The 56318-nt window shown below is 62.1% G+C and carries 51 protein-coding genes, 1 pseudogene and 1 riboswitch (1 of these 53 only partly in view); of the genes and pseudogenes, 24 read left to right on the top strand and 28 right to left on the bottom strand.

The window, feature by feature from the left end; genetic code table 11:
- From PSH81_RS25475 to PSH81_RS25460, 4 genes are all read right to left on the bottom strand, one after another.
- A protein-coding gene (locus PSH81_RS25475) for a homoserine O-acetyltransferase (RefSeq protein ID WP_192301250.1) crosses the window boundary here: on the bottom strand, positions 1–512 show its start. 628 nt of this gene lie to the left of the window's left edge; only the first 512 of its 1140 coding nucleotides appear in the window; the start codon lies at positions 510–512; the stop codon falls past the left edge of the window.
- 225 nt (positions 513–737) lie between these two features.
- On the bottom strand, positions 738–1325 hold the full coding sequence (locus PSH81_RS25470) for a YggT family protein (RefSeq protein WP_226454557.1): 588 nt from the start codon (positions 1323–1325) through the stop codon (positions 738–740).
- A 23-nt stretch (positions 1326–1348) separates the two neighbouring features.
- The gene (gene proC / locus PSH81_RS25465) at positions 1349–2167 is read right to left on the bottom strand and encodes a pyrroline-5-carboxylate reductase (protein WP_226454556.1); all 819 of its coding nucleotides are present in this window, start codon (positions 2165–2167) and stop codon (positions 1349–1351) included.
- Positions 2168–2200: 33 nt separating this feature from the next.
- Positions 2201–2887: a YggS family pyridoxal phosphate-dependent enzyme gene (locus PSH81_RS25460; RefSeq protein WP_192301253.1), complete on the bottom strand. Its 687-nt coding sequence runs from the start codon at positions 2885–2887 to the stop codon at positions 2201–2203.
- A gap of 57 nt (positions 2888–2944) precedes the next feature.
- Here PSH81_RS25460 and PSH81_RS25455 point away from each other — a divergent pair, with 57 nt between their 5' ends.
- A complete protein-coding gene (locus PSH81_RS25455; RefSeq protein ID WP_305391682.1) occupies positions 2945–3979 on the top strand; it encodes a type IV pilus twitching motility protein PilT in 1035 nt (344 codons plus the stop codon).
- 138 nt (positions 3980–4117) lie between these two features.
- On the opposite strand, the gene PSH81_RS25450 is transcribed toward PSH81_RS25455, so the two are convergent.
- Entirely contained in the window at positions 4118–4756 is a 639-nt protein-coding gene (locus tag PSH81_RS25450) for a C40 family peptidase (protein WP_226454822.1), read from the bottom strand.
- Positions 4757–5006: 250 nt separating this feature from the next.
- Here PSH81_RS25450 and PSH81_RS25445 point away from each other — a divergent pair, with 250 nt between their 5' ends.
- Positions 5007–5435 carry a TM2 domain-containing protein gene (locus tag PSH81_RS25445; protein WP_226454554.1) on the top strand — a complete coding sequence of 143 codons (429 nt, stop codon included), beginning with the start codon at positions 5007–5009 and terminating at the stop codon, positions 5433–5435.
- 139 nt (positions 5436–5574) lie between these two features.
- On the opposite strand, the gene PSH81_RS25440 is transcribed toward PSH81_RS25445, so the two are convergent.
- The 7 genes from PSH81_RS25440 to gshB all read right to left on the bottom strand — a co-directional run bounded on the left by PSH81_RS25440 (position 5575) and on the right by gshB (position 11581).
- Positions 5575–6846 carry a dihydroorotase gene (locus PSH81_RS25440; RefSeq protein ID WP_226454553.1) on the bottom strand — a complete coding sequence of 424 codons (1272 nt, stop codon included), beginning with the start codon at positions 6844–6846 and terminating at the stop codon, positions 5575–5577.
- Positions 6843–7847: an aspartate carbamoyltransferase catalytic subunit gene (locus PSH81_RS25435; protein WP_192301257.1), complete on the bottom strand. Its 1005-nt coding sequence runs from the start codon at positions 7845–7847 to the stop codon at positions 6843–6845. Before PSH81_RS25435 ends, PSH81_RS25440 begins: the two co-directional genes overlap by 4 nt.
- Positions 7848–7871: 24 nt before the next feature.
- Positions 7872–8378 carry a bifunctional pyr operon transcriptional regulator/uracil phosphoribosyltransferase PyrR gene (pyrR, locus tag PSH81_RS25430; RefSeq protein ID WP_226454552.1) on the bottom strand — a complete coding sequence of 169 codons (507 nt, stop codon included), beginning with the start codon at positions 8376–8378 and terminating at the stop codon, positions 7872–7874.
- A 73-nt stretch (positions 8379–8451) separates the two neighbouring features.
- Positions 8452–8889 carry a Holliday junction resolvase RuvX gene (ruvX, locus tag PSH81_RS25425; protein WP_003195067.1) on the bottom strand — a complete coding sequence of 146 codons (438 nt, stop codon included), beginning with the start codon at positions 8887–8889 and terminating at the stop codon, positions 8452–8454.
- Entirely contained in the window at positions 8889–9458 is a 570-nt protein-coding gene (locus PSH81_RS25420; RefSeq protein WP_192301259.1) for a YqgE/AlgH family protein, read from the bottom strand. Before PSH81_RS25420 ends, ruvX begins: the two co-directional genes overlap by 1 nt.
- A gap of 186 nt (positions 9459–9644) precedes the next feature.
- Complete coding sequence (locus PSH81_RS25415) at positions 9645–10550, bottom strand: energy transducer TonB (protein WP_305391681.1); 906 nt, start codon at positions 10548–10550, stop codon at positions 9645–9647.
- A 77-nt stretch (positions 10551–10627) separates the two neighbouring features.
- Positions 10628–11581, bottom strand: a complete 954-nt coding sequence (gene gshB, locus PSH81_RS25410; RefSeq protein WP_226454550.1) for a glutathione synthase — start codon at positions 11579–11581, stop codon at positions 10628–10630.
- A gap of 239 nt (positions 11582–11820) precedes the next feature.
- Here gshB and pilG point away from each other — a divergent pair, with 239 nt between their 5' ends.
- From pilG to PSH81_RS25365, 9 genes and pseudogenes are all read left to right on the top strand, one after another.
- Positions 11821–12228 (top strand): twitching motility response regulator PilG, encoded by a 408-nt coding sequence (gene pilG / locus PSH81_RS25405; RefSeq protein WP_305391680.1) that lies wholly within the window; start codon positions 11821–11823, stop codon positions 12226–12228.
- A 46-nt stretch (positions 12229–12274) separates the two neighbouring features.
- The gene (gene pilH / locus PSH81_RS25400) at positions 12275–12640 is read left to right on the top strand and encodes a twitching motility response regulator PilH (protein ID WP_034101258.1); all 366 of its coding nucleotides are present in this window, start codon (positions 12275–12277) and stop codon (positions 12638–12640) included.
- Positions 12641–12652: 12 nt separating this feature from the next.
- Entirely contained in the window at positions 12653–13177 is a 525-nt protein-coding gene (locus tag PSH81_RS25395) for a chemotaxis protein CheW (protein WP_192301262.1), read from the top strand.
- Positions 13174–15225: a methyl-accepting chemotaxis protein gene (locus PSH81_RS25390; RefSeq protein WP_305391679.1), complete on the top strand. Its 2052-nt coding sequence runs from the start codon at positions 13174–13176 to the stop codon at positions 15223–15225. Before PSH81_RS25395 ends, PSH81_RS25390 begins: the two co-directional genes overlap by 4 nt.
- A 185-nt stretch (positions 15226–15410) precedes the next feature.
- Complete coding sequence (locus PSH81_RS25385; protein ID WP_305391678.1) at positions 15411–21230, top strand: Hpt domain-containing protein; 5820 nt, start codon at positions 15411–15413, stop codon at positions 21228–21230.
- Positions 21223–21678: a chemotaxis protein CheW gene (locus tag PSH81_RS25380; protein ID WP_226454547.1), complete on the top strand. Its 456-nt coding sequence runs from the start codon at positions 21223–21225 to the stop codon at positions 21676–21678. Before PSH81_RS25385 ends, PSH81_RS25380 begins: the two co-directional genes overlap by 8 nt.
- A gap of 138 nt (positions 21679–21816) precedes the next feature.
- The gene (locus PSH81_RS25375) at positions 21817–22200 is read left to right on the top strand and encodes a polymorphic toxin type 44 domain-containing protein (protein WP_192299950.1); all 384 of its coding nucleotides are present in this window, start codon (positions 21817–21819) and stop codon (positions 22198–22200) included.
- Positions 22178–22597: a hypothetical protein gene (locus PSH81_RS25370; RefSeq protein WP_305391677.1), complete on the top strand. Its 420-nt coding sequence runs from the start codon at positions 22178–22180 to the stop codon at positions 22595–22597. Before PSH81_RS25375 ends, PSH81_RS25370 begins: the two co-directional genes overlap by 23 nt.
- Before the next feature lie 74 nt (positions 22598–22671).
- Positions 22672–22764, top strand: a pseudogene (locus PSH81_RS25365) (chemotaxis protein CheW); the annotation flags it as partial.
- 144 nt (positions 22765–22908) lie between these two features.
- On the opposite strand, the gene PSH81_RS25360 reads toward PSH81_RS25365, so the two are convergent.
- Entirely contained in the window at positions 22909–23196 is a 288-nt protein-coding gene (locus PSH81_RS25360; protein ID WP_305391676.1) for a HigA family addiction module antitoxin, read from the bottom strand.
- Between the two features lie 435 nt (positions 23197–23631).
- Here PSH81_RS25360 and PSH81_RS25355 point away from each other — a divergent pair, with 435 nt between their 5' ends.
- Both PSH81_RS25355 and PSH81_RS25350 read left to right on the top strand, forming a co-directional pair.
- Positions 23632–23877, top strand: a complete 246-nt coding sequence (locus tag PSH81_RS25355) for a DUF6124 family protein (RefSeq protein WP_305391675.1) — start codon at positions 23632–23634, stop codon at positions 23875–23877.
- Positions 23878–24006: 129 nt separating this feature from the next.
- Positions 24007–24624, top strand: a complete 618-nt coding sequence (locus PSH81_RS25350) for a hemolysin III family protein (protein ID WP_192299945.1) — start codon at positions 24007–24009, stop codon at positions 24622–24624.
- Between the two features lie 141 nt (positions 24625–24765).
- On the opposite strand, the gene PSH81_RS25345 is transcribed toward PSH81_RS25350, so the two are convergent.
- Positions 24766–25668, bottom strand: coding sequence for a LysR family transcriptional regulator (locus tag PSH81_RS25345; protein WP_226454545.1), 903 nt, complete (start codon positions 25666–25668; stop codon positions 24766–24768).
- A gap of 99 nt (positions 25669–25767) precedes the next feature.
- Between PSH81_RS25345 and PSH81_RS25340 the strand changes: the two genes are divergently transcribed.
- The 3 genes from PSH81_RS25340 to PSH81_RS25330 are packed head-to-tail and all read left to right on the top strand — an operon-like array spanning position 25768 to position 28288.
- Positions 25768–27000: a D-amino acid dehydrogenase gene (locus PSH81_RS25340; protein ID WP_226454821.1), complete on the top strand. Its 1233-nt coding sequence runs from the start codon at positions 25768–25770 to the stop codon at positions 26998–27000.
- A 10-nt stretch (positions 27001–27010) separates the two neighbouring features.
- Positions 27011–27361 (top strand): RidA family protein, encoded by a 351-nt coding sequence (locus tag PSH81_RS25335; protein ID WP_192299940.1) that lies wholly within the window; start codon positions 27011–27013, stop codon positions 27359–27361.
- 24 nt (positions 27362–27385) lie between these two features.
- A complete protein-coding gene (locus tag PSH81_RS25330; protein WP_226454544.1) occupies positions 27386–28288 on the top strand; it encodes a transporter substrate-binding domain-containing protein in 903 nt (300 codons plus the stop codon).
- Between the two features lie 140 nt (positions 28289–28428).
- Here PSH81_RS25330 and PSH81_RS25325 read toward each other — a convergent pair whose 3' ends face one another.
- Positions 28429–29148 carry a 16S rRNA (uracil(1498)-N(3))-methyltransferase gene (locus PSH81_RS25325; protein ID WP_305391674.1) on the bottom strand — a complete coding sequence of 240 codons (720 nt, stop codon included), beginning with the start codon at positions 29146–29148 and terminating at the stop codon, positions 28429–28431.
- 69 nt (positions 29149–29217) lie between these two features.
- Positions 29218–30624, bottom strand: a complete 1407-nt coding sequence (locus tag PSH81_RS25320; protein ID WP_192299938.1) for an adenosylmethionine--8-amino-7-oxononanoate transaminase — start codon at positions 30622–30624, stop codon at positions 29218–29220.
- 248 nt (positions 30625–30872) lie between these two features.
- Between PSH81_RS25320 and PSH81_RS25315 the strand changes: the two genes are divergently transcribed.
- A complete protein-coding gene (locus PSH81_RS25315; protein WP_192299937.1) occupies positions 30873–31424 on the top strand; it encodes a cytochrome b in 552 nt (183 codons plus the stop codon).
- A 32-nt stretch (positions 31425–31456) separates the two neighbouring features.
- Entirely contained in the window at positions 31457–32035 is a 579-nt protein-coding gene (locus PSH81_RS25310) for a YceI family protein (protein WP_192299936.1), read from the top strand.
- 405 nt (positions 32036–32440) lie between these two features.
- Here the strand turns inward: PSH81_RS25310 and PSH81_RS25305 are convergent, their stop codons facing one another.
- From PSH81_RS25305 to ahcY, 5 genes are all read right to left on the bottom strand, one after another.
- Positions 32441–34327 (bottom strand): DEAD/DEAH box helicase, encoded by a 1887-nt coding sequence (locus PSH81_RS25305; RefSeq protein WP_226454542.1) that lies wholly within the window; start codon positions 34325–34327, stop codon positions 32441–32443.
- A gap of 222 nt (positions 34328–34549) precedes the next feature.
- Complete coding sequence (locus tag PSH81_RS25300) at positions 34550–35341, bottom strand: ABC transporter substrate-binding protein (protein ID WP_226454541.1); 792 nt, start codon at positions 35339–35341, stop codon at positions 34550–34552.
- Between the two features lie 63 nt (positions 35342–35404).
- Positions 35405–36487 carry a hypothetical protein gene (locus PSH81_RS25295; protein ID WP_226454540.1) on the bottom strand — a complete coding sequence of 361 codons (1083 nt, stop codon included), beginning with the start codon at positions 36485–36487 and terminating at the stop codon, positions 35405–35407.
- Between the two features lie 81 nt (positions 36488–36568).
- Positions 36569–37414 (bottom strand): methylenetetrahydrofolate reductase [NAD(P)H], encoded by an 846-nt coding sequence (gene metF / locus PSH81_RS25290; RefSeq protein ID WP_226454539.1) that lies wholly within the window; start codon positions 37412–37414, stop codon positions 36569–36571.
- 177 nt (positions 37415–37591) lie between these two features.
- On the bottom strand, positions 37592–39001 hold the full coding sequence (gene ahcY / locus PSH81_RS25285; RefSeq protein ID WP_192299931.1) for an adenosylhomocysteinase: 1410 nt from the start codon (positions 38999–39001) through the stop codon (positions 37592–37594).
- A 21-nt stretch (positions 39002–39022) separates the two neighbouring features.
- A riboswitch (S-adenosyl-L-homocysteine riboswitch) is annotated at positions 39023–39129 on the bottom strand.
- A 198-nt stretch (positions 39130–39327) separates the two neighbouring features.
- Here ahcY and PSH81_RS25280 point away from each other — a divergent pair.
- From PSH81_RS25280 to PSH81_RS25265, 4 genes are all read left to right on the top strand, one after another.
- Positions 39328–39732 carry an acyl-CoA thioesterase gene (locus PSH81_RS25280; protein ID WP_122488807.1) on the top strand — a complete coding sequence of 135 codons (405 nt, stop codon included), beginning with the start codon at positions 39328–39330 and terminating at the stop codon, positions 39730–39732.
- Between the two features lie 95 nt (positions 39733–39827).
- Complete coding sequence (locus PSH81_RS25275) at positions 39828–41717, top strand: patatin-like phospholipase family protein (RefSeq protein WP_305391673.1); 1890 nt, start codon at positions 39828–39830, stop codon at positions 41715–41717.
- 59 nt (positions 41718–41776) lie between these two features.
- A complete protein-coding gene (locus tag PSH81_RS25270; protein WP_226454537.1) occupies positions 41777–42661 on the top strand; it encodes a formate/nitrite transporter family protein in 885 nt (294 codons plus the stop codon).
- A 125-nt stretch (positions 42662–42786) separates the two neighbouring features.
- Positions 42787–47406 (top strand): dermonecrotic toxin domain-containing protein, encoded by a 4620-nt coding sequence (locus PSH81_RS25265; protein WP_305391672.1) that lies wholly within the window; start codon positions 42787–42789, stop codon positions 47404–47406.
- Here PSH81_RS25265 and PSH81_RS25260 read toward each other — a convergent pair.
- Complete coding sequence (locus PSH81_RS25260) at positions 47400–48659, bottom strand: sodium:proton antiporter (protein WP_226454535.1); 1260 nt, start codon at positions 48657–48659, stop codon at positions 47400–47402. The two genes, PSH81_RS25265 and PSH81_RS25260, sit on opposite strands and share 7 nt — an antisense overlap.
- A gap of 194 nt (positions 48660–48853) precedes the next feature.
- Between PSH81_RS25260 and PSH81_RS25255 the strand changes: the two genes are divergently transcribed.
- The gene (locus PSH81_RS25255) at positions 48854–49240 is read left to right on the top strand and encodes an MAPEG family protein (protein ID WP_192299926.1); all 387 of its coding nucleotides are present in this window, start codon (positions 48854–48856) and stop codon (positions 49238–49240) included.
- A 127-nt stretch (positions 49241–49367) separates the two neighbouring features.
- Here PSH81_RS25255 and PSH81_RS25250 read toward each other — a convergent pair whose 3' ends face one another.
- Positions 49368–50552: a murein transglycosylase A gene (locus PSH81_RS25250; RefSeq protein WP_192299925.1), complete on the bottom strand. Its 1185-nt coding sequence runs from the start codon at positions 50550–50552 to the stop codon at positions 49368–49370.
- A 130-nt stretch (positions 50553–50682) separates the two neighbouring features.
- Between PSH81_RS25250 and PSH81_RS25245 the strand changes: the two genes are divergently transcribed.
- Complete coding sequence (locus tag PSH81_RS25245) at positions 50683–51132, top strand: cytochrome c (RefSeq protein WP_226454533.1); 450 nt, start codon at positions 50683–50685, stop codon at positions 51130–51132.
- Between the two features lie 6 nt (positions 51133–51138).
- Here PSH81_RS25245 and PSH81_RS25240 read toward each other — a convergent pair whose 3' ends face one another.
- The 5 genes from PSH81_RS25240 to PSH81_RS25220 form a co-directional block, all read right to left on the bottom strand.
- Positions 51139–51534, bottom strand: a complete 396-nt coding sequence (locus PSH81_RS25240; RefSeq protein WP_192299923.1) for a DUF1090 domain-containing protein — start codon at positions 51532–51534, stop codon at positions 51139–51141.
- Between the two features lie 38 nt (positions 51535–51572).
- Entirely contained in the window at positions 51573–53237 is a 1665-nt protein-coding gene (gene ligB, locus PSH81_RS25235) for an NAD-dependent DNA ligase LigB (protein WP_226454532.1), read from the bottom strand.
- 95 nt (positions 53238–53332) lie between these two features.
- The gene (locus PSH81_RS25230) at positions 53333–53683 is read right to left on the bottom strand and encodes a hypothetical protein (protein ID WP_192299921.1); all 351 of its coding nucleotides are present in this window, start codon (positions 53681–53683) and stop codon (positions 53333–53335) included.
- A 218-nt stretch (positions 53684–53901) separates the two neighbouring features.
- Positions 53902–55092: a methionine adenosyltransferase gene (gene metK, locus PSH81_RS25225; RefSeq protein WP_192299920.1), complete on the bottom strand. Its 1191-nt coding sequence runs from the start codon at positions 55090–55092 to the stop codon at positions 53902–53904.
- 19 nt (positions 55093–55111) lie between these two features.
- Positions 55112–56107, bottom strand: a complete 996-nt coding sequence (locus PSH81_RS25220; protein ID WP_192299919.1) for a metalloregulator ArsR/SmtB family transcription factor — start codon at positions 56105–56107, stop codon at positions 55112–55114.
- Positions 56108–56318: the final 211 nt, after the last annotated feature.

The raw sequence follows: 56318 nt of genomic DNA, 5'->3' as shown, positions 1-56318 counted from the left end.
GGGTAGGTGATGGTCCATTGCAGCGCCTGCATGCCGCCGAGGCTGCCGCCGATCACCGCCGCCCACTGGTTGATGCCCAGCAGGTCGGCCAGGCGCGCCTGGCTGTGCACCCAGTCTTCCACGGTGAGCACCGGGAAGTCGGCGCCGAACGGCTTGCCGGTTTCCGGGTTGAGGCTGCTGGGGCCGGTGGAACCGTTGCAGCCGCCGAGGTTGTTCAGGCTGACCACAAAGAATTTGTTGGTGTCGATGGGTTTGCCGGGGCCGATGCAACTGTCCCACCAGCCGGGCTTGCGCTCGTCGACCGAGTGGAAACCGGCCGCGTGATGATGCCCGGACAAGGCGTGGCAGATCAGCACGGCGTTGCTCGCCGTAGCGTTCAGTTGGCCGTAGGTTTCATAGATCAGGTCGTAGGCGGGCAGCGAACGGCCGCAGGCCAGGGCCAGCGGTTCGCTGAAGTGCGCCACTTGGGGCACGACCAGTCCAACAGAATCGGGGGGAAAGGCAGCTGGCATCGACCCTGCTCTCGTTTAAATGAGGCGTAAGTCTAAAGAGCGGGGGGGCTAGCGGCAAGCAAACCCCTGAACCCGTTCACAGAAACAAAATGTGGGAGCTGTTTGTGTGGGAGCGGGCTTGCTCGCGAAAGCGGTGGGTCAGCCACTCATCTGGTGACTGACACTCCGTATTCGCGAGCAAGCCCGCTCCCACACAAGCTCGCTCCCGCATTTAGGTGTTGCGTGTCAGATCAACCCGAACAGCATCTTGGGCATCGCGGCAAATTCAGCCAGGTACGGGATCACCCAACCCTGGATCAGCTGGATTGCGATAAACGCGAAGATCGGCGAGATGTCCAGGCCACCCAGGTTCGGGATCAACCGACGGAACGGTGCCAGCACCGGCTCGGTGATCTGGTACACCAGCTCGGCGCCAGGGCTGCGGCTGCCCGGTGCGACCCAGGACAGAATCACGCTGATGATCATCGACCAGAACAGAATCTTCAAAAACAGCGAGAAGATGCCGATCAGTGCCCACGGCAACAGCAGCACGGTGTAGGGCAGGAAGCCCTTGAGCAGCAACACCACCGCAAACAGCAGGATCTGCAACAGCAGCGCCAGTACCAGCGATGACATGTCCAGCCCGAACATGCTCGGGACTACCCGACGCAGGGGCTTGAGCAGCGGCTGGGTCGCCTTGACCACGAATTGGCACAGCGGGTTGTAGAAGTTCGCCCGCACCAGTTGCAGGATAAAACGCATCAGCACGATCAGCAGGTACAGGCTGCCCAGTGTCTGGATGATGAAAATAAGCGCGTCATTGAGTCCGAGCATGTTTGATTCCTTGAAGGGGACGACTATTTGCCCAGCTGCTCGGCCATTTCTGCCGAACGATGTGCTGCGGCACCCAGTGCTGTTTCCACCAGGGCTTCAAAGCCCCCGGCCTGGAACGATTCGATGGCGGCTTGGGTCGTGCCGCCCGGCGAGGTCACGCGACGGCGCAGTTCGGCGGCGTCGACGTCGCTGGTCACGGCCATCCTGGCTGCGCCCAGTGCGGTCTGCTCGGCCAGTTGCTTGGACACTTCCTGTGGCAGGCCCAGTTTGACGCCGGCAGCGGTCATGGCTTCGATCAACAGGAAGAAGTACGCCGGGCCGCTGCCGGACACGGCGGTGACCGCATCCAGTTGCTGTTCTTGCTCCAGCCACAGGGCGATGCCCACGGCGGACAGTAGCTCCTGGGCCTGATCGCGCTGTACGGCGCTGACGGCGTCGGTGGCATACAAACCGCTCACGCCCTGGCGCAGCAGCGAAGGGGTGTTGGGCATGCAGCGCACGATCGGCTGGGCACCGAGCCAGGCGGTCATGCTCGCGCAGGTAATCCCGGCGGCGATGGACACTACCAACTGCTGCGGTTGCAGGCTCGGGCGCAGGCTTTCGCACACGGCCTTCATGGCCTGTGGCTTGACCGCCAGCACGATCACATCGGCGCCCTGGATGGCCTCGGCATTGTCGGCAAAGGTTTCGATACCGTGCTCGGTGCTGACGCGGGCACGGGTTTCGGCACCGGGGTCACTGGCGCGGATCTGCGCGGCGTCCAGGCCCTTGGCCCGCAGGCCGCCGATCAGGCTGGCCGCCATGTTACCGGCGCCGATAAAGGCAATACGCGTGTCTCTCATGACAGGTCCTTATTCAGTGAAAAGTCAGCCGCTTCACGGCTGGCCGTAGTCGCGGGCGCCAAACAGTGCAGTACCGATCCGCACCCAAGTGGCGCCTTGGGCGATGGCCGACTCAAGGTCATGGCTCATCCCCATGGAAAGTGTGTCCAGCGGCAGATTCAAGCTGGCTTGCAGCTCGCGCACCGTGGCGAAGGCTGCATCTTGCGCGGCGCGATCTTCAGTCGGCTCGGGGATCGCCATCAACCCACGCAACTTCAAGCGCGGTAGAGCGCTGATCGCCTCGGCCAGGGCCGGCAGGTCGGCGGGCGTACAGCCGGACTTGCTGGCTTCACCACTGACGTTGACCTGGATGCAGATATTCAGCGGTGCCAGGTCGGCAGGGCGTTGTTCGGACAGGCGTTGTGCGATTTTCAGGCGTTCCACGGAATGCACCCAAGCGAAGTTCTCGGCGATAGCGCGCGTCTTGTTCGATTGAATGGGGCCGATGAAGTGCCAACTCAAGGGCAGGTCGGTTAATTCGGCCTGTTTGCCCAGGGCTTCTTGCAGGTAGTTTTCGCCAAAATCGCGCATGCCGGCGGCATAGGCTTCCCGCACGGCTTGGGCGGGTTTGGTCTTGCTCACGGCCAGCAGGTGGATGCTGCTGGCGTCACGTTGCACGGCGTCGGCTGCGGCGCGGATCCGCTGGCTAACCAGATCGATGTTGTCTGCTATCGTCGACATTCAAGATGCGCCCGTGGATATGGAGTCCGCGGCATTCTACTGGAAATGGAAAGCCCTATGGATATCACTGAACTGCTCACGGCCTGCGTGCGCCGTGGCGCCTCCGACCTGCATTTGTCGGCTGGCCTGGCGCCGATGTTGCGTGTGGACGGCGAGGTCTGGCCGCTGGATTGCCCGGCACTCTCACCGCCCCAGGTGGCGGATCTGCTCAGCCCTTTGCTCAATCAATACCAGCAAAAGGATTTCGAAACATCTCTTGATACAGATTTCGCTTTCGAACTGCCCGGCGTGGCGCGGTTCCGGGCGAACGTGTTCCGCCAGGACCGTGGCATGGGCGCGGTGTTTCGCAGCATTCCCAGTCAGGTCCAGAGCCTGCAGAGCCTTGGCCTGGGTGAGGTGTTCCAGCGCATAGCCCAACTGCCGCACGGGCTGGTGCTGGTCACCGGGCCGACCGGCTCGGGCAAGTCCACCACCCTGGCGGCGATGATCGACTACCTCAATCAGCATCGACGCCAGCACATCCTCACCCTGGAAGACCCCATCGAATTTATCCACAGGCCGAAAGCCGCGCTGATCAACCAGCGCCAGGTGCATCGCGATACCCTTAGTTTCTCTACGGCCTTGCGCTCGGCGCTACGCGAAGACCCGGATGTGATCCTGGTCGGCGAGTTGCGCGACCTGGAAACCATCCGCCTGGCGCTGACCGCCGCCGAGACCGGGCATCTGGTGTTCGGCACCCTGCACACGGCATCGGCGCCCAAGACCGTGGACCGGCTGGTGGACGTGTTCCCGGCCGGCGAAAAAGCCATGGTCCGCGCGATGCTGTCGGAGTCGTTGCAGGCAGTGGTGTCGCAGGTGCTGGTGAAGAAGGTTGGCGGCGGGCGGGTGGCGGCGCACGAGATCATGCTGGGTACACCGGCGATCCGCAATTTGATCCGCGAGGACAGGGTGGCGCAGATCGTCTCGGCGATCCAGACCGGCGGGGCACTGGGAATGAAGACGCTCGATATGAGCTTGAAGGCGTTGGTGGGCGAGGGGCTCGTCAGCCGCGAGGATGCGCGGGAGAAGGCGAGGGTGCCTGGTGATATATAGCGCTTGAGAACAATGAAAACCAAATGTGGGAGCGGGCTTGCTCGCGAATGCGGAGTGTCAGTCAGCTCATCTGGTACTGATACACCGCATTCGCGGGCAAGCCCGCTCCCACATTTTGTACTGCATTGCAGCTTGAAATCAGCGTTGCACAACCCGCAGGTTGTTCTGCTCTTTGGGCAAAACCCGCTTGGCGATCACGTAGTTCTTGTCCCAGAACGGCTTCTTCAGCGTGTCGATGCTCACCGACTTGCCACGACGCGGCGCGTGGATGAAGCGGTCGTTGCCCAGGTAGATGGCAACGTGGTTGACCTGACGGCTCTTGAGCTTGAAGAACAACAGGTCGCCCGGCTTCAGGTCCTTGCGATCAACCTTTTGCCCGTGGCCGGCGGCCATGGCGTTGGACGTGCGCGGCAAATCCACTGCGGCAACGTCGTTGAACGCATATTTCACCAAACCGCTGCAATCGAAGCCTTTACTTGGGCTGCTGCCGCCCCAACGGTAGGGAGTACCGAGCACATTGACGGCGCGGCTGAGTACATTGCTGCTTTGCTTGGTGTTGTTCAGCGCCAGTGAGTTATGAAGGGCCTTGCCGTGAACCTTGCTCACTTGAGTAGGTCGGTTGACGGTCGGCTTTTCTCTTTTGGCGGTGGCTGGTGTGCTGTGAACTTTAGGGGTGAAACCGTTGACGTTCGGAAGTCGTTGCTCACGATTGGTGGCGTGGGCGGCCAGTGGCATTAATAGGCAAATGGTTAGCCATGTCTTGAAAAATGGTCGCATTAGGCGTGGCTCTTTTTGGTTTGCGCGCAACTTTATAACAGCTTTTTTTGCCGTTATCAGGCCGTTTGTCGACTGAACCTTGGGGTCAAAATCAGGAAAAACGCGACGAAACGCCGCAATTGTCCTACACAAGTCAGGTGGCATAAGGCTTTCAGGGGAGGGAAGATACCATCTGCCGTACGTCGGGCGCCTGTAAAAAAGTCACAAAGAAAGTGAAAAAATTTATCTATCGAGTGAAAAGAGGTACGCCATGAACACCTATCGACAGGCAATTTCGCAGCCCGACACCCATAGCAAGGTGATCGGCTACCTGCTCTGGATTTTCGGTTTCACCGGATCGCACCGTTTTTATTACGGCAAACCCGTGACAGGTACGATCTGGTTCTGCACCTTAGGTTTGCTGGGGATTGGCTGGCTGATCGACCTGTTCCTGATCCCCGCCATGGACCGTGAAGCCGACCTGCGTTTTACCGCCGGGCCCATCGAATACAACGTGGCCTGGGTGCTGTTGACGTTCCTGGGTGTGTTCGGCGTGCACCGCATGTACCAGGGCAAATGGATCAGCGGCTTGATCTACCTGCTGACCGGCGGCTTGTTCCTGGTGGGGGTGCTGTATGACTTCTGGACGTTGAATACGCAGATTTCGATTCGCAATGCCGAGCGCAATGGCGGCCGCTGAGTTTCTTTCTAGGGGCATACACGGAACTGAATGTGGGAGCGGGCTTGCTCGCGAATGCGGTGGATCAGTCAACATCTTCAGCGACTGACACTCCGCATTCGCGAGCAAGCCCGCTCCCACATTTTTTATCCTGCCCGCTTTAGGCCTGGTAGCTGATCCGACCGTCGACCAGGGTGTAGCGCACCGTCGCCGGCAGGCTGTGGCCAATGAACGGGCAGTTTTCACCCTTCGACAGCCAATGCTCCCCGGCAACGGTGGAACTGGCCGGGTCAAACAGCACCAGATCCGCCGCCGAACCCACCGCGAGCTTACCCGCCGGTAAGCGCAGGGCGTCGGCAGGACCCGCGCTCAAGCGTGCCAGCAGCGTCGGCAAATCGAGCAAGCCTTCCTCAACCAACGTCATCGCCAGGGGCAACAACAGCTCAACGCTGCTGATCCCCGGCTCAGTCGCGCCAAATGGTGCCAACTTGGCATCGCGTTCGTGGGGCTGGTGGTGGCTGGAAATCGCCGAGACCACCCCGGACTTCACCGCCGCCCGCAGACCATCACGGTCGGCACGGGTGCGCAGGGGCGGCTGCACGTGGTACAGGCTGGAGAAGTCGATCAGCGCTTCGTCGGTCAAGATCAACTGATACAACGCCACATCCGCCGTCACCGGCAAGCCACGGGCCTGGGCCTGGGCGATCAGGGCCACGCCCCGCGCGCTGGTCAACTGGCTGAAGTGCGCGCGCACGCCGCTTTGCTCGACCAGCAGCAGGTCGCGGGCCAGGGCCACGGTCTCGGCGGTCTCGGGGATGCCGGGCAAGCCGAGGAAGCTGGCCACGGCACCTTCATGGGCCAGGCCACCTTCGGCGAGGTCGCGGTCCTGGGAATGGAAGATCACCGTCAGGTCGAAGGTGGCCGCATATTCCAGGGCGCGGCACAGGGTGCGAGTGCTGCGAAAGCTTTCCAGGCCGTTGCCGAAGGCCACGCAACCGGCGTCGCGCAGGGCGATCAGTTCGGCGAGTTGTTCGCCTTCCAGGCCTTTGCTCAGGGCGCCGATGGGGAACACTTTGCAGTTGCCGGCTTCACGGGCGCGGTCGAGGATCAACTCGGTCACCGCCGAGGTGTCCAGGATCGGCTTGGTGTGCGGCGGGCAGCACAGGCTGGTCACGCCACCGGCAGCGGCGGCGCGGGTTTCGCTGAGGATGCTGCCTTTGCGGCTGTAGCCCGGCTCGCGCAGGGCGACGTTGAGGTCGACCAGCCCGGGCGCGGCCACCAGGCCTTTGGCGTCGATGGTTTCAACGGCGCTGAAACCGGCCGGGGCGGCGCCGATGGCGATGATCTTGCCGGCTTCAAGATGCAGATCGGTGACTTGATCCAGGCCACTGGCCGGATCGATGACGCGGGCGCCGAGGATGCTGAGCTTCACTGGGCGTTCTCCTGCTCGAATTGACGTTGCGCGGTTTGCCCGCTCATGGCCATGGACAATACGGCCATGCGCACGGCGATGCCGTAGGTGACCTGGTTGAGAATCACCGACTGGGTGCCGTCGGCCACCGCCGACTCAATCTCCACCCCACGGTTGATCGGGCCGGGGTGCATCACGATGGCGTCCGGCTTGGCACCGGCCAGGCGCGCAGTGGTCAGGCCGAACAGGCGGTAGAACTCACCTTCGCTCGGCAGCAGGCCACCGGCCATGCGCTCGCGCTGCAGGCGCAGCATGATGACCACGTCCACATCCTTGAGGCCTTCGGCCATGTCGGTGTAGACCTTCACACCGTATTGCTCGATGCCGATGGGCAGCAGGGTTTTTGGCGCGATCACGCGGATGTCCGGGCAGCCCAGGGTTTTCAGGGCCAGCATGTTCGAGCGCGCAACCCGCGAGTGCAGGATGTCGCCGACGATGGCCACCGACAGGTTTTCAAAGCTGCCCTTGTGCCGACGGATGGTGAGCATGTCGAGCATGCCCTGGGTCGGGTGGGCGTGACGGCCGTCGCCGCCGTTGATGATCGCGACCTGCGGGCACACGTGCTCGGCGATGAAGTGCGCGGCGCCGGAGTCGCCGTGGCGCACCACGAACATGTCGGCGGCCATGGCTTCCAGGTTGCGCAGGGTGTCGAGCAGGGTCTCGCCCTTGCTCGCCGACGAGGTCGACACGTTCAGCGTGATCACGTCGGCCGACAGCCGTTGGGCCGCCAGTTCAAAGGTGGTGCGGGTGCGGGTGGAGTTCTCGAAGAACACATTGCAGATGGTCTTGCCGCGCAGCAGCGGGACCTTCTTCACCGCGCGGCCGCCGACTTCAAGGAACGAGTCGGCAGTGTCGAGGATTTCGGTGAGCAGTTCGCGGGGCAAACCGTCGAGGGACAAGAAATGTTGCAACTGACCCTGAGCATTGAGCTGCAGCGGGCGCTTGGCATCTAGAGGCGTCATCGCGGGGACTCTTTACAAGGCGGTTTAAAGGGCAAGGTCTTGCAGTTCGAGTTCGAGCGGCGTGGGACCGGACAATTTTACCCGCTGGTGGGGTTCCAGCGACAGCGTCGCGCCGACCACATCCGGGCTGATCGGCAATTCGCCGGCGTCCAGGTCCAGCAGACAGACCAGGGTCACGCTGGCCGGGCGGCCGTAGTCGAACAGTTCGTTCATGGCGGCGCGGATGGTGCGCCCGCTCATCAGCACGTCGTCGATCAGTACCAGGTGCTGGCCTTCGATCTCGAACGGCAGGGCCGATGGGCGCACTTGCGGATGCAGGCCGTTCTGGCTGAAGTCGTCCCGGTAGAACGACACGTCCAGGGTGCCGAGGGGCGCGTCGCTGCCCAATTCTTCCAGCAATGCCTGGGCGACCCACACACCGCCAGTGCGAATGCCGATGAAGCGTGGCTCGCTGATGGCGCGGTGTTGCAGATGGGCCGTGAGGTTTTTGGCCATTTGGCTGATCAGTTCGGCGGGGTTCGGCAAGCTCATGCAGGCTCCTTCAGGACCTTGGCGCAGGCAAGGTCCGGGCTCAAACGTAAAAAGACGCGGCAAGCCGCGTCAGTCAGGATTCAAATAAAGCGGTGTTTTCATCCAGCCAGCCCTGCAACAGCAAGGCGGCGGCGATGGCGTCCACCGGGTTGTCGCGGTAGCTGCCTTTCTGGCCGCCACGGTCGCGGCGTTCACCTTTGGCTTCAAAGGTGGTGAGGCGCTCGTCGTGGGTATAGAAAGGCAGGTTGTAGCGGCCATTGAGGCGGCGGGCGAATTTTTCGGCGCGCAGGCACATGTCGCTTGGGGTTCCGTCCATGTTCAGCGGCAGGCCGACCACGACGGCGTCGGGCTTCCACTCCTTGATCAGGGCTTCGACCTGGTTCCAGTCCGGTACGCCGTTCTGGGCTTTCAAGGTGCACAGCTCGCGGGCCTGGCCGGTGATCACCTGGCCGACCGCTACGCCGATCTGTTTGGTGCCGTAGTCAAAACCGAGGATCAGACGCAAAGCCATCAGGCGTGCCCCGCCTGGCTGGTCAGCAGGCTCAGGTTGACCCGCAGCTTGGCCGCAGCGGCGTCAAGGCGCAGTTCCACGGGGGTGTTGAAAAGGATGTCGGCGTCGAACGGGCAGGTCAGCCAGGCGTTGCTGGCCAGTTCGGCCTCCAGCTGGCCAGCTTCCCAGCCGGCGTAGCCGAGGGTGATCAGGCTGTGCTCGGGCCCCACGCCGTCGGCGATGGCGAACAACACATCCTGGGACGTGGACAGCGACACGCCGTCCAGGTCGACCGTGGCCTGGAACTTCGGCCCGGTGGGGTGCAGGACAAAACCGCGATCGGTCTGCACCGGCCCGCCGATGTAGATCGGCACGCCCTGGCAGCGAGCCGGCGGGTCGGCCTCGGGGCGCAGTTGCTCAAGAATGTCCGCCAGGTTCAGCTCTTGCGGGCGGTTCACCACCAACCCCATGGCACCATTGGCGGTGTGCTCGACAATGTAGGTCAAGGTCTGCGCAAAGTTCGGGTCGGCCATGTGAGGCATGGCGATCAGGAATTGGTGCTTGAGGTAGGTCGGGCTGACGTTTTTCATGTCCGCTAGTGTGGCGTTGGAGGGGCGAACTGACAAGCCTGGCGTGTAGTGAGCGGGCTTGCCCGCGCTGGGTGGCGAAGCCGCCCCAAACGCTACGCCGCGGTGTTTCAGAAAGACCGAGGTGAATGGATTGGGGCGGCTTCGCCGCCCAGCGCGGGGCAAGCCCGCTCACTACAAGTGTCTGATTTAGTTGCTGGAGAGGCGGTCGCCCTTGGCAAACTTCCAGGTGCGGATGATTTCCAGGCGGTCGACGTCGTTCAGGTCGCCGGTAAACGGTGCAAAAGGTGCGGCCAGGCGCACGATGCGCTGGGCGGCCTGGTCCAGCAAGGGCTGGCCGGAGGACTCGAGTACCAGCACTTCATATAACGAACCATCGCGGTTGATCGACACCAGTAAGCGCAAATTGCCATAAATCTGCTGGCGACGGGCCTCTTCAGGATAGTTGAGGTTACCGATGCGCTCGACCTTCTTGCGCCACTCATCCTTATACCAGGCGCCCTTGTCACGCATGGTCGAGGCGGCATTCAGCCGGTAGATGCGCGGGCGCTTGGCGTACAGCTGTTGTTCGTTGGCCAGTTCGGCTTCGAGGCTGGAGATTTCGTCGGTCAGCGTCGAACTGTCGAAGGTCGGCGCCGGCTTGACGGGCTGGGGCTGCGGCTCGGTCTTGGCTTTTTCGCGTTGCACCGGCGCTTTCTGCGGTTTTGGCGCGACGGTGGTCACGGTGGGCTTGGGTACCGTCTGCTGGACCTCGGGCTTGGGCGTCGGCGGTGGGCTGACTTTGTTGACCTTGTTGTCCTGGAATGGCGCCACTTGCGTAGTCTTGGGCACCGCTTTCTTGTCCAGGGTGCCGCTGCCTTGCTGGTTGTCCTGGGCGAGAAAATCGGCCTTCTCGGGCTTCTTTTCGCTCTTGAACGTGGCGAGGGTGATTTCCAGGGTCTTGGTGATCTGCTTGGGTTCGACCATGGTGAAACCCACGCCGAGGAGCAGGGCCAGGTGAATCAACGCAGCCAGGAACAGGGTAAATCCGAGCCGATCAGCCGGGCGCACCCTGCTGTGGGAGAGTTCGGGGGGCAGTTCGGACGGGAGTGTCATGACAGAGGAACCAACATCGCGCGTTTCACAGGTGGCGCATGATAACGCAATGTTGGTTTGTGTCCGGCTGTTCTATGTCACTTGGCTTGTAGCTTGCGATCGATGGCAGCCATCAGCATTTCGCCGATATTGGTGCCGAACGCGTTGTCGATCTCGCGGATGCAGGTCGGGCTGGTGACGTTGATTTCGGTCAGGTGCTCACCGATCACGTCCAGGCCTACAAACAACAGGCCTTTTTCCCGCAGGGTTGGTCCGACTTGGGAGGCGATCCAACGATCCTTGTCCGACAGCGGCCGTGCTTCGCCACGTCCACCGGCCGCCAGGTTGCCACGGGTCTCGCCGGCTGCCGGGATCCGCGCCAGGCAGTAATCCACCGGCTCGCCGTCGATCATCAGGATGCGCTTGTCGCCGTCCTTGATCGCCGGCAGGTAAGCCTGGCCCATGATCTGCTGGGTGCCCAGGGCGGTCAGGGTCTCCAGGATCACCGACAGGTTCGGATCGCCGGCGCGGTGACGGAAGATCGACGTACCCCCCATGCCATCCAGCGGCTTGAGGATTACATCACCGTGCTTGGCGGCAAATTCACGCAACACGTCGGCACGGCGGCTGACCACGGTCGGCGGCGTGCATTGTGGGAACAGGGTGGCGAACAGCTTTTCATTGCAGTCGCGCAGGCTTTGCGGTTTGTTGACGATCAACACACCGGCGCGTTCGGCCTGCTCCAGCAGGTAGGTGGAGTAGACGAACTCCATGTCGAACGGCGGGTCCTTGCGCATCAGGATCACGTCCAGGTCGCTCAGGGAACTGTCGGTTTCGTCTCCCAGTTCGAACCACTTCTCGGGGTTGGCAAACACCTGCAGCGGGCGCATGCGCGCGCGGGCCTCGCCGTCGCCCTGGTACAGGTCGCGCTGTTCCATATAGAACAAGGTCCAGCCGCGGGCCTGGGCGGCCAGGAGCATGGCCAGCGAGCTGTCCTTTTTATAGGAAATGCTGGCGATAGGGTCCATGACAATGCCGACGCGAACGCTCATGGGGGATTTCCTCTAGCAAATTAGGGCGCATAAAAGTGGCGTCAGAGTGGCGCTGCGGCTGTTGTGGGTCAAGGAAAAACCACCTGGCCGGTTGCTCGATAGATTGCGCCCGGAGACTGTGCTAAAAAGACTGCCACAGCGCAGCAGCCCTTGAGATCCAAGGCTTGCGGCACTCACCCTGTGAGACGTCAGGCAGTACACACCGAAAACCGATTCGCTGTGGCGATGGTAGAGCAGATATGGAACAGCATTCCAACGCCTTGAGAGTGATGGTGATCGACGATTCAAAGACGATCCGCCGTACCGCCGAGACCCTGTTGAAGAACGCGGGGTGCGAGGTCATCACGGCCATCGACGGTTTCGATGCCCTGGCGCGGATTGTTGATCATCACCCGCACATTATTTTTGTCGACATCATGATGCCGCGCCTGGATGGCTACCAGACCTGCGCCCTGGTGAAGAACAACCCGGCGTTCAAGTCGATCCCGGTGATCATGCTGTCCTCCAAGGACGGCCTGTTCGACAAGGCCAAGGGGCGTATCGTCGGTGTCGATCAGTTTTTGACCAAGCCTTTCAGCAAGGAAGAACTGCTGGGCGCGATCAAGGCCTACGTGCCTGCCTTCGCCGCAGCAGAACAAGCACACTGACACCGCCCCACAAGGGCCGGCGTCTACCAAGTTAGTGGGGAAAACCATGGCACGTGTTCTGATCGTCGACGATTCGCCGACTGAAATGTACAAATTGACCGGCATGCTGGAAAAGCATGGCCACGAAGTCCTCAAGGCCGAAAACGGCGCAGACGGCGTGGCCCTGGCCCGCCAGGAAAAACCCGATGCCGTTCTCATGGACATCGTGATGCCGGGCCTCAATGGCTTCCAGGCCACCCGCCAGCTGTCCAAGGAGCCGGAAACCAACGGCATCCCGATTATCATCATCACCACCAAGGATCAGGAAACCGACAAGATCTGGGGCGCGCGCCAGGGCGCCAAGGATTACCTTACCAAGCCGGTGGATGAAGACACCCTGATCGCCACCCTGAACAAGGTGTTGGCCGGCTGACGGCAGGCGATCATGACCGAGTCGCAAACCGCCTTCGAGCTGTTGCTGGACATCGACCGCCGCTGCCGCCTGCTGGCTGCCGACCTGCCGTCCCAGGAAACCCGGCAGCAGGGTTGGAGCGGCATCGGCTTTCGCGTGGGCGCGCACTGGTTCGTCGCGCCCATGGGCGAAGTCGCCGAAGTCCTGCATGAGCCGCGCTGCACTTTAATGCCCGGGGTCAAGACCTGGGTCAAGGGCGTGGCTAATCTGCGTGGACGCTTGTTGCCGGTGATGGACCTCGGTGGGTTCCTCGGCCAGGCGCTGTCCAAGGCGAGCAAGCAACGGCGCGTACTGGTGGTGGAATACAACGACCTGTTTGTCGGGCTGTTGGTGGACGAGGTGGTGGGCATGCAGCATTTCGCACAAGACGCATTGCGGGTGAACGTCACCCCCGGCGCGCCGTTTATCCAGGGCCAGTTCGACGGCGATCAGCCATGGCAGGTCTTCAGCCCCTTCGCCTTGGCCCAGGCCCCTGGCTTCATGGATGTCGCCGCATGACCACCGCTACCACGCCCAAACCCCAGGCCGCCTCGCACAGCCGCTCACAGATCATCGTGCTGTTTATCGCGCTGATCGTGTTCATCATGCTGCTGTTTGCCAACTTCGCCTACCTCAACACCCAGTCCACCTACGACAAGCAGTACATCGGCCACGCCGGTGAATTGCGCGTGTTGTCCCAGCGCATCGCCAAGAACGCCACCGAAGCCGCCGCCGGTAAAGCCGCCGCGTTCAAGCTGCTCGGCGAGGCGCGCAACGACTTCGCCCAGCGTTGGGGCTACCTGAAAAAAGGCGACCCGCAAACCGGCCTGCCCGCCGCCCCCAGCGCGGTGCGCGCCGAGATGCGTGCGGTGCAGACCGACTGGGAAGCGCTGCTGAAGAACACCGACGCGATCCTCGCCAGCGAACAGACCGTGCTGTCCCTGCACCAGGTGGCCGCGACCCTCGCCGAAACCGTGCCGCAATTGCAGATGGAGTCGGAAAAAGTCGTCGACATCCTGTTGCAACGCGGCGCCCCGGCCAGCCAGGTGGCGCTGGCCCAGCGCCAATCGCTGCTCGCCGAACGCATCCTCGGTGCGGTCAACACCGTGCTCGCCGGCGACGAAACCGCCGTGCAGGCCGCCGATGCGTTTGGCCGTGATGCCAACCGCTTCGGCCAGGTGCTCAACGGCATGCTCCAGGGCAACGCCGGGCTGCGCATCACCCAGGTCGAGGACCGCGACGCCCGTGCGCGGCTGGCGGAGATTGCGGAGCTGTTCGAGTTTGTCTCCGGCTCCGTGGATGAAATCCTCGAAACCTCGCCGCAACTGTTCCAGGTGCGTGCGTCGGCGAGCAACATCTTCAACCTCTCGCAAACCCTGCTCGATGAAGCCTCGCACCTGGCCACCGGGTTTGAAAACCTCGCCAGCGGGCGCACCTTCGATACCATCGGCGGCTACGTGCTGGGCTTGCTGGCGCTGGCTTCGATCATCCTGATCGGCCTGGTGATGGTGCGCGAGACCAATCGCCAACTGCACGAAACCGCCGAGAAGAACGAGCGCAACCAGAACGCGATCATGCGCCTGCTCGATGAAATCGAAGACCTCGCCGACGGCGACCTCACCGTGACCGCCTCGGTGACCGAAGACTTCACCGGCACCATCGCCGACTCGATCAACTATTCGGTCGACCAGTTGCGCGACCTGGTCGCCACCATCAACCTCACCGCCGGCCAGGTCGCGGGCGCAGTGCAGGACACCCAGGCTACCGCCATGCACCTGGCCCAGGCCTCGGAGCATCAGGCCCAGCAGATCGCCGAAGCGTCCACCGCGATCAACCAGATGGCCCAGTCCATCGACCAGGTTTCGGCCAACGCCGCCGAATCTTCGGCGGTGGCGGAGCGCTCGGTGGAAATCGCCAACAAAGGCAACGAGGTGGTGCACAACACCATCCACGGCATGGACAACATCCGCGAGCAGATCCAGGACACCGCCAAGCGCATCAAGCGCCTGGGCGAGTCGTCCCAGGAAATTGGCGACATCGTCAGCCTGATCGACGACATCGCCGACCAGACCAACATCCTCGCGCTCAACGCGGCGATCCAGGCGAGCATGGCCGGGGATGCCGGGCGTGGTTTCGCGGTGGTCGCCGATGAAGTGCAACGCCTGGCCGAACGTTCCTCGGCGGCGACGCGGCAGATCGAAACCCTGGTGCGCGCCATTCAGGCCGACACCAACGAAGCCGTGATCTCCATGGAGCAGACCACCACCGAAGTGGTACGCGGCGCGCGGCTGGCGCAAGACGCTGGGGTGGCGCTGGAAGAGATCGAAGGCGTGTCGAAAACCCTGGCGGCGCTGATCCAGAGCATCTCCAATGCGGCGCAGCAACAGACGTCTTCGGCGGGGCAGATTTCGCTGACCATGAACGTGATCCAGCAGATCACCAGCCAGACGTCTTCGGGCTCGACCGCGACCGCCGAGAGCATCGGCAATTTGGCGAAAATGGCCAGCCAGTTGCGCAGGTCGGTGTCGGGGTTCACCCTCCCGCCCGCCAAGCAGGTGGATGATTGAAATACCATCCCAATGTGAATGCGGGCTTGTGTGGGAGCGGGCTTGCTCGCGAATGCGGTGGGTCAGCCAATACAGATGCCGGCTGACCCACCGCATTCGCGAGCAAGCCCGCTCCCACAGTTGATCTCCTCTGGTCTGGAGAGCGATGCACTACCAGCAACCCACGAATTCTAAGCGGAGCAGTTATGGTTGATCGGCACGACTACGTGGCCCTCGAATGGGTCAAGGGCGACATTGCCGAAACCCTGAAACAGGCCCGTTCGGCGCTGGATGCGTTTGTCGAAACCAACGACAGCGCCGTCATCGACCAGTGCCTGGCCGGTATCCACCAGGTGCATGGCGCGCTGCAAATGGTCGAGTTCTACGGCGCGGCGCTGCTGGCCGAAGAGATCGAGCACCTGGCCTTGGCCTTCCAGGCCGGCCAGGTCAGCCAGCGCGACGAAAGCGTGCGCCTGCTGCAACAAGCCCTCGGCCAACTGCCGCTGTACCTTGACCGCGTGCACAGCGCCCGCCGCGACCTGCCGCTGGTGGTGTTGCCGTTGCTCAACGACCTGCGCAGTGCGCGGGGTGAAAGCCTGCTGTCGGAAACCAGCCTGTTCAGCCCGCAACTGCTGTCGATTGCGCCGCTGCCCGACGACGTGCTGGCCCAACGTGCGCCACCCGACCTGCAAGAACAACTGCGCCAGTGGCACCAACTGCTGCAACAAGCCCTTGCCGGGCTGCTGCGTGAAGACCACGGGCCCAGCAACCTGGAAGACATGGCACGGGTTTTCGCCCGCCTCGAAACGCTGTGCCAGGGCGCGCCGTTGTTGCCGCTGTGGCAAGTCACCTCGGCGCTGGTCGAAGGCATGCTCACCGGCGTGATCGCCAACAGCCCGGCACTGCGCAGCCTGCTCAAGGCCAGTGACAAGCAACTCAAGCGCCTGTTGGCCCAGGGCATCGGCGGGATCAACCAGCCGGCGCCGGATGACCTGCTCAAGAGCCTGCTGTTCTACGTGGCCAAGGTCACCCGGCCGACACCGCGCATGCAAAGCCTGAAGGAACGTTACGGTCTCGACGAAGCCTTGCCCGACAGTGCCGTGGTAGACGCCGAACGCGCACGGCTGGCCGGGCCGGATCGCAACGCCATGGGCTCGGTGCTCGGCGCCTTGTGCGAAGAGCTGGTGCGGGTCAAGGAGCGCCTCGACCTGTTCGTGCGCAGCGACCGCCAGCACACCAGCGACCTCGATGCGCTACTCGCACCACTGCGGCAGATCGCCGATACCCTGGCAGTGCTGGGCTTTGGCCAGCCGCGCAAAGTGATCATCGACCAACTCGCCGTGGTGCTGAGCCTGGCCCAGGGCCAGCGCGAACCCAACGACGCCGTGTTGATGGACGTCGCCGGTGCCTTGCTCTACGTCGAAGCCACGTTGGCGGGAATGGTCGGCACGGTCGAGCCGGAAAGCCGCGAGGAAAGCCGCCTGCCCACCACCGACCTGACCCAGATCCACCAGTTGGTGATCCGCGAGTCCTGCCAGTGCCTGCGCCAGGCCAAGGAACTGGTGATCGATTGCGTCGAAGCCGACTGGGACAGCCAGCGCCTGGAGTCTTTGCCGGAACTGCTCAGCCAGGTGCGCGGCGCGCTGGCGATGATCCCGCTGCCACGGGCGGCGAGCCTGATGCGCGGTTGCACCCATTACGTCGACGAACAGTTGATGGTCAACGAGGTGCCGCCGTCCGAAACCGAGCTGGGGCATTTTGCCGATGTGATCAGCAGCCTGGAGTACTACCTCGAACGCATGCTCCAGGACCCCGACGCCGATGGCGAACGGGTCCTGGAAACTGCCACCCAGGGCCTGGCGGCGCTGGGTTACCTGCCGGCGGAGAAACCCTGGCGCCAGGCGCTGGCGGCACCGGACGGCGCGTTGACGGTGGACGCCACGCCGAGCCAGTCGCAGTTCGATGCCCTGGCCAACCCCACGTCGCGGCTCAACCCGCCGGCGCTGCAACGCCCCGGCAGCCTGCTGCCGCCACCGGCCGACGAAGAACCGATCGACGATGAACTGCGCGAAGTGTTCCTCGAAGAAACCGATGAAGTCCTCGACGTGCTACACCGCCACCTGTCCAACGGCGCCGACAAGGCGGCTTTGGGCGAAATGCGCCGCGCCTTCCACACGCTCAAGGGCAGCGGGCGCATGGTGCGTGCGCTGGTATTGGCGGAGCTGGCCTGGGCCGTGGAAAACTTGCTCAACCGTGTGCTGGAACGCAGCGTGGCGCTGGGGCCCGACGTGCAACAGGTGCTGGACGACGCCGTCGCCCTGCTGCCGGAATTGATCGCCGACTTCGCGACTGACGACCAGCACCAACGCGATGAAGTCGACGCCCTGGCCGCCCGCGCTCACGCCCTGGCCAGCGGCGCGCCGGCACCTGCCGCCGAACCCCACGACCCGATGCTGCTGGAGATCTTCCGCAACGAGGTCCAAAGCCACCTGGAAAGCCTCAACCACTTCCTGCACCAGGCCGCCGAGCATGTGCCGCTGCAAGTCAGCGATGAACTGCAACGCGCCCTGCATACCCTCAAGGGCAGCGCCTATATGGCCGGCGTGTTGCCTATCGCCGAACTGGCGCGCCCGCTGGATCACCTGACCCGCGAGTACAAGGCCCATCGCCTGCCGCTGGACCTGGATGAGGTGGAGTTGCTGCTGGAAGCCGAGGGCCTGTTCCAGCGCGGCTTGCGCCACCTGGACCGCGACCCGCTGGCACCGATCAAAGGCGCGCCGGACCTGATCAAGCGCATCCAGGCCCTGCTCGATCATCAGTTGGCCGCGCTGCTCGATGCGCCGAACACCGGCCTGCGCATCAAGCGCGACCCACAATTGATCGCCAACTTCCTGGCCCAGGGCATGGACATCCTGCTCGATGCCGAAACCCTGCTGCGCCGCTGGCAACAGCACCCCGGCGAACGCCAGGAACTCACTGCGCTGCTTGACGAGCTGACCACGCTGGGGGAGGGCGCGCACATCGCCGACCTGCACGCCATTGACGAACTCTGCGAAGCGCTGCTTGATCTGTACGGCGCCGTGGAAGAGAGCAGCCTGGCGGTCAGCGAGCGCTTCTTCCACGAGGCCGAACTGGCCCATGACGCGCTGATCAACATGCTCGACCAACTGGCCGCCGGCCAGGAAATCAACCCGGTGCCCACCCGCCTGCAAGCCCTGCGCGAACTGCTGGACGAAGCCCTCGACCCGTCCGCCACTGGCCTGGTCAAGAGCGACGGCAGCCACGCGCTGAGCATCGCCGAACTGGGCGCCGCCACGGCGAAACTGGAACACGAGACGGCAGTGGACGACGAGATCGTCGAGATCTTCCTCGAAGAAGCCGTGGACATCCTCGACAGCGCCGGGCAGTCCCTCAAGCGCTGGCTGCTGGAGCCCGAGAGCAGCGCACCGTTGTCGTCACTGCAACGTGACCTGCACACCCTCAAGGGCGGTGCGCGCATGGCCGAAATCGGCCCGGTGGCCGAGCTGGCCCATGAGTTGGAAGGCCTCTACGAAGGCTTGGTAGACCGCCGCTACAGTTACTCCGCCGAGTTGGCCCAGGTGCTGATGGCCAGCCATGAACGGCTGGCCTTGCAACTGGAAGAACTGCAACACCAACAGCCCCTGAGCGACAGCGCCGAACTGGTGGCCAAGGTGCGTGCCTTGCGCCAAAGCGCGCCGCCGCCCACCGCGCCCCAGGCGCTGGAAAGCCCCGGCGCCGACCCTGAGTTGCTGGATATTTTCCTCGAAGAAGCCGCCGATATTCTCGACAGTTCCGGCAGTGCCTTGCTGCGCTGGCAGGCCGAGCCAGGCAACCGCCAGGAAGTCGAAACCCTGCTGCGCGACCTGCATACCCTCAAGGGCGGCGCGCGCATGGTCGAGATCGGCCCGATTGGCGATTTGGCCCACGAGCTGGAGTTTCTTTACGAAGGCTTGTCGGCCGGTTTGCTCGCGCCGTCGGCGGAACTGTTCGCGCTGCTGCAAGGTTGTCACGACCGTTTGGCGCAGATGATCGATGCGGTCGCGGACGGCTTGCCGGTGGGCTCGGTGGACAAACTCATCGAACGCATCAAAAGCCTGGTGCACCCGAGCAACGAGCCGGTGCTGCCGGTGGCGTTGCCGGCAGGCAAGGCCGAGACGGTGGTTGATCCCGCTGCCGACATGGTGAAGATTTCCGCCGACTTGCTGGATGACCTGGTCAACCTGGCCGGTGAAACCTCGATCTTCCGTGGGCGTATCGAGCAGCAGGTCAATGATGCGCGCATTGCCCTGAGCGAGGTGGAAACCACCATCGAGCGCATGCGCGACCAACTGCGGCGCCTCGACACCGAAACCCAGGGCCGTATCCTCAGCCGCCAGCAGGCCGAGGCCGAGCGCCTGGGTTATGAAGAGTTCGATCCGCTGGAAATGGACCGCCATTCGCAGTTGCAGCAACTGTCCCGCGCCTTGTCTGAATCGGCCTCCGACCTGCTCGACCTCAAGGACACCCTCGAGCGGCGCAACAGCGATGCCCACGATCTGTTGCAGCAACAGGCGCGCATCAACACCGAGTTGCAAGAAGGCCTGATGCGCACGCGCATGGTGCCGTTCGAGCGCATGTTGCCGCGGCTCAAGCGCATCGTGCGCCAGGTGGCGGGCGAGCTGGGCAAGGACGTCGAATTCATCGTCGGCAACGCCGAAGGCGAGATGGATCGCAACGTGCTGGAACGCATGGCGGCGCCGCTGGAACACATGCTGCGCAACGCCGTCGACCACGGCCTGGAGTCCCGTGATGCGCGCCTGCTGGCGGGTAAGCCGGAGAAGGGTCGCATTACCCTGGACCTGACCCACGAAGGCGGTGACATCGTTTTCGACATGCGCGACGACGGCGCCGGTGTGCCGCTCGAAGCGGTGCGGCGCAAGGCGATCAAGCGTGGCCTGCTCGACCCCAACCAGGAGATCAGCGACCGCGACGTGTTGCAGTTCATCCTGCAACCGGGTTTTTCCACGGCGGAAAAGATCACCCAGATTTCCGGGCGCGGCGTGGGCATGGACGTGGTGCATGAAGAAGTGCGCCAGCTCGGTGGCTCGATGTTTATTGAGTCGACGCCGGGTGTCGGCGTGCACTTTCGCATTCGCCTGCCGTTTACCGTGTCGGTCAACCGGGCGCTGATGGTGCAGTGTGCGGACGATCAATACGCGATCCCGCTCAACACCATCGAGGGCCTGGTGCGGGTGCTGCCCCACGAGCTGGCCGGGCACTATCAGCAAGATCCGCCGCGTTATGAATACGCCGGCCAGCGCTACGAACTGTTTTACCTGGGCGACCTGCTGCACACCGTCAGCCGTCCCAAGCTGCTTGGCCAATACCAGCCGGTGCCGGTGCTGTTGGTGCAATGCAATGAACGGCGGGTGGCGGTGCATGTGGATGCCATGGCCGGCACGCGGGAGATTGTGGTCAAGGGCCTGGGCCCGCAGTTTGCCGGGGTACAGGGCTTGTCCGGCGCGACCATCCTCGGCGATGGCCGCGTGGTGCTGATCATCGACTTGCTCGCGCACATCCGTGCCCGCCAACCGGCCTTGCCGGCGCAGGCAGTGGACGCGCCGCTGGTGCTCAACGACCCGCTGAAAAAACGCCCGCTGCTGGTGCTGGTGGTGGACGATTCGGTCACCGTACGCAAAGTCACCAGCCGCCTGCTGGAGCGCAATGGCATGAACGTCCTGACCGCCAAAGACGGCATCGACGCCATCGCCGTGCTTGAAGAACACACCCCGGACCTGATGCTGCTCGACATCGAAATGCCGCGCATGGACGGCTTCGAAGTGGCGATCCAGGTGCGCAACGACCCGCGCCTGATGCGCCTGCCGATCATCATGATCACCTCACGCACCGGCCAGAAACACCGCGACCGCGCCATGGCCATCGGCGTCAACGACTACCTCGGCAAGCCGTACCAAGAGTCGGTGCTGCTGGAAAGCATCGCCTACTGGAGCAAGTCCCATGCTTGACCACCGCACCAGCCAACTCACCGGCCTGTTGTTGCCCCTGGCCGACCGCCACCTGGTGCTGCCCAACGTCGCCATCGCCGAGCTGATCGACTTCCAGCGCGGCGAACCGGCCAGCGATGCGCCACCGTGGTATCTGCGCCAAGTGACCTGGCGTGATCAACAACTGCCGCTGATCAGCTTTGAAGCCGCGTGCGGCGAAGCGGTCGTGACCGCCGAGCGCTCGCGGATCGTGGTGCTGAACGCCCTGGGTGGGCGGCCGACGTTGAAGTTCATTGCGCTGGTGATCCAGGGGATTCCGCGTTCGTACAAGCTCGATAGCCAGTTGAGTTATGTGGACGTGCCGCTGTGCCCGCTGGAGCTGGCGGCGGTGCAGGTGGGCGAGCATGTGGCGAAGGTGCCGGATTTGCTGGGGTTGGAAGCGTTGTTGGTGGAATCAGGCTTGGCCTGAGCCCCTCCCACGTTTGGTCTTCTGTGTAGGTCCAGTTATCAAACACTGTCTGAAATGTCTGTAAGTTGGTTTGCTGAGTTTTTGCCGATTTTTGAGTGCTAGTTTTCAGCACTCATCTCCATCCGCAAGGACTCGCAAATGGCTGTCCCTCCTACGCCTCCGGGCGTTTCGCTGCAAGACAATATCGCCTTGGCCAATAACCGACGGTTGCATCTGAAACCGGGTTCGGCGTTTACCTATTCGTGGTTTTACTCACAGGTCCGAGGGCGTGGCCCCTGGGATTACAAACAGAAAAGTCGGGAATACGAGGCATTCGGCAACTTCAACTATGGCGTCACCGGAACGGTGCTGGGCATTCCTGAAGGTGTCTTGCTAAGGGCCGCAGGCGCCGCGCAAAAGGCAGCTGGCACCTCCCGAGCGGAATTTGGCGATTGGTGGGGCGATGCGCCATACGGCGATGACCATAGTGATCAGTATTGGATCAAGGAGGGTATCGAATATGCCAGGTCCCAAGGCTACTAATCGGCTGGTACAGGGCCTGCTCAATGGGCTGCTAGTGGTGTGTCTCGGCTACCTGGGGGTTGGCTGGTTGGTGAGCCCTGGCACGCCGGAATTGGATCAAGTGGTGTTCAAGTATGCGTTGGATAACGGTAGGTCGATCTATGGGGTTCGGGACGGGCAGGGTGGGGCGACCGTGGGTTTTTCCTACAGGTACTATGTGCATAAGGACTTGGGCAGTGATCAGGAGATATTGGCAGCGCTGGTTTCTGCCCATCCCTTTATGAAAACCAAAGAGCCTGACGTCCAAGTGAACCGGGTGGACGGAGTTATCCACCTGATTGTTCATGGAGAAGTCCACGAGTACCGAAGCTATCCGCTTGAAGGTTTGGGAGCGGTGAAAATAGACATGCAGTTGTAACTGCGGCCAGACCTGCCCGAGCAACAGCCTCAAACAATGCATGAATCTGCCTGCCGAACTCTATTGTGGCGAGGGAGCTGGCGGCGGTGCAGGTGGGCGAGCATGTGGCGAAGGTGCCGGATTTGCTGGGGTTGGAAGCGTTGTTGGTGGAGTCCGGATTGGCCTGATCTCAAACCCTGTGAAGATCGAATGTGGGAGCTGGCTTGCCTGCGATAGCGGTGTGTCAGATGTTGATGCTGTGACTGACACACTGCAATCGCAGGCAAGCCAGCTCCCACAGTGGATCTTCTGTGCCTTGAGCGCTGTGCCCGTTACTCAATCCGCGCAAACCGCTCAATCACCGGCTGTTCCCGATGCTCGGCCTGCCACAAATCATAGGCACTCTGCATCGACAGCCACAGCTGCCCAGTGCTCACGCCTGCCCGTTCCAGCCGCACCGCCAAATCCGGGCTGACCGGCGCACGCCCGTGCAAAATCCTTGAAAACGTCTCACGAGCAAACCCCAGACGCCGGGCCATTTCGGTGATGGTGATGCCTAGGGCAGGGATCACGTCTTCAAGCAGGATTTCGCCTGGGTGAGGGGGAGGGTGTATGGGCATTCTGGATCCTTTTTATGGCGCTGGGCATTCGGCTAAAAAGGCTAGAAGGGTCAGTTCCGAGCAACAACCCTAAAACGTTGTATGAAACTTCTTGTTTGTCGGCGTTGGGCGATGCCTCGGATTTTTCCTGCAAGATTTTGGGCCAGGCGTGAACTTGTCGCGTGCAGCCAGCGCGCCTAGTCTTCGTCCCGTCATCGCAAAAAACGGTGACACGGACGTGCAAGTCCGGTTTCATGTCGGCGCACCAACGCCCATAGCCTTTCAACGGGCGTTTTTCATGCCTGCTGTATTTGTTATGGCGGCTGTGCGTGGGAGATCCCTCGGGGTCTGCCGGGGTCCGATATGCCCGGTCTTGCACACCTGCGCACGGCTGCCACCTTTATTCGCGTGCAAGCGGAAGAGGACAGTCTCCATCACATATCGGAGCTGTAAATCATGATCAAACCCACCCCCAATCCCCCCAGGCACCTCTTCACCGTCAACCCTCACCAAGACACCGAAGCGCTGCTGGTCAACGCCAGCGAAACCTTGTCGTCCCTCAACGCCATGACCTGCAACCTGGCCTTCGACCTGGACACCTCTCAGCGCGCAATCCTGCTCGGGATCCTGCAAATGGCAGAGCTTGGGCAGTTGTTGGTGGATCGAGCTCTTGAACAGATTGCCCCCTCATCTGCGGCTTGATACTTGAGCGTTCCCCAAAAGGCACCTGTCGGTCCCTTTTGGGGACTCTTTCTCTAGCCCCTTGCACTCTCCCCCACAACGCTGGACCCTAGCCCCTCATTGCTAACGGGAATCGGAGGTCAGTGGCGCATGTATCACGGTGAACGATTCAACGCCTGGAGCCACCTGCTCGGCGCGGTGGCGGCTTTTGCGGGGGCGGTGTGGATGTTGGTGGTGGCGAGCCTGGATGGCAGCCCCTGGAAGATCGTCAGCGTGGCGATCTATGGCGTCACGCTGCTGGTGTTGTACAGCGCGTCGACCGTGTACCACAGCGTGCGCGGGCGACGTAAGGAGATCATGCAGAAGGTCGATCACTTTTCGATCTACCTGTTGATCGCCGGCAGCTACACGCCGTTTTGCCTGGTGTCGTTAAGGGGGCCGTGGGGCTGGACGCTGTTCGGCATCGTGTGGGGGTTGGCGGTGATCGGCATCCTGCAAGAGATCAAGCCCCGTTCCGAGGCGCGGATCTTGTCGATCGTGATCTATGCGGTGATGGGCTGGATCGTGCTGGTGGCAGTCAAGCCGCTGATCGCTGCGCTGGGCACGGCGGGTTTCACCTGGCTGGCGGCGGGCGGGGTGTTGTACACCGTCGGCATCATCTTCTTTGCCCTGGAGGACCGCCTGCGGCATTCCCATGGGATCTGGCATTTGTTTGTGATTGGCGGGAGTTTGCTGCACTTTGTGGCGATCATGCGCTACGTACTCTGACGGCCGACTCGATCAAAAATGTGGGAGCGGGCTTGCTCGCGAATGCGGTGGGTCAGCTAATAGGCTAATTGACTGATACACCGCTTTCGCGAGCAAGCCCGCTCCCACATTGGTTTTTCATTGGGCTTGAGAATGCTGTTCTTAGAGGCGTTGCAGCAGCTCTTGGGCACGCTGCCCAACAATCCCCAACAACTTGGCCAACATATGCGGCGGCGGCTCATCTGCGCGGGTCAGGGCGTACAAGGTGATCGGCAACGGTGGTGTGAGCGGGCGGATGCAGGTGGTGGCGGTCGAGGCGCCGAGGGCGGTGAAGGGGTCGATGACCGTCAGGCCAGCGCCGGATTCGACCATGGCGCGGGCCAGGGAATAGGTTTGCACCGAGATTGTCACCCGGGGCGCGGGGTCGACGTTTTCCAGGTAGCTGTCGAGTTTGGCGGCCAGCGGATCGGCGCTGGAAAGGCCGATCAACGGCGCACCCGCCAGGTCCGCCAGGGGCAATGGCGTGCTCAGTTCGGCTTCGCTCCAGTAGCCTTTGGACGCCAACGCCACCAGCACACCGTTGGCCAGCACTTGGGTGGTCAACCCCGGGTGCCCGGAGAAGTTGAGGGTCAGCGCCAGATCAATCTCGCGCATCAGCAGTTTCTGCACCAGCTCGCGGCTGTGGTCGCTGGACAGCTCGCAGGCCATGTCCGGGTAATCGCGGGTCCATTCCAGGATCGCCGGCGGCAGCAGCGACAGGGCCAGCGCCGGGATCGCCCCGATGCGCACGCTCTGGCCCGGCGCGCGGCGCAAGCTCTTGGCCAGGCGCCGCACGGCTTGCAGGCTGTCGGTGACTTTATCGACTTCGCGCTCCAGCGCCAGCGCTTCCGGCGTGGGCTGCAACTTGCCGCGCACCCGCAGAAACAACGGGAAACCCAACTGCAACTCGGCGTGCTGCAGCACCTTGGTCACTGCCGGTTGTGACACGTGCAACAGCTGCGCGGCAGCGCTGACGGAGCCGGTCTGGCGGATAGCCTGGAAGATTTCGATATGACGCAGGCGCATGGCAAGTCCATAACCTTTGTTTATAGGTGAGCCATCTTTATTCATTGTCGCTGGCCTGTCACCTGCCCCTAGGCTGGAACCCTCTTAATGCAACGGCAGGTGGCGGGGATGGTGTGCATCATCGGCGGTGGGGTGATCGGTCTGGCCAGTGCCTATGCGCTGGTGCGTGCGGGCCATGAAGTGACGGTGATCGATGCGCGCGACACCCTGGGCAGCGAGACCAGCTTCGCCAACGGCGGGCAATTGTCCTACCGCTACGTCGCCCCGCTGGCGGATGCCGGTGTGCCGCTGCAAGCCATCGGTTGGTTGCTGCGTGGTGACTCGCCGCTCAAGCTGCGCCCGCGCCTCGACCCTCGGCAATGGCGCTGGATGGCGGCGTTCCTCGGCGCTTGCCGTGGCTCGGTGAACCAGCGCAATGCCGCGCACCTGCTGCGCCTGGCGGCCTTGAGCCAAGCGACGTTGCAGCAATGGCGCGAGGAGGATCGCCTGGACGGTTTCGACTGGCGGCGCAACGGCAAGCTGGTGACCTTTCGCACTGCGGCAAGCTTTGAATCGGCGCGCAATAAAATTACCGACATCCTGCAACAGCAAGTGCTATCCGCCGCCGATTGTGCACGGTTGGAACCGGCGCTGGAGGGCGGTGGTTTTGTCGGCGGGATCTACACACCGAACGAAGAAGTGGCCGACTGTCATGCCTTCTGCCAGCGTTTGGCGGCGCGGCTGCAAGCGTCGGGGCGTTGCCGCTTTGAGCTGGGGCGCAAGGTCACTGGCATTCGTCATGCCGACGGCGCGGTGCAGGCAATCGAGTTGGGCGATGAGGTGATGCCGGTCGAAAACCTGGTGCTGGCCGCCGGTTATCGCAGCGCTGAACTGGGGGCCTCGCTGGCGCTGTACCCGCTCAAGGGCTACAGCCTCAGCGTGCCGATTGGCGCGCAGCATCGGGCGCCGAACGTGAGCATCACCGACTACGACCGCAAGATCGTCTACGCGCGCATCGGCGAGCAACTGCGGGTGGCGGCGATGGTGGACATCGTCGGTTTCGATGCGAGCCTCGACCCCAAACGCCTGGCGCTGATGAAACGCCAGGCCCTGGAGACTTTTCCCCTGGCTGGCGACTATGCCCATGCGGTGGAATGGGCCGGCATGCGTCCGGCCACCCCGACCGGCGTGCCGCTGATTGGCGCCGGTCAATATCGCAACCTGTGGCTGAACCTGGGCCACGGTGCGCTGGGTTTTACCCTGGCCTGTGGCAGCGGCCAACTGCTTGCCGAGCTCATCGACCAACAGGTCACTTCCATTGATATGCAGGGCCTGGCGCCCCGCGCGGCATAAGGATGCCCCCATGACCATTAACCGAATCAGCAGCAATGAACGCCTGAGCGGCGCCGTGACGTTCAAGGACTTGGTGTTCCTCTCCGGCCAGGTGCCAGGCGACGGTGAGGACGTGGCGACGCAAACCCGCGAAGTCCTCGCCAAGATCGATGGGCTGTTGGCCCAGGCAGGCAGCGACAAGGATCATCTGCTCAATGCAACGATTTATCTGAAGGACATCAGCAGCGGTTTTGCACCGATGAACGCGCAGTGGTCTGCGTGGCTTTCGCCAGGCATGGCGCCGACCCGCACCACCCTGCAAGCGGAACTGGCTCGACCCAGTGTGCTGGTGGAAATCAGCGTGATTGCTGTACGTAAATAACTCAAAGACCAACGGAGAATAACAATGAAAAAGATCCTGTTGACCGGCTGCACCCTCGGGCTGTTATTGGCCGCACAGGCCCAAGCGAGCACGGCCCCGCTGGACGGCACACTGGCCAAGATCGCCAGCGCCCAGTCAATCACCCTGGGTTATCGCGATGCGTCGGTGCCGTTTTCCTACGTGGGGGATCACAGTGGCAAACCCATGGGCTATTCGGTGGAGCTGGCGAACAAGATCGTCGAGCGCATCCAGCAGAAAACCGGGGTGGCCAACCTGAATGTGAAGTACAACCTGGTGACATCGCAAACCCGTATCCCGCTGGTGCAGAACGGCACCGTCGACCTGGAATGTGGCTCTACCGGGGTGACCGCCGAGCGGCAGAAACAGGTGGCGTTTTCCTACGGGTTTATCTATGTGAAGGGCCAGTTGCTGACCGCCAAGGACAGCGGCATCAAAGGCTTCGGCGACCTTTCCGGCAAGAACGTGGTGACCACTGCGGGTACCACCAACGAGCGCTTTCTCAAGAGCTACAACGCCGAGCACAAAGCCAACATGTTCGTGATCAGCGCCAAGGACCACGGCGAGGCGTTCAAGATGCTGGAGACCGGCCGCGCGGCGGCGTTCTACATGGATGATGCGTTGCTTTACGGCGAACGTGCCAAGGCCCGGGACCCGCATAACTGGGTGGTGGTAGGCGAGGAGCAGTCGCGGGAGATCTACAGCTGCATGGTGCGCAAGGATGACCCGCAGTTTCTCGCGGTGGTCAACGAGACCCTGGGTGATTTGTATCGCAGCGGCGAGATCAACGGGATTTACCAGCGCTGGTTTGAACAGCCGATTCCGCCCAAGGGCTTGAACCTTGAGTTCCCGATGACCAGCGAGCTGAAGGCGATTATTGCCAAGCCGGTCAGCGATCCGGTGGAGTAGTTGCCTGGCAATCCAATCCAAATGTGGGAGCGGGCTTGCTCGCGAATGCGGTGTGTCAGCCACAGTTAAGCTGACTGACTCACCGCATTCGCGAGCAAGCCCGCTCCCACATTTTTGATTGGGTTTGCAAAGGCAGAGGGTTAGAAATCACCCCATAGCTGTTGAGCGACAGCCAATGCCACCACTGGCGCAGTTTCGGTACGCAACACCCGCGGCCCAAGGCGCGCAGCGTGGTAGCCGGCGGCTTGGGCGACCTCGACTTCATTGTCCGTCAACCCACCCTCAGGCCCGATCAAAAACGCCAGGCTCGATGGCTTGGCATGGCTGATCATCGGCTCGGCCACCGGGTGCAGCACCAGCTTCAACTGCGCCTCGGTCTGCTTCAACCAGTCTGCCAGCAGCAGCGGCGGGTGGATCACCGGCACCGTCGAACGCCCGCATTGCTCGCACGCGCTGATCGCCACCTGGCGCCAGTGCAGCAGGCGTTTGTCGGCGCGCTCGTCCTTGAGGCGCACTTCGCAGCGCTCGCTGAAAATCGGCGTGATCGCGTTGACCCCAAGCTCGGTGGCTTTCTGGATCGCCCAATCCATCCGCTCGCCCCGGGACAGGCCCTGGCCGAGGTGGATGTGCAGCGGGGATTCGGCATGGCCCGCGAAGCTTTCGCTCAGTTGCACGGTGACGCGCTTCTTGCCGACTTCCAGCAAGCTGCCGAGGAATTCCTGGCCGGAGCCGTCGAACAATTGCACGGCGTCGCCTTCGACCATGCGCAACACGCGGCTGATGTAATGCGCCTGGGCCTCGGGCAGTTCTACGTCGCCGAGGCTCAGCGGGGTGTCGGTGAAAAAGCGGGACAATCTCATTTCTGTTCTCTGGAGAATTCTGTGCGGGAGCAAGATAACGGTGGCGAGGGTGCCTAAAAAGGTGGGGAATCAACCCGGATCGCGAAAGCCTGGGTGGAAGTCCTGTGGCACCGCGACGCTGACGCTGCTGTTGGTGGCGATGTCGATGCCTTCACTGGCCACTTCGGCGAGGAAGTCGATCTGCTCCGGCGTGATCACATATGGCGGCAGGAAGTACACCACGCTGCCCAACGGCCGCAACAGTGCGCCGCGTTCCAGGGCGTGTTCGAACACCTTGAGGCCTCGGCGTTCCTGCCACGGGTAGGCGGTCTTGGTGGCCTTGTCCTGAACCATCTCGATGGCCAGTACCATGCCGGTCTGGCGCACTTCCGAGACGTGCGGGTGGTCGACCAGATGCGCGGTGGCGCTGGCCATGCGCTGGGCCAGGGCCTTGTTGTTTTCGATGACGTTGTCTGTCTCGAAAATATCCAGCGTCGCCAACGCCGCCGCGCACGCCAGCGGGTTGCCGGTGTAGCTGTGGGAATGCAGGAAGGCGCGCAGGGTCGAGTAGTCGTCGTAGAAGGCGTTGTACACGTCATCGGTGGTGAGCACGGCAGCCAGCGGCAGGTAACCGCCGGTGAGGGCCTTGGACAGGCACAGGAAGTCCGGGCGGATGCCGGCCTGTTCGCAAGCGAACATGCTGCCGGTGCGGCCGAAGCCCACGGCGATTTCATCGTGGATCAGGTGTACGCCATAGCGGTCGCAGGCTTCGCGCAGCAGCTTGAGGTACACCGGGTGGTACATGCGCATGCCGCCAGCGCCCTGGATCAGCGGCTCGACGATGACGGCGGCGACGGTGGCGTGGTTTTCCGCCAGGGTCTGTTCCATGACCAGGAACATGTTGCGCGAGTGCTCTTCCCAGCTCATGCCTTCGGGGCGCAGGTAGCAATCCGGGCTGGGCACCTTGAGGGTGTCGAGCAGCAGCGCCTTGTAGGTCTCGGTAAACAGCGGCACGTCGCCCACCGACATCGCGGCGATGGTTTCGCCGTGGTAGCTGTTGGTCAGGGTGACGAAGCGCTTCTTGTCGGGCTGGCCGCGGTTGAGCCAGTAGTGAAAGCTCATTTTCAGCGCGACTTCGATGCACGATGAGCCGTTATCGGCGTAGAAACACCGGGTCAGGCCTGCGGGCGTCATCTTGACCAGGCGCTCGGACAACTCGATCACCGGCTGGTGGCTGAAACCGGCGAGGATCACGTGTTCCAGCTGGTCGACCTGGTCCTTGATGCGCTGGTTGATGCGCGGGTTGGCGTGGCCAAACACGTTGACCCACCAGGAACTGACCGCGTCGAGGTAGCGCTTGCCTTCGAAGTCTTCCAGCCACACGCCTTCGCCGCGCTTGATCGGGATCAGCGGTAGTTGCTGATGGTCTTTCATCTGGGTGCAGGGATGCCACAGCACGGCGAGGTCGCGTTGCATCCACTGGTTATTCAAGCCCATCTTGCATCTCCTCAAGCAACAATCGCGCAAGCCTATGCAATGGGCGGCCGTGTCACAACCCTATAAGAATTAATTCGCGGTAAACGCAGGACGGTCTGTCACGTTTCTTAGGAATAGTCTTAATGCCTTGTTAATTTATTATGCATAGTCTCTTGATCGTATTTCTCGATATTTCAAAGCGAAATTTTCGGCTTTAATTCGATAGGTAAATCGCTAGTCTTGAGCGCAGCTCTTACGGGATTAAGTACATGCAGTTACGCAATTCACCGGCCCGCTACGGCTGGGTCAGCATGGTTTTGCACTGGGGCGTGGCCCTGGTGGTGTTTGGCTTGTTTGCGCTGGGTTTGTGGATGGTCGGCCTCGACTACTACAGCGCCTGGCGCAAAGACGCACCGGACCTGCACAAGAGCATCGGCATCACGCTGTTCGCCATCATGCTGGTGCGTATCGTCTGGCGCCTGGTCAGCCCGCCGCCACCACCGTTGGCCAGCTACAGCCGCATGACTCGCATGGGGGCCGCGTTTGGCCACGCGTTCCTCTATCTCGGGCTGTTTGCCGTGATGATTGCCGGTTACCTGATTTCCACCGCAGATGGTGTCGGGATCCCGGTGTTTGGCCTGTTCGACATTCCCGCCGTGGTTTCCGGGCTACCGGACCAGGCAGATAACGCCGGCCTGGTGCACCTGTACCTGGCCTGGGTGTTGGTGGTCTTCGCCGGCTTGCATGGCGTGGCTGCATTGAAACACCACTTCATTGACCGTGATGCGACCCTCATGCGAATGCTGGGGCGCAAAGCCTGATGTTCAACCTCGACTCACAAGGAATAGAAAGCATGTTGAAAAAGACTCTCGCCGCACTGGCACTCGGTTCTGCGCTGTTGTCCGCCGGTTCCGCGATGGCCGCTGACTACAAGATCGACAAAGAAGGCCAGCATGCCTTCATCGATTGGAAAATCAGCCACCTGGGCTACAGCTACATTCACGGCACCTTCAAGGATTGGGATGGTTCGTTCAGCTGGGATGCCGCCAAGCCTGAAGCCAGCAAGATCGCCGTCGATGTGAAAACCGCCAGCCTGTGGTCCAACCACGCTGAGCGTGACAAGCATATCGCCAGCAAAGACTTCCTGGACGTTGCCAAGTTCGCCGATGCCAAGTTTGTTTCCACCGCGGTTAAACCGACTGGTAAAGACACTGCTGACGTGACCGGCGACCTGACCTTCCACGGCGTGACCAAGCCAGTGACCTTCAAGGCCACGTTCAACGGCGAAGGCAAGGACCCATGGGGCGGTGAACGTGCTGGCTTCAACGCCAAAACCACGGTCAACCTGAACGACTTCGGCATCAAAGGCCCAGGTCCTTCTTCGCAGACCGTTGACCTGGACATCTCGCTGGAAGGTGTAAAGCAGAAGTAATTTCTGCTCGCACATAAAACCGGGTCGAAAGACCCGGTTTTTTTATGCCTGCGAGTTCCAGACAACCATTGAGCTGAAATGGGATCCCCTGTGGGAGATTCTATGGTTGAGGGGAAATGTCTCTACCAGCAGTGCCGCCGCCTTCGCAGCCTCGCTAAAGCTCAGAGGACTAGCAGTGTCTGGGCGATCTCCAGCCGAGTGCTGACAGCCCAGCAACACCGATCAACTGTGGGAGCGGGCTTGCCCGCGAAAGCGGCGGGTCAGGCAGCACATCTTTAAATGACAGACTGCTTTCGCGAGCAAGCCCGCTCCCACACAAGCCCTGGCCCAGGTTTGATCGGCGTCGAGCCCATAAAAAATGCCCCGCCTCAAAAGAGGCGGGGCATTTTTATATCGCGTTGAAACTCAGCGGTTGCGAGTCAGCAGCGCTGGCTTCTCACCACGAGGACGGCCTGGCAGTTGATCCAACTGCTCGGGTGTCGGGAAGCGATCCGCTTTCGACTCCTTGTGGATGATCTTCGGCGCCGGGCCGCCACGCGGGTTTTGCACGGCTGGTTCGGACGAACGTGGCTGGTCGTCACGGGACGGGCGGCGGTTGTTGCTGCGCGAGTCTTCGCGACGCGCCTGGCCGTCACGGGGTGCACCACTGCGTGGGCCGCTGCGCTTGGCCGGTGGCGTACCAGTGGTGCCGCCGCTGCTGTTGCGTGGGGCGTTCTGGCGGCCGCCTTGCGGTTGACCATTGCGCGGTGCACCTGCACCGGCGCCTTGGGCCGGGGCACCTGGACGACGGCCACGGCCTTGGGCCGGTTTGGCTTGGGGCACGTAGTCAACGCGGTTACCGAAGTTGTCCACGTCGTCGTCGAGGAACTCGTCCGGGGCGCGGTCGGCTGCGGCGCGTGGCGGCTGGCTCGGCTGGCGCTGTTCGCGGGCCGGGGTGCCTTCGCGGGGCTTCTGCTCGCGGGCCGGGCGTTCGCCACGGCCGTTGGTCGGCGCTTTTTCCTTGCCGCCCTTGTCCTTGCCCTTGTCGCGACGACCGCCGCCGCCCCCGCCGCCGTTCGGGCCATCGCCCTTCGGACCGCGTGGGTTGCGTGGGTTGCGCACGTCCGGACGCTCGCGCACTTCTGGCTTCTCGGCCTCTACGGCGCTGGCATCGAAGCCCATCAGGTCGCCGTCGGCGATTTTCTGCTTGGTCATGCGCTCGATGCTTTTCAGCAGTTTTTCTTCGTCCGGTGCAACCAGGGAGATGGCTTCACCCGAACGACCGGCACGGCCGGTACGGCCGATGCGGTGCACGTAGTCTTCGTCGACGTTCGGCAGCTCGAAGTTGACCACGTGTGGCAACTGGTCGATGTCCAGGCCACGGGCAGCAATATCGGTCGCCACCAGGATACGCACGCTGCCGGCCTTGAAGTCGGCCAGGGCCTTGGTGCGTGCGTTCTGGCTCTTGTTGCCGTGGATGGCGACGGCGGTGAGGCCGTGCTTGTCCAGGTATTCGGCCAGGCGGTTGGCGCCGTGCTTGGTGCGGGTGAATACCAGCACCTGTTCCCACGCGCCGGCAGTGATCAGGTGCGCCAGCAGCGCACGCTTGTGGCTGGCGGCCAGGCGGAACACGCGTTGCTCGATACGCTCGACCGTGGTGTTCGGCGGCGTGACTTCGATGCGTTCCGGGTTGTGCAGCAGTTTGCCGGCCAGGGCGGTGATGTCGTTGGAGAACGTGGCCGAGAACAGCAGGTTCTGGCGTTTGGCCGGCAGGCGCGCGAGGACTTTTTTCACGTCATGGACAAAGCCCATGTCGAGCATGCGGTCGGCTTCGTCCAGTACGAGGATTTCCACGTGGGACAAGTCGACGCTGCCTTGGCCGCACAGGTCGAGCAAACGACCCGGGCAGGCGACCAGCACGTCCACACCACGGGACATGGCCTGAACCTGTGGGTTCATGCCGACGCCGCCGAAGATGCAGGCACTGACGAACTTCAGGTCGCGGGCATACAGCTTGAAGCTGTCGTGCACTTGGGCGGCGAGTTCGCGGGTTGGGGTCAGGACCAGTACACGCGGTTGGCGCGGGCCGTGACGCTGGGATTTGTCCGGGTGACCGTTGGGAAACAACCGCTCCAGGATCGGGAGGGCGAAGCCGCCGGTTTTACCAGTACCTGTCTGAGCCGCAACCATCAGGTCGCGACCTTGCAACACGGCGGGAATGGCCCGCTGTTGCACCGGAGTAGGCTCGGTATAGCCCGCTGCCTCGATGGCGCGGACTAAAGCCTCGGAGAGACCGAGGGAAGCAAAGGACATGAGTAATCCTGTTCTAGTTAGGGCTTGGCCCAAAGGGATAATCTTGCCGGGCGTGAATGGCGCTTAGGGGAGCGCAATCCCGTCCGGTCCTGCTGCGTCTGGCGGGCACTCCACCGGCTCGCGCGGGGCTGAAAGCTGCGCTGTAGCGGGGTTGGGTGCCTTTTTCAAGACCTCAGCGGCCGGGCGTAAGCCTGGCGGAAAGGCCGGAGTATAACAGAGCAATCACGGCGCGCTGCTTTCCTGCTGCTCAACGGCGTGTTCCAAGGCCGTACTGGCTTGAAATCCACCGTATTGGGCGCTCAGAGCGATGTACGCGGGCTCCTGCTTGAAACGCTTGAGTTCGGCGGCAAAGCGCTGCACCAGCAGGTCCATGCCCGCGCCTCGGCGTACGGCCAGAAATTGCTGTTGGCGGCTGACCACCACCGGCGCCTGGCTGACTTTGCCCTCCAGGCCCAGGGCCTTGATTACATGCTGGCCGACGCGGCGGTCGGTGATCACCAGATCGACGCGGCCCAGCAGCAATTTGCCGAAGTTGGCTTCGTGGCTGGGCGCCGGTTCGCGGTTGAACAAGCTGGAGCTGCTGAAGGCATCGCCGTAGAGGTAGCCCGGCGAGGTGCCGACTGTCAGGCCGCGCAGGTCGTCAAGGGTGTCGGCAGGGTGGGGGCGGTCGTTGGCGTAGTACAGCACGAACTGGACTTCCGACAGCGGCTCGCTGGGGTAAAGCAGTAGGGTGTCGCGCTCGTGGCTGTGGAAAATATCCAGCGCGCCGTCGGCATGGCCTTGTTCGAGCATCGCCAGGCAGCGCTTCCAGGGCAGGAACTGCCACTCCACGTCGACCCCAAGGCGCTGGAACACGATCACCGTGGTTTCGTAGTCCAGCCCGCGCATGGTGCCGCGGTCGTCATAGACGTAGGGCGCCCAGGGCTCGGTGACAATGCGCAATTTCTCGCCGTAAGCCGCCAGGCTCAAGCAAGTCAAAAGGGCAGCGGTCGCAAGCTTCAGAATCACGGGCATGCCCTGAGGTTACGTCGCTCGGGCCCTAAAGAAAAGCTCTGGCACAAGCATCTGCGGGCTGCGCTATTTTGTCTCCGAGGTCATCAGGTGGGCATGGATCGCCGCACGGCGCTCGCCCAGAATCAGGCGCACCAGGGGATTGGCGAACCAGCGCTCCAGTTGATGAGCATCCACGGGGGATTTCTGCCGCTCTGCCTGATTTTGCCGGGCCTTGTCCCACCAAACCGGGCCGCACGCCTGGTCGAACTCGTTTTCGTGCTCGTAGCAGCCGTAGAGGATTTCGCGGATGAACTGCTGCTTGCGCTTGGGCAGGGCCAGGGTGATCAGCTTGTACATCAGGCGTTGCAGGCGTGGTGGGCGCGGCAGGTGGGCGGAGACCTGGCGAGTGTCGGCCAGGGCGTGCGCGCAGGTCGGTGCGGCACCGTGCTTGGCGATCCACGCCCTGACCTTGGCCCGGAACAGCTGCTTGCGGCTCCAGTAGTGGTGGATCAGGTCCGGGCACTGGCGCACGTTGACGCTGCGGTAGGCGACCACCGACAGGCAGAACTCTTCCAGGGTGTAGGCGCCCTGGGCCAGGGGGAACAGTTCGTCCATCAGTTCGATGGAACGGTCCAGCAGGTGCGCATCCTCGCGAGCCATGCCCATCACGCCGGAGTTAAGCAGTGGCATGTCGTCATCGGCCAGGCCCTTGTCGGCCAGGAGCTGGGCGAGGGTCTCGTACAGCACGCTTTCGCGGTTATCGCCGTACTTGGCGTGGAACGCGTTGCACAGCACGGTGCCGGGGGCGACGCGCTCGAACAGGGCCATGGGCGAGTCGTGGAAAAACGTGTCGGTGTCGATCAGCAGAGCGCGCTCCGCGGTCTCCAGGACCTGGCGCAACAGCACGTGCTTGGTGCGGAAATGGTAGCCGTGGGGCTCGCTCCAGCGTTTGCGGGTGGCGTCGTCCAGGGTGTGGACGTGCACCGGCAGGTCGCGATAGGGCTCGGGGTTGTCGCTGAATACCTGGATGTCCAGGGGCATGTCCTGGGGGCCGCCCAGATGGGACAGGGCACTGGCGATGCTGAATACCGCTTCCTGATGATAGGTCTCGGCGCCGAATACCAGATAAACCAGCTGCGGGCGGGGAGTCGGGGATGCTGTATTCATGTACTGCAGGCTTCCATTCCGGGAGGTATGAACAAAAAAAGCCCCCGTATCAACGAGGGCCCGGGTGCGACCGAACGGGCCTTAGCGTGGCAGCTTGAGGTTGTTCCAGATCGCCAGACTAGGGTCAGCCTGGTTGAGGGTATAGAAGTGCAGGCCGGGTGCACCACCTTGTAACAAACGTTCACACATTTCGCTGATGACCTGCTCGCCGAACGCCTGGATGCTCTTGACGTCGTCGCCGTAGGCTTCCAGTTGTTTGCGCACCCAGCGTGGGATCTCGGCACCGCACGCGTCGGAGAAGCGTGCGAGCTTGCTGTAGTTGGTGATCGGCATGATGCCCGGCACGATCGGGATGTTCACACCCATGGCCCGTACACGCTCGACGAAGTAGAAGTAGCTGTCGGCGTTGAAGAAGTACTGGGTGATCGCGCTGTTGGCGCCGGCGTTGGCCTTGCGCACGAAGTTCTGCAGATCATCTTCGAAATTGCGTGCCTGGGGGTGCATCTCCGGGTAAGCCGCCACTTCGATATGGAAGTGATCGCCGCTTTCTTCACGGATGAAACTCACCAGGTCGTTGGCGTAGCGCAGCTCACCGCTGGCGATACCCATGCCGGATGGCAGGTCGCCACGCAGGGCAACGATACGTTTGATGCCGGCTTGCTTGTATTGGGTCAGCAGGCCGCGCAGGTCGGCCTTGCTGTCGCCCACGCAGGACAAGTGCGGAGCGGCAGGAACTTTGACTTCGCTTTCCAGCTGCAACACGGTATTGATCGTGCGATCACGGGTCGAACCGCCGGCGCCGTAGGTGCAGGAGAAGAAGTCGGGGTTGTAGCTGGCCAACTGCCTGGCAGTCGCCATCAATTTTTCATGCCCAGCATCGGTCTTGGTCGGGAAGAACTCGAAGCTGTAGCGACGGTCTTGGGACATGGTAATAACCCTATGAAACTCAGATACCGGAAGTCATGCACCGATTTAATGTGGGGGCGGGCTTGCTCGCGAAAGCGGTGTGTCAGTCACCGGATGCATCAACTGACATAGCGCATTCGCGGGCAAGCCCGCTTCCACACAAGCCCGCGCCCACAAGGGCAGCGGGCCGCAGGCAAATCAGTAGCGGTAAGCGTGCGGCTTGAACGGACCTTCAACGGTCACGCCGATGTAGTCGGCCTGGGTCTTGGTCAGTTGAGTCACGACGCCGCCGAAGCCGCGGACCATTTCCAGGGCCACTTCTTCGTCGAGTTTCTTCGGCAGTACTTCCACGGTCAGGCGCTCGGCTTTCTGGGCTGGCGACAGGTCGGCGTATTTCTGCTCGAACAGGAAGATCTGCGCCAGTACCTGGTTGGCGAACGAGCCGTCCATGATGCGGCTTGGGTGGCCAGTGGCGTTGCCCAGGTTAACCAGGCGGCCTTCGGCCAGCAGGATCAAGTAGTCGTCGTTCTGCGGGTCGAAATCGCCAGCGCCGGTACGGTGAACCTTGTGCACCTGCGGCTTCACTTCTTCCCATGCCCAGTTCTTGCGCATGAAAGCGGTGTCGATTTCGTTGTCGAAGTGACCGATGTTGCAGACCACGGCGCGCTTCTTCAGGGCCTTGAGCATGTTCGAGTCGCAAACATTGACGTTGCCGGTGGTGGTTACGATCAGGTCGATCTTGCCCAGCAGAGCCTTGTCGATGCTCGCTTCGGTGCCGTCATTGATGCCATCGATGAACGGCGAAACCACTTCGAAGCCGTCCATGCAGGCTTGCATGGCGCAGATCGGGTCAACTTCGGAAACCTTGACGATCATGCCTTCCTGACGCAGGGACTGGGACGAACCCTTGCCCACGTCACCGTAGCCGATCACCAGGGCTTGCTTGCCCGACAGCAGGTGGTCGGTGCCGCGCTTGATGGCGTCGTTCAGGCTGTGACGGCAGCCGTATTTGTTGTCGTTCTTGCTCTTGGTCACCGAGTCGTTGACGTTGATGGCCGGGATTTTCAGCTCGCCCTTGGCCAGCATGTCCAGCAGGCGGTGTACGCCGGTGGTGGTTTCTTCGGTCACGCCGTGGACGCGGTCCAGGATGGCCGGGTATTTCTTGTGCAGCAGCTCGGTCAGGTCGCCGCCGTCGTCGAGGATCATGTTGGCATCCCAAGGCGCGCCATCTTTCAGGATGGTTTGCTCCAGGCACCACTCGTACTCTTCTTCGGTCTCGCCTTTCCAGGCGAATACCGGGATACCGGCAGCAGCGATGGCGGCAGCGGCCTGGTCTTGAGTCGAGAAGATGTTGCAGGACGACCAACGCACTTCGGCACCCAGGGCAACCAGGGTTTCGATCAGCACGGCAGTCTGGATGGTCATGTGGATGCAGCCGAGAATCTTCGCGCCCTTGAGCGGTTGCTCGCTGGCGTATTTGCGGCGCAGACCCATCAGGGCTGGCATTTCGGATTCGGCGATAAAGGTTTCGCGACGGCCCCAGGCAGCGAGGGACATGTCGGCGACTTTGTAGTCGGTGAAATCTGCAGGCGTGTTGACAGCGCTCATAGAGAGCCTCCATTCGTAGTGTGCGAATGGGCGCCGTTGTGCGTTTAGTATCAAGCCCGATGAACCAGGCCGGACAACGCCCCATCCGAGCCTGACAGGTTGAACCTGCTGCAGCGCCCCTCGGACAGGTGGCGGGAAAACGGTAACAAGTGGATATGACCGTTTTGAAACGGCGCCGATTATAGCCGTGTGCGCCGCACTTCCCAAGCCTTTCTGTCGGACACATGAAGATCGCTCATGGACTTGATAGGCAATGCTTCATAGAGCTCTGGCTCGGCCTCTGCCATGATGTCGCCCATCATTCGGCAAGACGCTTTGGAGTGACCATGAACTTCCACACCCGCAAATGGGTAAAACCTGAAGACCTCAACCCCAACGGCACCCTGTTCGGCGGCAGCCTGCTGCGCTGGATCGACGAAGAAGCGGCGATATACGCGATTGTCCAACTGGGCAACCAGCGCGTCGTTACCAAGTACATCTCCGAAATCAACTTCGTCAGCGCCTCGCGCCAGGGCGACATCATCGAACTGGGCATCACCGCCACCGAGTTCGGCCGTACCTCCATCACCCTGACCTGCGAAGTGCGTAACAAGATCACCCGCAAAAGCATCCTCACCGTGGAAAAAATGGTCTTCGTCAACCTCGGCGAAGATGGCTTGCCGGCGCCACACGGGCGTACCGAGATCAAGTACGTGAAGGATCAGTTTCAGGACGAAAGCATCAGCGAGTAGGGGGCTGCGCGGGATAACTATTTCCAGAAGCCACGAGAGGGATCTTTCATCGGCGCTCGCGTTACTCAGGATTAAATCCTGCAGAGAGCGCCACCATGAAAGTCTCACCTACTCCCCTGCTTGTATCCTACCCCGCACCTCAATCCGAGACTGCCGCTGACAAAACCGTATTGGTGGCGAACAGTGGCAAGCGTGCCTTGACCCTCAACCGGTATCGAAATGGCCAGGTAGAAATGCTGCTGTCGCGCCCGCCCGCGACGCAGTTGGTGGCCAGCGGCGGTGGGGCCAAGGGCGTTGCCTATTCCGGAGTGGTGCAGGCCCTGGAGGAGAGGAACGCTCTGCGTGACATCCAGACGGTTTCCGGCTCGTCGGCCGGGGCGATTTATGGCGCGCTACTGGCCAGTGGCATGGGGGCCGAGCGGTTTGACCTGCTGTCGGACAACTTGGAGCTTCCGACGCTGCTCAATAGCGACAGGACCTGGGTCCGGGCGTTGCAGAATGCCTACACCGACGTGGGACGGATGGTGGGTCGCTTACCGGCGCCTGTAGGCGATGTCCTGCAAGCTCTCTACACGCTGCTGCCACGCCTGCAATCCAGCGCGCAGCCCCTGGAACGCTTGATCCGTGACGAGTCGCGCCAGGCGGTGCTGGAACGAATCGCCGAGCTGCCCAGGGACGCGCGTTCGACCAGCACCATGGCCATCGCCGACCGGCTCAGTGCCGGCGGGGCCACTACGTTTGCCGACCTGGAGGCCTTGAGCCGGCAGATTCCTGCAATCAAGCCGCTCAATATCACCGGTACGGCGATGTTTGCCGGCAGACCGCAACTTGTCGTGTTCAACGCCAGCCTGACGCCGGATATGGACATTGCCCGCGCCGCCCACATTTCCGCAGCCCTGCCGATCCTGTTCAAGTCACCACAAGAGCGGGGGCATGGCTTCCAGGCGCAAGGTGAAAAAACGGCTTTCCAGGACGGCGGCGTCTTGCTCAACACGCCGGTGGCGGACCTGTATCAGCGCCAGCCCCACGGCAACGCAGTGACCGATGTCGAGCGGTTGATCCTGCGATTGGACGACGTCACGGCGCCCAAGCCGGGTGCGGGCCTGATGGACGCGGTCGCGGACGCCGTCACGGGAACCGCACACACCGCCAACGGCGAACTGATGCGCGCCCGGTTGAAGCCCTTTGCCGATCAGACGGTGAGCCTGCCTTTGAATACCGAACTGGGCGATTTCCGCGGCACGCTCAAGGGCACACTCAACTTCGGCATGCCGCAGGATGTAAAAAATCATCTGCAAAAGCGCGCCTTTGATGCGGTGAGCGAGCACTTGGACAAGCGCGAAAACGTACGTGAGCAGTACATGTTTGACTCCGTCCACAGCGCCATTCTGGCCCTGGACGACGAAACGTTGGCCAGTGCCGCACCGGATCTCGTCAAGGACGAAGCCTGCAAGCCGGTGCTGCGTTTTCGGCATGAGGCGCGCCAGGTATTAGCGGCTCTGGACAGTGCCATCAGCGCGTCCAATCAGGGTGATCGGCTGGAACTGGGCGCAGCGCTGGCCAGTGCCTTGCGCAACCTGGACAGCCTGGCTGATCGGCCGGAGTCGCTGGACTGGCTGGCGACGCAACTCAATGCCCCGGGCAACGCCAACTTCCAGCAATTGCTGCAATCGACACACGGGCATATGTCCAAGGTGCTGCGAAGTGGCATGGCTGAGATGAAGCGGCGCGATGTGGCAGCGGCGGCCGATAACCTGGTGCGCGAAGTGATTTATCCATCCTTGTTCCGCTACGGTCAGTCGGATGCCAACGCGACGCTGTTGCGCGACGCCGTGCGTGATCTGGAGCGTGCGACGACGCCAGCCGAAGTGAACCAGGTGCTGGATAACATCATTAACAACTATCAGGCGCGTAACAAACCCTGGGGCAAACTCTTTAGCTCAACCACCGTGGAAATGGCCAAGACCTGGCGCCTTCCGGTTTAAATGAACAGCCACGCTCGCGGCATGTCGTATCTTCAGGCACCCCTTGGACGCACACGATCATGGCCACTCGAGACGACGGCAAGACCCCCAACCTGTCGCGGGAAGAACAACAGGATGTGGACGAGAACCAGCCGCCCCGCGCGGCGGTTCTGCATGAAATCATCCGCACCCAGGGCGACCAGGAGCTAGAGCGCAATGTCGCGGCCTTGTGGTGGTCGGCGCTTGCCGCCGGCCTGACCATGGGCCTGTCGCTGATGGGCATGGGGCTGCTTAATTCGCGGTTGCCGGACGGCGAAGCATTCAAGGTGATCGCCAGCTTCGGCTACTGCGCAGGCTTCCTCGCGGTGATTCTTGCGCGCCAGCAACTGTTCACCGAAAACACCCTGACCGCTGTGTTGCCGGTGATGAGCAAGCCCACCCTGGCCAATGCCGGGCGCCTGTTGCGTTTGTGGACGGTGGTGCTGGTGGGCAACCTGTGCGGTACGTTGCTGGTGGCGTACGTGATGTTGCACTTGCCGATCTTCGACACCAAGACCGACCTGGCTTTTTTGGAGATCGGCCGCAAGGTCATGGAAAACGACCCCGGGCAGATGTTCGCCAAGGGCATCGTCTCCGGCTGGATGATCGCGACCATGGTGTGGATGATCCCGTCGATGGAAAGCGCCAAGCTGTGGATCATCATCCTGATCACCTACCTGATGGCACTGGGCGACTTCACCCATATCGTGGTTGGGTCGGCGGAAGTGTCCTACCTGGTGTTTGCCGGCGAGTTGCCATGGAAGGATTTCTGGCTGGTCTTCGCCGGGCCGACGCTGGCGGGCAATATCATCGGCGGCAGCTTTATTTTTGCGCTGATCAGTCACGCGCAGATCCGCAGTGAAAGCAGTTTGCCTGGAAAAAAAGCCGCGGACCCCAGGCACCCGCAACAGATCGACAAGCAATAACCCGCAGGGTGGTACTCCCTTGTCACCCAGGGTTTCGATAGGTCGGCACGCTGGCTCGGCGGGCTGACTGGCCGAGCTTCACCCACCAGGCATTCAGGGCCCGCGTCTTTTCAAGGACGTGACCAATGGCCAAGACGCCTCATTCGCTGTATCACCTGATGCCCCTGCGGCGAGCCGCCCGGGATATCCAGGCGCTTTTTTCCACTCGATCCTCCCTGCAAGTGATTGCCCTGCAAGCCCTGCAGCGCACACTGCGCGCAACGTACCCCACGGTGGCTATCACGGACACCGCCCCCGTGGTGCTGACGCCGCGCTATCGCTACCAGAACCAGGTGATCGACCTCGCGGGTTACGAACGTTTGACGTTGGTTGACGCGTTGATCAATCGTTTCGTCGACGGTATCTGGGTCGATTACACACGCGGCCAACTGCTGACGGAGCAGCCGGACAGCGAGCCGATCAAGATCTTGGCGTTGAAAAACCTGGACGCCCAGGCGTCCGTCAACCAGCTTGGACCCTTGTTGCTTGAGCATTGCCAGCGGGCGTTGATCGATGACTGGAGCGAGCTGTCCATCGAAGCGCGCAGCCGCTTTGAGTCGCTGTCGCTGCGCTTGAAAGAAACCCTGAGGCAGTTGAGCGTGCCCACGCTTGTCAGCGACCCCGGCCAGCGCCAGATGATCAATGACGTGCTGCAAGTCCCCGACAACAACTTGCGCGGCGGCACTACCCGGGCCTATCTGGTAGACCAATGGGGAGAGGCGGGCAGCGACGCGTTGGAATTGTTGCGCGGCATGGTACTTGTCGGTCCTGCCGGCAGCGGCGAGACACTGCTGCTCTTTACCTTGAGTGCGGGCATTGAAGTGTTTACTTCCCGTGCCGCCTTGGGCGCAGCGTTGCGCACGCGTCTGGCCGGCTTGGCGCCGGGGCGTGCAATGCAATGGCGGCTGTATGAGCCGCGCTCGAATATTTTCGATGGGTTTGCCTTGAGCTTTCTGGCCAAGCAGTTGAGCGACCTGCGGTGGGGTGTTGAGCTGGGGCGTCGATCCCCCTACTGGAGCGCTGCCTTGCTGGACATGGTGCAGTGGCTGGCCACGGGGGATTTCGACAGTTTGCAGCTCGATACCGACGCTGGGCTGCGCAGGCTTTACGGTGCCCTGCCGGGCTGGGTGAAACAGGCCAGCCGTGAGGTGCGCGGCTTGTTTTCCCAGTATTTGAACAGCTTGGGCAAGCTGTTCAGTCAACCCAACTGGCGCTTTTTCGACGATGGGGTGCCGTCGTTGCTGGCGTTCACCCGGGAGCGGCTGATGGCAGCGTACCCCAAGGCCTCGCCCCTGGAACCGAATGACGTGATCATCACGGTGCATACGGTCAGGGGCGTATCGGCCGTGGGCGGGCTTCCAGTCAAGCTCATCACCACCTTGCTCAAGGTTGCGTTGGAAAACTTGGCGAGCCTGCCGGGAGACTCGATTGAAGTGACGTTGCGTAACGGCGCCGAGCCGCCCCATTGGCTGACGCCTAGCGCCATCAAGCGCTTGGTGAGCGAGGTCGATATCGGCGAGCACTACCCCAACCTAGTGGCGCTAGCGCTCAGGGATTCACCCGCCGAAGTGCGATGGCGCAGCCGCAGCTTTATCGCGCAACTGCGCATTGAACTGCCGCTGCTGGCGCTAGAGTTCTACACCCGTGGCCAATGGGGCTTGAGCCGCAAGGGCTACGAAAGCGTTGTCGCCGTGATGCAGGCACAGGAGATCGATCGCTACCTGGGCAACCAAGTCATCGTGCTCAGGCCCCTGGCGTTCAAGGCCACTGCCAGCGCGTCCGCCGATGTGGTCACTAACATGTTTGTCATCGGGCCCCAGTCCCTCGATGCCGGGCCAGTGGTGTTGTACCGGCCGATGGCGCAGCCCAAGTTGATGGAGTTCGCCAGCCGGCAAGACCTGCTCAAGGCCATCGACCAGCCGGGTGAACTGCAGCAACAGGTGCTGGCCTGGATGAGCGCCGACGCGCGCGCCACTTACCGGGGCAGCGGGTTCCTCGCTCCCCACTTCAATACGATGGACGGGTTGGCGTTGCTGATCGATGCCCTGACCAGCACCCCGGCGATGTTGGCCACTGACAAGGTGCAAGGTGACTACGGGCAACATCTCTATCAAAGCCAGGTGCAGGCAATTCTCGAACAAGCAGACCGGCAGTCGGTGTCCAACCGTGAAAACCTCTGGGCGCGGCGAATGGAGGGGCTGTCGCTGGGGTTGAACAGCGTCATGCCGTTGGTTACAGGGCCGCTGGCGGTGGTCGGATGGTTGCAGGTGGCGTGGTCCGTGCACGAGCAACTCGGCGCCGCCGCTCGCGAGGACAATGAAGATGAGAGCGCAACCTTGGTTGGGTTTTTCCTGAATATGGCGTTGGTGCTGATGCACTACTCCAATGATGCGCTCAGCGATCGCGTCAACAACGCCCGGCGTGAGGGCGAAATCGAGGCGCCGCAACGTCCAGAAATCATCGAGCCCCCCGCGCCGAGCGTGGACAACCCCGTGCAGGAATTGCCGGCCATGGACGCTGCGCGTGACGTGAGCCAGGCTTATATGGCTGTCGAATATGGCTGGTTGCCCACGTCCAGTCGCTTGACGCCTTCCCAACTGGCCGACCTGCAAACCTTCAGGGTGGCCAAGCCCACGGCGGCAACCCGGGTGATCAGTGGTGCCAGGTCCGGCCTGTTGCAGAACGATGGCCAGTGGTACGCCGAGGTTGATGGGAATTGTTACAACGTGAGCATCGAACACGACGACGTACGAGTCGTTGCCGGCAATGGGCGCCGGGGGCCTTGGCTCAAGGCTGATGGTAAAGGGCACTGGAGCCTGGACCTGCGGCTGCGGTTGCGGGGTGGCGCGCCGGGCGCAGACGCCGAGGGCATTGCCCAGGCGCGTGAGCTCAAAAGCCGGTTCGATACGCTCTACGCCCAATACACTGAGGCGCAGATGCCTGGAGCCGCAGTGATCGGGCAATTACTGGCGGAAGTCGCGTTGTCGGAACGTGTCACGCGGATTGAGCGCGAGATCGATAACGTCGCCCTGTTGCAGCAGCGCGCCAAATTGCTGCTGGGTCTGCTGGAGCAACGCCGCCGTTTGGACGTAGTGCAGGATTACACGACGCTGCGCCATCACTTCCTGGCAACCCAGGTGAATTGCCTGCGTTTTCAGGTCCGGTTGATGGAGGTTATGCGCAGCACGCGTTACAAGCAGATCAGTGATCCTGCGGAAGTTTACCTGCTTACGCTGCATGAGGTCATGCGGGCCACGTTCCCCGAATCCACGCGTATTGGCCTTCGTGGGATCGCCAGGTTGCATGGCCAGGCGGTGCAACTGTGCCGTGAGCAGCGCGTGGCCTACGAGGCGCTGCTCGAAACAGTGCGCCCGCAAGATACCCAGATAAGTGCGCTGGATACACCGGAGTGGCGTGGTAAGGCGCCGATTCTGGCCTGGCTTGAAGCCGGGCTGCGGCCGATGGTGCTGCGCTGCGTGTGGGCAAAGGTCGAGGCGCCGGGCGCGCAGGTGTTGAGCCTGCTACAAGACGTCAACCTGCGTTGTCGCTTGAGGCTATCCAGCTACCGCCAGCTCTGTACCAACCAGAACTTCAGCGTTGGCCAGCGCCGCCAATTGCTCGACGAAACCGTCGACGAACTGGCCTGGCTGGATGTGCGCCTCGCACAGGCTGCCGCCATCCCCAGCAGTTTCATCGACCGCGTTGCGCTGGATGAGTATCGCGCCTATATCCAAACAATTCGTGAGGAAATCGTGCAGGACACCCTGCAGTTCTATGCCGAGCAAACCGCGCTGCCGGCCACCAGCGGTACGGTCGCAGAAGGGATTGTCCAGAGTCGCCATTTCGGCGCGTTGGCCGCCACACAACGTGGTTCTTTGGGCGGCAGTTCTTCGAGCGCGCCTGAGGAAGAATCGGTGGAGTTTGTTGACCCCTATACCCGTCATGTTTACGCGCGGTTCGTCAAAACCCAGACAAGTGACGGGGTTGATTGGGTCTACCAGGCAACCCCCGTTGTTCAGGCCATTCACTGGCAACCTCAAGGCTATATCAACAGTTGGCGATTGATCCAGCACGGGACGGACGCTCTGAAGGCGTTGCCAAGCCTGGAGCAAAACATACGGGTTGCGCCTCGGGCGGTGCGGGGCGATCTGGAGTTGCTGGCCGAGCGGATGTTCGAGGACGTACGACGTTCCCTCGCAAGTCGCAAAGATGCAGAACACGTCGATCCGTTGAAAGCGTTGCTGGAGAAGAACCTGACAGACAAGGCCAATGAGCTGATCAAGGCGGGCCGCGAGGCTCATCAACGTATGGTGCTGGCGCGTGAGCCGACCACCACCGGCATCGCTGACCTGCTGGCCGAGGGTGTCGTCGAGATCAAGGAAGTGCCTGAAACCCGACGTGCACCCGGCGCCGGTTCGCCGCCGCTGTTTCGCAGCTTCTACATACAGAAGGTCAAGGCCAGCGGCCAGGTGCCGGAGGTGCTCTGGTTTGCGCACTTCCATTACCCGGCCGATTACAGCGCAGGGGCACTGGGCTTCAAGTTCGCGCACCTGAAACCTGCAGGCACGCCCGTCGGCAGCTTTGAACAGCGACTACGGGCGGCCCGTGGTGATAACGAGCGGTTATTGTCGATCTTTCGCACCACCATCGAGCCTGAGGCGGCGCAAACACTGTTCTTCAGTAACGAGGAGGCCTCGGCTCAATGAGTTGAGGTGCCAGGCGCGGGCTCGTCGCGGGTCACGCGCTTGACCAGCTTGCCGATGCTCAACCCCTGCAACAGGATCGATGACAGCACCACGATATAGGTGATGCTCAGCAGCAGGTCACGCTCGGGGCCCAATGGCAGGGCCAGAGCCAATGCGACTGAGACCCCGCCGCGCAAACCGCCCCAGGTGAGGATGCGGATAGTGCCACGCGGCACCGTGCGCCAGCGGCGTAGCAGCAGGATCGCCGGGGCTACCGTCAGCAGACGCGAGAGCAGGATGGCCACTGCGAGCAAGCAGGCAGCGAACACATGCAGCCAGTTGAACGGCAACAGCAGCAACTCCATGCCGATCAAGGCGAACAGCAAGGCGTTGAGCATGTCATCGAGCAATTCCCAGAAGCCGTCGAGGTAGCGGCGGGTCATGTCGTTCATTGCCAGCTTGCGGCCCAGGTTGCCAATGATCAGGCCCGCGACCACCATCGCAATCGGTGCCGAGACGTGCAGTTCGGTGGCCAGCGCTGAGCCGCCGATCACCAGGGCGAGGGTCAGCATCACTTCGATCTGGTGCTGCTCGATGCTCTTGATCATCAGGTACACGAGGTAGCCGATCAGGCCGCCGAACACCACGCCGCCAATCGCTTCATGGGCGAACAGCATCGCTGTGGCGCCGACGGTGGGGGTTTCGCCCAGCTGTGCGATGCCGAGCAAGACGGTAAACACCACCACTGCCGTGCCGTCGTTGAACAGTGACTCGCCGACGATGGTGGTCTTCAAGGGTTTCGAGGCATTGGCGGTACGCAATACGCCCAATACCGCAATCGGGTCGGTGGGCGAGATCAGTGCGCCAAACAGCAGGCAGTACAGGAAGCTCACGTGCCAGCCAAACAGGGCAAAGATGTAATACGCCAGGCTGCCGATCACCACAGTGGCGATCAACACGCCAAAGGTCGCGAGCAGGCCGATGGGCCAGCGGTAGCTGCGCAGGTCGTTGAGGTTGACGTGCAGGGCGCCGGCAAACAGCAGGAACGAGAGCATCCAGTTCATCAGCAGGTCGCCGAAGTCGATCTGGCCGATCAATTGCTGGATGCGTTCCTCCAGGCCCGGGTAGCCGAGGACACTCAGGCCTTGCAGGAACAGGGAAAACACCAGGGCCGTGACCATCACACCGATGGTGGGCGGCAGGCCGATAAAACGGAAGTTCACGTAGGTGAGCAGGGTGGTGAGGCAAATAAACGCGGCGACAAGTTCAAGCATCCGGGGTCCTTGGAAGTTGGGTGGCGGATCATTGGTGGGGGGATGGACCGCAGCAGCGGCGGGAGGTTGCAGGGCAAGCGGCAAGTCGACGATAGAACCTTTCGCGCGGCGGTGGTTCATAGCGGTGAGTGCGGCATGTCATATTTAGTGCTAAAACTCTAATTTCTGTTTAAAAACCAAAAAAGGAAGCAGTGATGACGGTGGCCTTCTGGTGTGTGTTGATTGCGATTTTCCTGCCTTACCTGTGCACGGGTGTGGCCAAGTTCAGCGGCGGTAAGTTCGGGCCCCGGCAGAACCATGATCCGCGTGCGTTCCTGGAGACGCTTGATGGGGTCGCCAAACGTGCGCACAACGCGCAGCTCAACAGTTTTGAAGTCACCCCGGCGTTTGCGGCGGCGGTGATTGTCGCGCACCTGGCCGGCACGGCTGAGCTGGTGACGATCAATGTGCTGGCGGTGTTGTTTATCACCAGTCGCCTGCTGTACATCATTTGTTACCTGGCGGACTGGGCGATGTTGCGTTCACTGGTGTGGTTCGTGGGCATGGCGTTGATTGCGAGTTTCTTCTTCATCTCGATCTAAAGCCTGATAACGATCCCCTGTGGGAGCGGGCTTGCCCGCGAATGCGGTGGTTCAGCATCAGATGTGCTGACTGACACGCCGCTTTCGCGAGCAAGCCCGCTCCCACATTTTTGATCTTCAGCGCTTGTCAGCTCCCGGTAGTGACTTGCGGCACTTGTGGCAATGCTGCGCCTTTAGGCCACAACATCCAGATCTGCCCCTGCTGCTTCATATTCCCCGCCAGCTCACCCGCTGCTGCGCCAGTGCCCCAGAACAAGTCCGCACGCACTTCGCCGGTGATTGCACCGCCCGTGTCTTGCGCGGCTACAGGTCGCGCGATGGGCGAGCCATCCGGCTTGGTGGTGGACAGCCACAACAGACTGCCCAACGGAATCACCTTGCGATCCACCGCCACGCTGTAGCCGGCAGTCAAGGGTACGTTCAACGAACCGCGCGGGCCTTCGTTGCTGTCGGGGCGCACGCTGAAGAACACGTAGCTGGGGTTGCTCGCCAGCAGTTCCGGGATGCGCTGCGGGTGGGCCTTGGCCCAGGCACTGATGGTGCCCATGGTCACGTCTTCTTTCTTCAACTCGCCTTGCTCCACCAGCCAACGCCCGATAGGGCGGTAGGGGTAGCCGTTCTGGTCGCCATAACCGATGCGCAGTTGGCGTCCGCCGGCCAGTTGGATACGGCCCGAGCCCTGGATCTGCAGGAATTGCAGGTCCATCGGGTCGGTCAGCCAGGCAATCGGCTTGGCGGTGGAGCCCTGGCCATTGATCGCACTGGCGTCGTCGTAAGGCTTGAGTACCCGGCCTTCGAGGCGGCCGCGCAGGCGCTTGCCCTTGAGTTCTGGGTAGATGCTTTCGAGGTTGACGATGATCAGGTCATCCGGCACGCCGTACACCGGCACGTCGGCTTTGGCGGTCTTGGTCAGGCTGCCGGGGTAGACCGGTTCGTAGTAGCCGGTGATCAGGCCGTTAGGCGTGTTGTCGGCCGAACGCAGGCCGAAGACATCCAGGCGCTCTTTGAGAAAACCGCGTACCGCCTCGGCATTTCCCGGCACCGTAGCCGCTGCGGCGCAGGTCGCGCCCCAGATCGGGTCGGCCTTGAGGCGTTGGCAGGCACTGCGCCAGGATTCAAAACCGGCCAGCAGGTCGCTGTCGGATACCGCCGGCAAGGCTTCCCAGGGCGCGCTCACATAGGTGGCCACGGCGTGGGGTTTGGAAGTTTCATCTTTGGCTGTTTCTTTCCCCGCATCGCAACCGGCAAGCAGCGCGATCAGCGGTAGAGCCCACGCCAGGCGGCGGCTCCAAGGGTTGAGGGTGACATTCATACACGTATTTCCTGAAGCGATTGCCCGCGCCGTAGCGCCTGTTGGGCAACCCTTATTATTAATAGGGCTATTGGTCTTTGTGGGCTGGGCGAGGATACTGGCCGCCGTTTCCCGTGACCCTGAAGCCACCATGACTTTTAAACGATTGACCGTTGTATTGCTGGCCTGCCTGACACTGTCTGCCTGCGGCGGCGTTGATCCGAATTCGCCCTTGGGCCAGCGCAAGGCGATCTTCAAACAGATGCTCAAGACCGGCGAAGACCTGGGCGGCATGCTGCGTGGGCGCATCCCGTTCGACGGCGCCAAATTCGCTGAAGGTGCGGTCAAGCTGGACGCGTTGTCCCATGAGCCATGGAAGCACTTTCCGAGCGTGCGCGAAGAAGACCATAGCAGCGCCAAAGATGATGTCTGGCAGAAACAGGCGCAATTCCAGGAATTGGCCCGCAACCTTGAAACGGCCACCGGTGAATTGGTGACCGCCAGCCAGGTGCAGCCTTACAAGGCCAGCAACCTGGGGCCTGCGGTGCAGAAAGTCGAAGATGCCTGCAGCGCGTGCCATAAGCAGTTCCGCGACCACTAAGCGATTTTACTGGTCGAGCTCTTCCACAGCGTCCTGCAGCTCTTTACGCGACTCGGCAAGCTTGTCCTTACGCTTGTTGATCTTGTCCGCGTCGCCTTTTTTCATGGCCTTGTCGAGGTCGGCCTGACGGCGACTGACTTCGTGCTTGGCGTCGAGTACCTTGTTTTCCCGTTCCTTTTTCAAGGAGGCGTCGGTGCAATTGGCGGTGACTTCGCTCAGGGCTTTTTCCAGGCCGGCTTGCTGGGCGCTGTTGCCGTGGGCCTTGGCTTGTTCGATCTGGGCGCTGATGGCCTGGCGCTTGGCGGCGCAGCCGGTGAGTTGCGGGGCGTCTTCGGCGGCCAGCAACGGCGTGGCCATGAAGCTTGCGACGGTCAGCAGGGCAAACGGTGCGAGAAATTTCATGTGGAGCTCCAAGGTCGCAATCTGATGGCCGGGCGGGTTCAAAACCCGTCGATCCCGGCCGCGCGTAATGTTTCAGCCATGGCCAGCACCTGCGGGTCGCGAAAAAAGGCGCTCAATTGCGCCGCGCGACCGGGGCCGATGCCGTCGGTTGCCAGCCAGGCTTGGGTGTCTTTGGCAGCCAGGGTGTGCCAGCCGCCTTCCAGGTTGTTGCGTGCCGTAGGCGGTACGCCGAGGGCTTTGAGCCATTGTGCAAAGGGCCGTTGTCGCGCGCTGCGCAGGCTGTCGAGCACTCGCGCGCGACTGCGATCACCGAGGCCGTCAATGTTAGCAAGCTCTGCCGCATCCAGGGTTAACCAATCGAGAAAGCCTGCGATTAGACCGGCCTGGATCAATACGTTCCACGTCTCGCGGCCCACATGGGGCAGCGCCAGGCCCTGATTACTGCTGAGCCAGGTGAGGCGGGCGAGCAATTGCTCTTCGCAACCGGGGTCCAGTTGCCAGCAACTGAGGGCGTGAAAGGCGCCGGCGTCGGGGGCGTGCACCTCGACACGCTCGGTGTTGCGCAAAATCACCTCGTCCAACCGCGGGATCACCTGGCCTGCGAGGCTGATGGACACCTGATCGCCGGGGCGTATGTCCAGCGCTTGCCAGCGTTTCAATGAGCCGGTGCTGACGCGACTGATCTGCCGGTCATCCAGGCGCACCGGTTCCAGTTCCAGGATCGGCGTGATGCGCCCGGTGCGGCCGATCTTGAACTGCACCTTGCGCACCAGTGCCAGGGCCTTGGTGACCGGGTACTTCCACGCGACCACCCAGTAAGGCGCGCTGACTTTCCAGCGCTCGGCCGGTGCGCGTAGTGCCTGGTGCAGTACCACCCCATCGCTGGCGAAGGGCAACGGGTGGGTGTACCAATAAGTGCGCCAGTGCGCGGCTTCGCTGATGCTCCGGACCGGCTGGCTGTAGCGCTGGCTGTCGGTGAAACCCAGGTGTGCGAGGGTATTCAGGCGTTCGTTGAATGAGGCCGGGCCGTCGGGCCAGGCCCAGACAAACAGGCCGATACCGGCGGCGTCGGCGTCGCTCAGCTGTTGGCGGTTCATCAGCCCGGCCACCTTGCTGCGGGCATTGAGCCCGCCGTGTACCGATTGCACATGGTCGGTGAGGCGCCAATAGAGTTCACCTTGCAGGACCAGGTCGATGGGCTCCGGCAGGTGCTGGACAATGCCGGGGATCCTGCGTGCGGCGGCTGACCAGTCCTGGCCCTGGAGACCGTCGCCGCGGCTGATCAACCGGCTCAGGCGGCCCTTGCGATACACCAGGGTCACAGCCACGCCATCGATCTTGGGCTGAATCCAGACATCCTGGCGGGTGCTCAGCCAGGCCTCGACAGCGTGTTCATCCAGGAGTTTTTCCAGGCCGGTATGGGCGACGGGGTGGGGGTGGGTGCCCCGGGAGCTGGCCAGGGGGTTGTCTGCTGGCGCCGTGGGTTGGGGCGCGCACTCGCGCCAGCGGGCCAGGCGTTGGCGGGCCTGGTCGTAAAGCTCGTCGCTGATGGGGGACTGCCCGAGCCGGTGGTAACTATCGTCCCACTGGCGGATCTGCGCGGACAGGCTGTTGATCTGTGTCCGGGCGTCATCGGGGCAATCCTCGGCCCACGCCCAAAAAGCGCACATGCTGAGTAAAAGAGCCATCACTGAACGCATCATGAGCATCCTTGCTCGGAAGGGGAACCCAGCCTAAATGATCCACACGCCCACAAAAAAGCCCCGACGGTGCGGGGCTTTTTACGGGGTGTTTCTGCTTACTTGAACAGGCCGCCCAGTGCTTTCACGGCGTCGTTCTTGTCGGCCTTGGCTTCGGTGGTTTGCTGCTTGGCGTCGGCCTTGGCCTGGGTTTCGGCGAGTTTGTCACAACCTTTGTTGACTTGGTCCTGCGCCGCTTTGAAGGCCTTCACGGACAGCGTGTCGTTCTTGGCTTCGGCGGCATCGATCTTGGTTTGCAGGTCTTTGGCGTGTTGTTGGCAGTCGCCGGAGTTGCCGCCCAGTTGGGAACTCAGGGCGCCGCTCAGTGCGCTCAAGTCGGTGCCGGCGTGAGCAGGCAGGGCGAACAGGCTGAGCAGAAGGGCAGCAGGGGCGAGCGTGGAGATGCGCATGAAAAACCTCAATGTTCGATTGCTCGCGCGCGGATGAATCCCGGGCTGGCGCAAGGCAATATCCAAATAAGGTGAAGGCCCGAGAGGGCGCGGATTCTAGTGGGCCATTATTTGGCCTGCAAGGTTTGGATCCAAAAAATGTGAACATCACCGCGAATCATCCGGCAATAAAAAGCCCCGCCGGGCGAACCCGGCAGGGCTTTGGGTACTGCGGGCGATTACAGGCCGGCAGCGACGCGCAGGTCGTTGGCGCGGTCGGTTTTTTCCCAGGTAAACGTGGTGAAGGTGTCGTCGCCAACCGTCTTCTGTGCAGGGGTGCGGCCGAAGTGGCCGTAGGCTGCGGTTTCCTGGTACATCGGGTGCAGCAGGTCAAGCATGGTGGTGATGGCGTACGGACGCAGGTCGAAGACCTCACGCACCAACTTGACGATCTTGTCATCGCTGATCTTGCCGGTACCGAAGGTATTCAGCGAGATCGACGTAGGCTGGGCCACACCGATAGCGTAGGAAACCTGGATCTCGCAACGCTCGGCCAGGCCGGCCGCCACGATGTTCTTGGCCACGTAACGACCAGCATAGGCCGCCGAACGGTCAACCTTGGATGGGTCTTTGCCGGAGAACGCGCCGCCGCCGTGACGGGCCATGCCGCCGTAGCTGTCGACGATGATCTTGCGGCCGGTCAGGCCGCAGTCGCCCACTGGGCCACCGATGATGAACTGGCCAGTCGGGTTGATGTGGAACTGGGTGTCTTTGCTCAGCAGTTCAGCCGGTAGCACGTGCTTGACGATCAGCTCCATCACGCCTTCGCGCAGGTCGGCGTAGGACACGTCCGGGTTGTGCTGGGTCGACAGTACGACAGCGTCGATACCGACGACTTTGCCGCCTTCGTAACGGCAGGTCACCTGGGACTTGGCGTCCGGACGCAGCCATGGCAGCAGGCCGGATTTGCGCGCTTCAGCCTGACGCTGCACCAGTTGGTGCGAGAAGGTGATCGGGGCTGGCATCAGCACGTCGGTTTCGTTGCTGGCATAGCCGAACATCAGGCCCTGGTCGCCGGCGCCCTGATCTTCAGGCTTGGCGCGGTCGACACCCTGGTTGATGTCGGGGGATTGCTTGCCGATGATGTTCATCACGCCGCAGGTCGCGCCGTCGAAGCCGACGTCGGAGCTGTTGTAGCCGATGTCGGTGATCACATCACGGACGATCTGCTCCAGGTCAACCCAGGCCGTGGTAGTCACTTCGCCAGCGATGATCGCTACACCGGTTTTCACCAGAGTCTCGCAGGCCACACGGGCGTGCTTGTCTTCAGCAATGATGGCGTCCAGCACCGCGTCAGAAATCTGGTCGGCGATTTTGTCCGGATGCCCTTCAGACACGGACTCGGAGGTGAAAAGGGAGTATTCGCTCATCTCGATGTTTTCCTGATATTTACCGATGGTGAGTGTCGCCAGCCGGTCGCTGAAAATGGCGGACCTGGATCTGGAAACCATTACGTAAACCTACATAGAGGCTTTCCCCGGGAACGAGTCCCGCAGCGGTGGCCCAACGGGCCAGATCGTCCTGTTCAAAACCCAACCAGAGATCACCGCAGGCCTCCTTGGCCCAATTCTGGTTGTGGCTGCATAAATCCGTAACCAACAGGCTACCGCCGGGGTGCAGGAGCCCGGCCATTTGCTTGAGGGCGTCGGCGGGGGCGGCGAAATGGTGCAAGACCATGTTCAGCACCACGCAGTCGGCCTGCAGGGTTGTGCCATTGAGCGCGTCAGCCAGTTGCAGCGTGACGTTGCCCAAAGCCTCGCGCTCGCAGAGCTGGCGCGCCAGTTCGAGCATCGCCGGGCTGTTGTCCAGCGCACTGACGTGCTTGAAACGGCATGCCAGGTCTGGCAGGAAACCGCCATCCCCAGGGCCGACCTCCAGCGCGCTGGCTTCATCACTGAAGCTCAGCTTGTCCAGTAGCGCCAGTACGCTTTCGCGGTATTGGGGCAGACCGGCGATCAGGTCCTGTTGGGCGCGAAACTTCTCGGCCACCCGTGAGAAAAAGTCCTGGCTGGCCGCAGCACGTTGCCCGTGGACCTGGGCGATGCGCGCTTGCACGTCGCCCGGCAGGTTCAGGCCATCGACTTCTTCAAGCAGGGCGGCGTGCAGCTTGCCGCCGAGCAGGTCGGTGTGGGGCAGGGCGCGACGGTAGAAGATTGCGTTGCCTTCGCGGCGGGTAGCCACCAGTTCGGCCTGGGCCAGCACCTTCAGGTGGTGGCTCATGCCGGATTGACCGATGGCGAAGATCTGCGCCAGTTCCAATACGCCAAACGAGTCGTTGGCCAGTGCGCGCAGTACGTTCAAACGCAACGGATCGCCGGCGGCCTTGCACAAGGCTGCCAGTTCATCGCCGTCATCGGGACGCAGGGAGGGCACGGGTAGATTCATAAGGCCAGCAGTCTAGTGACGGGTGCAAAGCATCGCAAGGTCAATATCAAAAAGTTTTGATATTGATCGATAAGTGGCGGTCATAAGCAAGCACTCCAGCCTTTAGACGAACGGGTGGCCGATTTCTGCAAGGGATTGGCGCACAAAGGGCAGGAAAAACCGCTCAAGTGACTATCTGTCATTGCCCGCAGGCGGTGGCTGAGGGAAAATG

The sequence above is a fragment of the Pseudomonas sp. FP2335 genome (genome assembly GCF_030687535.1).
Taxonomy (GTDB): domain Bacteria; phylum Pseudomonadota; class Gammaproteobacteria; order Pseudomonadales; family Pseudomonadaceae; genus Aquipseudomonas.
Note: the sequence above shows the minus strand (reverse complement) of the source record. Positions and strands in the feature narration are given on the sequence as shown.

Bases quoted from the DNA above. Each gene is read 5' to 3' on its own strand.
- PSH81_RS25470 (WP_226454557.1), bottom strand. From the start codon at position 1,325: ATGCTCGGACTCAATGACGCGCTTATTTTCATCATCCAGACACTGGGC.
- proC (WP_226454556.1), bottom strand. From the start codon at position 2,167: ATGAGAGACACGCGTATTGCCTTTATCGGCGCCGGTAACATGGCGGCC.
- PSH81_RS25460 (WP_192301253.1), bottom strand. From the start codon at position 2,887: ATGTCGACGATAGCAGACAACATCGATCTGGTTAGCCAGCGGATCCGC.
- PSH81_RS25455 (WP_305391682.1), top strand. From the start codon at position 2,945: ATGGATATCACTGAACTGCTCACGGCCTGCGTGCGCCGTGGCGCCTCC.
- PSH81_RS25450 (WP_226454822.1), bottom strand. From the start codon at position 4,756: ATGCGACCATTTTTCAAGACATGGCTAACCATTTGCCTATTAATGCCA.
- PSH81_RS25445 (WP_226454554.1), top strand. From the start codon at position 5,007: ATGAACACCTATCGACAGGCAATTTCGCAGCCCGACACCCATAGCAAG.
- PSH81_RS25435 (WP_192301257.1), bottom strand. From the start codon at position 7,847: ATGACGCCTCTAGATGCCAAGCGCCCGCTGCAGCTCAATGCTCAGGGT.
- pyrR (WP_226454552.1), bottom strand. From the start codon at position 8,378: ATGAGCTTGCCGAACCCCGCCGAACTGATCAGCCAAATGGCCAAAAAC.
- ruvX (WP_003195067.1), bottom strand. From the start codon at position 8,889: ATGGCTTTGCGTCTGATCCTCGGTTTTGACTACGGCACCAAACAGATC.
- PSH81_RS25420 (WP_192301259.1), bottom strand. From the start codon at position 9,458: ATGAAAAACGTCAGCCCGACCTACCTCAAGCACCAATTCCTGATCGCC.
- PSH81_RS25415 (WP_305391681.1), bottom strand. From the start codon at position 10,550: ATGACACTCCCGTCCGAACTGCCCCCCGAACTCTCCCACAGCAGGGTG.
- gshB (WP_226454550.1), bottom strand. From the start codon at position 11,581: ATGAGCGTTCGCGTCGGCATTGTCATGGACCCTATCGCCAGCATTTCC.
- pilG (WP_305391680.1), top strand. From the start codon at position 11,821: ATGGAACAGCATTCCAACGCCTTGAGAGTGATGGTGATCGACGATTCA.
- pilH (WP_034101258.1), top strand. From the start codon at position 12,275: ATGGCACGTGTTCTGATCGTCGACGATTCGCCGACTGAAATGTACAAA.
- PSH81_RS25395 (WP_192301262.1), top strand. From the start codon at position 12,653: ATGACCGAGTCGCAAACCGCCTTCGAGCTGTTGCTGGACATCGACCGC.
- PSH81_RS25390 (WP_305391679.1), top strand. From the start codon at position 13,174: ATGACCACCGCTACCACGCCCAAACCCCAGGCCGCCTCGCACAGCCGC.
- PSH81_RS25385 (WP_305391678.1), top strand. From the start codon at position 15,411: ATGGTTGATCGGCACGACTACGTGGCCCTCGAATGGGTCAAGGGCGAC.
- PSH81_RS25380 (WP_226454547.1), top strand. From the start codon at position 21,223: ATGCTTGACCACCGCACCAGCCAACTCACCGGCCTGTTGTTGCCCCTG.
- PSH81_RS25375 (WP_192299950.1), top strand. From the start codon at position 21,817: ATGGCTGTCCCTCCTACGCCTCCGGGCGTTTCGCTGCAAGACAATATC.
- PSH81_RS25370 (WP_305391677.1), top strand. From the start codon at position 22,178: ATGCCAGGTCCCAAGGCTACTAATCGGCTGGTACAGGGCCTGCTCAAT.
- PSH81_RS25360 (WP_305391676.1), bottom strand. From the start codon at position 23,196: ATGCCCATACACCCTCCCCCTCACCCAGGCGAAATCCTGCTTGAAGAC.
- PSH81_RS25355 (WP_305391675.1), top strand. From the start codon at position 23,632: ATGATCAAACCCACCCCCAATCCCCCCAGGCACCTCTTCACCGTCAAC.
- PSH81_RS25350 (WP_192299945.1), top strand. From the start codon at position 24,007: ATGTATCACGGTGAACGATTCAACGCCTGGAGCCACCTGCTCGGCGCG.
- PSH81_RS25345 (WP_226454545.1), bottom strand. From the start codon at position 25,668: ATGCGCCTGCGTCATATCGAAATCTTCCAGGCTATCCGCCAGACCGGC.
- PSH81_RS25335 (WP_192299940.1), top strand. From the start codon at position 27,011: ATGACCATTAACCGAATCAGCAGCAATGAACGCCTGAGCGGCGCCGTG.
- PSH81_RS25330 (WP_226454544.1), top strand. From the start codon at position 27,386: ATGAAAAAGATCCTGTTGACCGGCTGCACCCTCGGGCTGTTATTGGCC.
- PSH81_RS25325 (WP_305391674.1), bottom strand. From the start codon at position 29,148: ATGAGATTGTCCCGCTTTTTCACCGACACCCCGCTGAGCCTCGGCGAC.
- PSH81_RS25320 (WP_192299938.1), bottom strand. From the start codon at position 30,624: ATGGGCTTGAATAACCAGTGGATGCAACGCGACCTCGCCGTGCTGTGG.
- PSH81_RS25315 (WP_192299937.1), top strand. From the start codon at position 30,873: ATGCAGTTACGCAATTCACCGGCCCGCTACGGCTGGGTCAGCATGGTT.
- PSH81_RS25310 (WP_192299936.1), top strand. From the start codon at position 31,457: ATGTTGAAAAAGACTCTCGCCGCACTGGCACTCGGTTCTGCGCTGTTG.
- PSH81_RS25305 (WP_226454542.1), bottom strand. From the start codon at position 34,327: ATGTCCTTTGCTTCCCTCGGTCTCTCCGAGGCTTTAGTCCGCGCCATC.
- PSH81_RS25300 (WP_226454541.1), bottom strand. From the start codon at position 35,341: ATGCCCGTGATTCTGAAGCTTGCGACCGCTGCCCTTTTGACTTGCTTG.
- PSH81_RS25295 (WP_226454540.1), bottom strand. From the start codon at position 36,487: ATGAATACAGCATCCCCGACTCCCCGCCCGCAGCTGGTTTATCTGGTA.
- metF (WP_226454539.1), bottom strand. From the start codon at position 37,414: ATGTCCCAAGACCGTCGCTACAGCTTCGAGTTCTTCCCGACCAAGACC.
- ahcY (WP_192299931.1), bottom strand. From the start codon at position 39,001: ATGAGCGCTGTCAACACGCCTGCAGATTTCACCGACTACAAAGTCGCC.
- PSH81_RS25280 (WP_122488807.1), top strand. From the start codon at position 39,328: ATGAACTTCCACACCCGCAAATGGGTAAAACCTGAAGACCTCAACCCC.
- PSH81_RS25275 (WP_305391673.1), top strand. From the start codon at position 39,828: ATGAAAGTCTCACCTACTCCCCTGCTTGTATCCTACCCCGCACCTCAA.
- PSH81_RS25270 (WP_226454537.1), top strand. From the start codon at position 41,777: ATGGCCACTCGAGACGACGGCAAGACCCCCAACCTGTCGCGGGAAGAA.
- PSH81_RS25265 (WP_305391672.1), top strand. From the start codon at position 42,787: ATGGCCAAGACGCCTCATTCGCTGTATCACCTGATGCCCCTGCGGCGA.
- PSH81_RS25260 (WP_226454535.1), bottom strand. From the start codon at position 48,659: ATGCTTGAACTTGTCGCCGCGTTTATTTGCCTCACCACCCTGCTCACC.
- PSH81_RS25255 (WP_192299926.1), top strand. From the start codon at position 48,854: ATGACGGTGGCCTTCTGGTGTGTGTTGATTGCGATTTTCCTGCCTTAC.
- PSH81_RS25250 (WP_192299925.1), bottom strand. From the start codon at position 50,552: ATGAATGTCACCCTCAACCCTTGGAGCCGCCGCCTGGCGTGGGCTCTA.
- PSH81_RS25245 (WP_226454533.1), top strand. From the start codon at position 50,683: ATGACTTTTAAACGATTGACCGTTGTATTGCTGGCCTGCCTGACACTG.
- PSH81_RS25240 (WP_192299923.1), bottom strand. From the start codon at position 51,534: ATGAAATTTCTCGCACCGTTTGCCCTGCTGACCGTCGCAAGCTTCATG.
- ligB (WP_226454532.1), bottom strand. From the start codon at position 53,237: ATGATGCGTTCAGTGATGGCTCTTTTACTCAGCATGTGCGCTTTTTGG.
- PSH81_RS25230 (WP_192299921.1), bottom strand. From the start codon at position 53,683: ATGCGCATCTCCACGCTCGCCCCTGCTGCCCTTCTGCTCAGCCTGTTC.
- metK (WP_192299920.1), bottom strand. From the start codon at position 55,092: ATGAGCGAATACTCCCTTTTCACCTCCGAGTCCGTGTCTGAAGGGCAT.
- PSH81_RS25220 (WP_192299919.1), bottom strand. From the start codon at position 56,107: ATGAATCTACCCGTGCCCTCCCTGCGTCCCGATGACGGCGATGAACTG.